49 protein-coding genes (1 of these 49 only partly in view) are annotated in these 56,931 nt (G+C 67.1%); 28 read left to right on the top strand and 21 right to left on the bottom strand.

The window, feature by feature from the left end:
- Positions 1-112 carry the end of a multifunctional CCA tRNA nucleotidyl transferase/2'3'-cyclic phosphodiesterase/2'nucleotidase/phosphatase gene (locus RV045_RS11045; protein WP_423235845.1) on the top strand. 1,217 nt of this gene lie to the left of the window's left edge, so 112 of the gene's 1,329 nt are visible here — the last part of the coding sequence; its start codon lies off the left edge, out of view; its stop codon occupies positions 110-112.
- A 21-nt stretch (positions 113-133) separates the two neighbouring features.
- Here RV045_RS11045 and coq7 read toward each other — a convergent pair whose 3' ends face one another.
- The gene (gene coq7 / locus RV045_RS11040) at positions 134-844 is read right to left on the bottom strand and encodes a 2-polyprenyl-3-methyl-6-methoxy-1,4-benzoquinone monooxygenase (protein ID WP_423235867.1); all 711 of its coding nucleotides are present in this window, start codon (positions 842-844) and stop codon (positions 134-136) included.
- A gap of 231 nt (positions 845-1,075) precedes the next feature.
- Here coq7 and RV045_RS11035 point away from each other — a divergent pair, with 231 nt between their 5' ends.
- Both RV045_RS11035 and RV045_RS11030 read left to right on the top strand, forming a co-directional pair.
- Positions 1,076-2,149 carry a porin gene (locus tag RV045_RS11035; protein ID WP_423235844.1) on the top strand — a complete coding sequence of 358 codons (1,074 nt, stop codon included), beginning with the start codon at positions 1,076-1,078 and terminating at the stop codon, positions 2,147-2,149.
- Between the two features lie 157 nt (positions 2,150-2,306).
- Positions 2,307-3,680 carry a porin gene (locus RV045_RS11030; protein WP_423235843.1) on the top strand — a complete coding sequence of 458 codons (1,374 nt, stop codon included), beginning with the start codon at positions 2,307-2,309 and terminating at the stop codon, positions 3,678-3,680.
- A gap of 17 nt (positions 3,681-3,697) precedes the next feature.
- On the opposite strand, the gene RV045_RS11025 is transcribed toward RV045_RS11030, so the two are convergent.
- Positions 3,698-5,176: an aminotransferase-like domain-containing protein gene (locus RV045_RS11025; protein WP_423235842.1), complete on the bottom strand. Its 1,479-nt coding sequence runs from the start codon at positions 5,174-5,176 to the stop codon at positions 3,698-3,700.
- 152 nt (positions 5,177-5,328) lie between these two features.
- On the opposite strand from RV045_RS11025, the gene gabT reads away from it, so the two are divergent.
- The 5 genes from gabT to RV045_RS11000 all read left to right on the top strand — a co-directional run bounded on the left by gabT (position 5,329) and on the right by RV045_RS11000 (position 11,247).
- A complete protein-coding gene (gene gabT, locus RV045_RS11020) occupies positions 5,329-6,636 on the top strand; it encodes a 4-aminobutyrate--2-oxoglutarate transaminase (protein ID WP_423235841.1) in 1,308 nt (435 codons plus the stop codon).
- A gap of 37 nt (positions 6,637-6,673) precedes the next feature.
- Complete coding sequence (locus RV045_RS11015; protein WP_423235840.1) at positions 6,674-7,870, top strand: acyl-CoA dehydrogenase; 1,197 nt, start codon at positions 6,674-6,676, stop codon at positions 7,868-7,870.
- Between the two features lie 7 nt (positions 7,871-7,877).
- Positions 7,878-9,062, top strand: a complete 1,185-nt coding sequence (locus RV045_RS11010; protein WP_423235839.1) for a CaiB/BaiF CoA transferase family protein — start codon at positions 7,878-7,880, stop codon at positions 9,060-9,062.
- Between the two features lie 25 nt (positions 9,063-9,087).
- A complete protein-coding gene (locus RV045_RS11005; protein WP_423235838.1) occupies positions 9,088-9,693 on the top strand; it encodes a GNAT family N-acetyltransferase in 606 nt (201 codons plus the stop codon).
- 69 nt (positions 9,694-9,762) lie between these two features.
- Positions 9,763-11,247 carry an NAD-dependent succinate-semialdehyde dehydrogenase gene (locus RV045_RS11000; protein ID WP_423235837.1) on the top strand — a complete coding sequence of 495 codons (1,485 nt, stop codon included), beginning with the start codon at positions 9,763-9,765 and terminating at the stop codon, positions 11,245-11,247.
- Here RV045_RS11000 and RV045_RS10995 read toward each other — a convergent pair whose 3' ends face one another.
- Entirely contained in the window at positions 11,248-12,270 is a 1,023-nt protein-coding gene (locus RV045_RS10995) for a LacI family DNA-binding transcriptional regulator (RefSeq protein ID WP_423235836.1), read from the bottom strand.
- A gap of 157 nt (positions 12,271-12,427) precedes the next feature.
- Here RV045_RS10995 and RV045_RS10990 point away from each other — a divergent pair, with 157 nt between their 5' ends.
- Genes RV045_RS10990 through RV045_RS10975 form a run of 4 tightly spaced genes read left to right on the top strand, consistent with a single transcriptional unit; the run spans position 12,428 to position 16,352 of the window.
- On the top strand, positions 12,428-12,979 hold the full coding sequence (locus RV045_RS10990; RefSeq protein WP_423235835.1) for a hypothetical protein: 552 nt from the start codon (positions 12,428-12,430) through the stop codon (positions 12,977-12,979).
- Positions 12,976-13,989, top strand: a complete 1,014-nt coding sequence (locus RV045_RS10985) for an asparaginase (RefSeq protein ID WP_423235834.1) — start codon at positions 12,976-12,978, stop codon at positions 13,987-13,989. The genes RV045_RS10990 and RV045_RS10985 overlap by 4 nt, the downstream gene beginning before the upstream one ends.
- Before the next feature lie 42 nt (positions 13,990-14,031).
- Positions 14,032-14,934 (top strand): polysaccharide deacetylase family protein, encoded by a 903-nt coding sequence (locus tag RV045_RS10980; protein WP_423235833.1) that lies wholly within the window; start codon positions 14,032-14,034, stop codon positions 14,932-14,934.
- A 26-nt stretch (positions 14,935-14,960) separates the two neighbouring features.
- Positions 14,961-16,352 (top strand): MFS transporter, encoded by a 1,392-nt coding sequence (locus RV045_RS10975; protein WP_423235832.1) that lies wholly within the window; start codon positions 14,961-14,963, stop codon positions 16,350-16,352.
- 160 nt (positions 16,353-16,512) lie between these two features.
- Here RV045_RS10975 and RV045_RS10970 read toward each other — a convergent pair whose 3' ends face one another.
- Positions 16,513-17,415: a DUF808 domain-containing protein gene (locus tag RV045_RS10970; protein WP_423235831.1), complete on the bottom strand. Its 903-nt coding sequence runs from the start codon at positions 17,413-17,415 to the stop codon at positions 16,513-16,515.
- A gap of 7 nt (positions 17,416-17,422) precedes the next feature.
- Positions 17,423-18,409 carry a PfkB family carbohydrate kinase gene (locus RV045_RS10965; protein ID WP_423235830.1) on the bottom strand — a complete coding sequence of 329 codons (987 nt, stop codon included), beginning with the start codon at positions 18,407-18,409 and terminating at the stop codon, positions 17,423-17,425.
- A gap of 123 nt (positions 18,410-18,532) precedes the next feature.
- On the opposite strand from RV045_RS10965, the gene clpB reads away from it, so the two are divergent.
- From clpB to RV045_RS10915, 10 genes are all read left to right on the top strand, one after another.
- The gene (gene clpB / locus RV045_RS10960) at positions 18,533-21,157 is read left to right on the top strand and encodes an ATP-dependent chaperone ClpB (RefSeq protein ID WP_423235829.1); all 2,625 of its coding nucleotides are present in this window, start codon (positions 18,533-18,535) and stop codon (positions 21,155-21,157) included.
- A 196-nt stretch (positions 21,158-21,353) separates the two neighbouring features.
- Positions 21,354-22,268 (top strand): ubiquinol oxidase subunit II, encoded by a 915-nt coding sequence (gene cyoA, locus RV045_RS10955; RefSeq protein ID WP_423235828.1) that lies wholly within the window; start codon positions 21,354-21,356, stop codon positions 22,266-22,268.
- Positions 22,269-22,317: 49 nt separating this feature from the next.
- Positions 22,318-24,300, top strand: a complete 1,983-nt coding sequence (gene cyoB, locus RV045_RS10950; RefSeq protein WP_423235827.1) for a cytochrome o ubiquinol oxidase subunit I — start codon at positions 22,318-22,320, stop codon at positions 24,298-24,300.
- A gap of 60 nt (positions 24,301-24,360) precedes the next feature.
- Positions 24,361-24,990 (top strand): cytochrome o ubiquinol oxidase subunit III, encoded by a 630-nt coding sequence (gene cyoC / locus RV045_RS10945; RefSeq protein WP_423235826.1) that lies wholly within the window; start codon positions 24,361-24,363, stop codon positions 24,988-24,990.
- A complete protein-coding gene (gene cyoD / locus RV045_RS10940; protein ID WP_423235825.1) occupies positions 24,987-25,331 on the top strand; it encodes a cytochrome o ubiquinol oxidase subunit IV in 345 nt (114 codons plus the stop codon). Before cyoC ends, cyoD begins: the two co-directional genes overlap by 4 nt.
- A gap of 28 nt (positions 25,332-25,359) precedes the next feature.
- Positions 25,360-26,262 carry a heme o synthase gene (gene cyoE / locus RV045_RS10935; RefSeq protein ID WP_423235824.1) on the top strand — a complete coding sequence of 301 codons (903 nt, stop codon included), beginning with the start codon at positions 25,360-25,362 and terminating at the stop codon, positions 26,260-26,262.
- A 2-nt stretch (positions 26,263-26,264) separates the two neighbouring features.
- Complete coding sequence (aroQ, locus tag RV045_RS10930; RefSeq protein WP_423235823.1) at positions 26,265-26,717, top strand: type II 3-dehydroquinate dehydratase; 453 nt, start codon at positions 26,265-26,267, stop codon at positions 26,715-26,717.
- A complete protein-coding gene (locus tag RV045_RS10925; RefSeq protein WP_423235822.1) occupies positions 26,714-26,956 on the top strand; it encodes a sulfurtransferase TusA family protein in 243 nt (80 codons plus the stop codon). Before aroQ ends, RV045_RS10925 begins: the two co-directional genes overlap by 4 nt.
- Positions 26,957-27,069: 113 nt before the next feature.
- Complete coding sequence (locus tag RV045_RS10920; RefSeq protein WP_423235821.1) at positions 27,070-27,345, top strand: hypothetical protein; 276 nt, start codon at positions 27,070-27,072, stop codon at positions 27,343-27,345.
- 6 nt (positions 27,346-27,351) lie between these two features.
- Positions 27,352-27,945 carry a hypothetical protein gene (locus RV045_RS10915; protein WP_423235820.1) on the top strand — a complete coding sequence of 198 codons (594 nt, stop codon included), beginning with the start codon at positions 27,352-27,354 and terminating at the stop codon, positions 27,943-27,945.
- Here RV045_RS10915 and ald read toward each other — a convergent pair.
- Complete coding sequence (gene ald, locus RV045_RS10910; protein WP_423235819.1) at positions 27,878-28,993, bottom strand: alanine dehydrogenase; 1,116 nt, start codon at positions 28,991-28,993, stop codon at positions 27,878-27,880. The genes RV045_RS10915 and ald overlap by 68 nt on opposite strands.
- Positions 28,994-29,151: 158 nt before the next feature.
- Here ald and RV045_RS10905 point away from each other — a divergent pair, with 158 nt between their 5' ends.
- The 4 genes from RV045_RS10905 (at position 29,152) to rapZ (ending at position 33,342) form a co-directional block, all read left to right on the top strand.
- Positions 29,152-29,610 carry an Lrp/AsnC family transcriptional regulator gene (locus RV045_RS10905; RefSeq protein WP_423235818.1) on the top strand — a complete coding sequence of 153 codons (459 nt, stop codon included), beginning with the start codon at positions 29,152-29,154 and terminating at the stop codon, positions 29,608-29,610.
- 63 nt (positions 29,611-29,673) lie between these two features.
- Positions 29,674-30,606 carry an NAD kinase gene (locus RV045_RS10900; protein ID WP_423235817.1) on the top strand — a complete coding sequence of 311 codons (933 nt, stop codon included), beginning with the start codon at positions 29,674-29,676 and terminating at the stop codon, positions 30,604-30,606.
- Between the two features lies 1 nt (position 30,607).
- On the top strand, positions 30,608-32,374 hold the full coding sequence (locus RV045_RS10895) for a DNA repair protein RecN (RefSeq protein ID WP_423235816.1): 1,767 nt from the start codon (positions 30,608-30,610) through the stop codon (positions 32,372-32,374).
- Positions 32,371-33,342 (top strand): RNase adapter RapZ, encoded by a 972-nt coding sequence (rapZ, locus tag RV045_RS10890; protein WP_423235815.1) that lies wholly within the window; start codon positions 32,371-32,373, stop codon positions 33,340-33,342. Before RV045_RS10895 ends, rapZ begins: the two co-directional genes overlap by 4 nt.
- Before the next feature lie 12 nt (positions 33,343-33,354).
- On the opposite strand, the gene RV045_RS10885 is transcribed toward rapZ, so the two are convergent.
- From RV045_RS10885 to purE, 4 genes are all read right to left on the bottom strand, one after another.
- Entirely contained in the window at positions 33,355-34,365 is a 1,011-nt protein-coding gene (locus RV045_RS10885; protein WP_423235814.1) for a hypothetical protein, read from the bottom strand.
- Between the two features lie 91 nt (positions 34,366-34,456).
- Complete coding sequence (locus RV045_RS10880; protein ID WP_423235813.1) at positions 34,457-35,629, bottom strand: L-threonylcarbamoyladenylate synthase; 1,173 nt, start codon at positions 35,627-35,629, stop codon at positions 34,457-34,459.
- A 10-nt stretch (positions 35,630-35,639) separates the two neighbouring features.
- A complete protein-coding gene (locus RV045_RS10875; RefSeq protein ID WP_423235812.1) occupies positions 35,640-36,863 on the bottom strand; it encodes a 5-(carboxyamino)imidazole ribonucleotide synthase in 1,224 nt (407 codons plus the stop codon).
- Positions 36,860-37,360 carry a 5-(carboxyamino)imidazole ribonucleotide mutase gene (gene purE, locus RV045_RS10870; RefSeq protein WP_423235811.1) on the bottom strand — a complete coding sequence of 167 codons (501 nt, stop codon included), beginning with the start codon at positions 37,358-37,360 and terminating at the stop codon, positions 36,860-36,862. The genes RV045_RS10875 and purE overlap by 4 nt, the downstream gene beginning before the upstream one ends.
- A gap of 116 nt (positions 37,361-37,476) precedes the next feature.
- On the opposite strand from purE, the gene RV045_RS10865 reads away from it, so the two are divergent.
- On the top strand, positions 37,477-38,493 hold the full coding sequence (locus tag RV045_RS10865; RefSeq protein WP_423235810.1) for a tetratricopeptide repeat protein: 1,017 nt from the start codon (positions 37,477-37,479) through the stop codon (positions 38,491-38,493).
- A gap of 122 nt (positions 38,494-38,615) precedes the next feature.
- Here RV045_RS10865 and RV045_RS10860 read toward each other — a convergent pair whose 3' ends face one another.
- Together RV045_RS10860 and RV045_RS10855 are read right to left on the bottom strand one after the other, a co-directional pair.
- Positions 38,616-41,942: a sialate O-acetylesterase gene (locus RV045_RS10860; protein ID WP_423235809.1), complete on the bottom strand. Its 3,327-nt coding sequence runs from the start codon at positions 41,940-41,942 to the stop codon at positions 38,616-38,618.
- A 166-nt stretch (positions 41,943-42,108) separates the two neighbouring features.
- The gene (locus tag RV045_RS10855) at positions 42,109-45,720 is read right to left on the bottom strand and encodes an indolepyruvate ferredoxin oxidoreductase family protein (protein WP_423235808.1); all 3,612 of its coding nucleotides are present in this window, start codon (positions 45,718-45,720) and stop codon (positions 42,109-42,111) included.
- A 244-nt stretch (positions 45,721-45,964) separates the two neighbouring features.
- On the opposite strand from RV045_RS10855, the gene RV045_RS10850 reads away from it, so the two are divergent.
- Positions 45,965-46,993 (top strand): hypothetical protein, encoded by a 1,029-nt coding sequence (locus tag RV045_RS10850; protein ID WP_423235807.1) that lies wholly within the window; start codon positions 45,965-45,967, stop codon positions 46,991-46,993.
- On the opposite strand, the gene RV045_RS10845 is transcribed toward RV045_RS10850, so the two are convergent.
- The 9 genes from RV045_RS10845 to pilB all read right to left on the bottom strand — a co-directional run bounded on the left by RV045_RS10845 (position 46,975) and on the right by pilB (position 56,861).
- Positions 46,975-47,775 (bottom strand): ABC transporter ATP-binding protein, encoded by an 801-nt coding sequence (locus RV045_RS10845; protein ID WP_423235806.1) that lies wholly within the window; start codon positions 47,773-47,775, stop codon positions 46,975-46,977. The two genes, RV045_RS10850 and RV045_RS10845, sit on opposite strands and share 19 nt — an antisense overlap.
- The gene (locus RV045_RS10840; protein WP_423235805.1) at positions 47,763-48,623 is read right to left on the bottom strand and encodes an ABC transporter ATP-binding protein; all 861 of its coding nucleotides are present in this window, start codon (positions 48,621-48,623) and stop codon (positions 47,763-47,765) included. Before RV045_RS10840 ends, RV045_RS10845 begins: the two co-directional genes overlap by 13 nt.
- 4 nt (positions 48,624-48,627) lie before the next feature.
- Positions 48,628-49,581, bottom strand: coding sequence for an ABC transporter permease (locus tag RV045_RS10835; protein WP_423235804.1), 954 nt, complete (start codon positions 49,579-49,581; stop codon positions 48,628-48,630).
- Positions 49,578-50,588, bottom strand: coding sequence for an ABC transporter permease (locus tag RV045_RS10830; protein WP_423235803.1), 1,011 nt, complete (start codon positions 50,586-50,588; stop codon positions 49,578-49,580). Before RV045_RS10830 ends, RV045_RS10835 begins: the two co-directional genes overlap by 4 nt.
- Before the next feature lie 13 nt (positions 50,589-50,601).
- Complete coding sequence (locus RV045_RS10825) at positions 50,602-52,236, bottom strand: ABC transporter substrate-binding protein (RefSeq protein WP_423235802.1); 1,635 nt, start codon at positions 52,234-52,236, stop codon at positions 50,602-50,604.
- 27 nt (positions 52,237-52,263) lie between these two features.
- Positions 52,264-52,872: a dephospho-CoA kinase gene (coaE, locus tag RV045_RS10820; RefSeq protein ID WP_423235801.1), complete on the bottom strand. Its 609-nt coding sequence runs from the start codon at positions 52,870-52,872 to the stop codon at positions 52,264-52,266.
- A 2-nt stretch (positions 52,873-52,874) separates the two neighbouring features.
- The gene (locus RV045_RS10815) at positions 52,875-53,795 is read right to left on the bottom strand and encodes a prepilin peptidase (RefSeq protein WP_423235866.1); all 921 of its coding nucleotides are present in this window, start codon (positions 53,793-53,795) and stop codon (positions 52,875-52,877) included.
- A gap of 26 nt (positions 53,796-53,821) precedes the next feature.
- Complete coding sequence (locus RV045_RS10810; protein WP_423235800.1) at positions 53,822-55,033, bottom strand: type II secretion system F family protein; 1,212 nt, start codon at positions 55,031-55,033, stop codon at positions 53,822-53,824.
- A 79-nt stretch (positions 55,034-55,112) separates the two neighbouring features.
- Positions 55,113-56,861 carry a type IV-A pilus assembly ATPase PilB gene (gene pilB / locus RV045_RS10805; RefSeq protein WP_423235799.1) on the bottom strand — a complete coding sequence of 583 codons (1,749 nt, stop codon included), beginning with the start codon at positions 56,859-56,861 and terminating at the stop codon, positions 55,113-55,115.
- Positions 56,862-56,931: the final 70 nt, after the last annotated feature.

Below are 56,931 nucleotides of genomic sequence, written 5' to 3'. Positions count from 1 at the left end.
GGCTCAGGTGATCCGCGCAGCGCAGGAGCGTGGGGCTAAAGGCCCGGCCATCGGCCAGGCGCTGGACGCGGCGCGGCTGGCGCTGCTGCAGCAGGCAGGGCCGGGCGACTGAAACATCGGCCCGGCTGCGGTCTCAGAGGCGGTGGGCCGTCACCGTCATCACCTTGGCCATGCCGCGCATCGCCGTTTTCACCGGGCCGGGCAGGGGGATGCCCCCTGCAGCCAGCGCATCGTCGGCGTGACGGGCCTCGTCGGCCTTCATCCGTTCAACAATGGCCTGCGAAAGCGCATCGCTGGGCGGCAGGCGCTCCATGTGCTCGTCCAGATGCGCCTCGACCTGACGCTCGGTTTCAATCACGAAGCCCAGGCTGCGCGCATCGCCCAGCCGCCCGGCCAGCAGTCCCAGCGCGAACGATCCGGCGTACCACAGCGGGTTGAGGTGGCTGCGGTGCGCGCCCAGCTCGCGCAGGCGGTCCTGCGTCCAGGCCAGATGGTCGATTTCTTCCTCGGCGGCGTGCAGCATCTGCGCCCGAAGCGCGGGCGATCGCGCTGTCAGCGCCTGCGCCTGATAGAGCGCCTGCGCGCACACCTCGCCGACGTGGTTGACGCGCATCAGGCTGCCCGACAGCGCCTTGTCCGTGGGGGAGAGGCGGGCGTCACTCTCCATGGCGGCCAGAGCCAGATCGTCCGGCTGCACGCTCGGAGGCAGCGGGCGCGGTGTACGGCTGTGCACCTCGCCCCAGATGGTCTGCAGCGCCCGCCCGACACTGGCCAGCAGCGGATCCAGCCCGCTCAAAGTACGCGGTTCGGGCCGGCTGGCCCCGCCCGCCGCGTGGTTCGGCATGGATGCGGAATGAGGGTTTGTCATGTTAAAAATCCTTAATAATCAAACAGATGGATTGATTGTTTCAGACTGTTTCTGATGATTTGTTGTGTGCCGGCGACAACTGCCGCAAGTTTCTGGGCAAAAGCATGGCGTTCACGCCACTCTCAGGCAAGATTAGCACCCGTAGCAGGCAGTTTGTTCGCCTGCTCTTGCGACACACCAGTTTTCTCTTCCTTTTGGAGATTTGTTATGAAAAAGACAATCATCGCCTTCGCCGCTCTGGCTTCCTTCGCTGGTCTGGCTTCGGCCCAGTCCTCCGTGACCCTGTCTGGCCGCGTGAACGCTGGCGTGGGCAAGTTTGTGGGTACCACTGACAACCGCGTTCTGTCGAACGAATGGTCTGGCCTGATCTTCTCGGGCGTTGAAGATCTGGGCAACGGCCTGTCGGCTGGTTTCAAGCTGAACCCCCGTTTCAACATCGTTGATGGTGGTACCAGTGGCGGCAGCCTTCCCGTGAACAGGGACGCAGCTGGTAACGTCACTTCCACCGGTGGTATTGGTTTCGGTGAAAAGCTGGTATTCTTGCAGAGCGCCTTTGGCAAAATCAGCTTGGGTACTGTCAGCAAGCCTGCTTTCGATGCTGTGAGCTGGTCTGACGTGAACGGCTGGTACAACGGCGATAACTGGGCTGCCATCCAAGGCGGTGCCGATAGCGCTTGGGAATCCAGCGCTTCGCGCATGGATCGTGCTGCCCGTTATGAATACAACGCCAACGGCCTGTACGCTGGCGTGGCACTGTCTGACAAGAACAAGGCCGGTGAAACCAACGCGCTGGCCACCGAAATGCCCGTCAGCGTGGGCGCCAGCTTCAATGCGCTGGGTTTCAAGGTCGGTATCGGTCATGACCGTGGTCGCGTGAAGTCTACCAACCAGCAAAACTGGACCGTTCTGGGTCTGGGCTACAGCATGCCCGGCCTGGCTGATTTCGGTGCCAGCTACGGTCAAGGTAAAGATTCTATTGGTGCCAAGCGTCAAGCAGCCCAGATTGGCGCTGCTGGTAACGTCGGTGCCGTTCGTGTTGCCCTGACGTACGCAGACATCCGCAACACGCCTGTTGCCACCATCGTTACGCCTGACCCGAAAGCTGTCAAAGTGAGCCAAGTGGTGACGCTGGGCGCCAAGTACAGCCTGAGCAAGCGCACTTCCATCTTCGGTGATGTCGCTTATGACAAGGCCGTCAAGGATGCCAACAAGAACAATGCTGCTGTCAACGCCAACCGCCTGGCTGTTGGCTACAGCCTGGGTATTGCGCACAGCTTCTGATCCAATGGGCGCTCCTGCAGCGCCCTGCTGATCGGCACTTTGTGTCTGCATTCCAAAGCCGCCTTCGGGCGGCTTTTTTATTGCCCAGTGCCAAGTTGCTCCTGGGGCGGCTTTACTTCACAGACGCCACTCCCAAGCCCATGCCAGAATCTTTCACATGAAGATAAATTGGCAGGGAGGCCCCATGAGGTCCAGTCGTCCGGGTGTGAAGAGCGCAAGGCGAGGCTGGTTGTGTGCGGGTGTTGCGGCTGTGGGGCTGACCGCTGTGGCGGGTCCTGCACCCGTGTGGGCGCAGAGCGAGGTGAGCTTGTCCGGTGCAGTCGATGCATCGGTCGGACGCGATATGGGCAAGACCGACCGATCGGTACGCACCGGCACGCAGGGGCGTGGCACGCATCTGACCTTGGCCGGCGCCGAGGCGCTGGGCAATGGGCTCAAAGCGGGTTTTGTGATCCGCCAGGAGATATTCCTGACCGGTGACCCCACTGACAGCATCCGTCTGCGCGACCGCTATGTTTACCTGGAATCCGACCGCATCGGGCGTCTGTCGCTGGGCACGCGGGTGCGGCCCGGTTTCACGATGGCCGCCGCCGCCGACCCGTTCATGACCGACGGTGTAGCGGCCAACAGCGAAATCACCAGCATGGCGGGCGTGACATCGCCCTACGCGGATTCGCGGGCCAGCCGGTCGGTGACTTTTGAGACACAGTACGCGGGCGCTTTTCTGGCCCTGCAGGTGGCTGACAAGGCCCAGGCGGACGACGCTGCCGTGCAGGTCATCCCGGTCAGTGCGGCGCTGGGCTGGCGCAACGACGACGCCGTGATCGGGGTGGGCTACGACAGGCCAGGTTTTCGCATCGGCAATGCCACATCAGAGGCGGTATCGCTCAGTGGTCGCTATAACCTGGGTGCGGTCACGCTGCACGCTGGGGTCGGGCGGGCCAAAGGTGGGGCGACCTCGCCTATAGACATCAACGCCGGTCCGGGGCTGACTTTCGCCAAAGGCGATGTGATCAGTGGACAGCTCACTCGCCTGGGGCTGCCCAACGGCTACACCGTGCGCTCGGCGTTGCTGGGGGTGACCTGGCGTTTGGGGGCGTTCGAGCTGCTGGCGTCTTACGGCATTCTGGATTCGCAGGACCTGGCCAATGCGCGGGATCGTATTCCGCTGGCGGCCCAGGCTTCAGCACTCGGGGCGCAAGCCCAGGCGCTGGGCGCCCAGGCCGCAGCTTTGGGCGCGCAAGCAGTTGCAGCCGGCCAGGCGGGTAACCTGGCGCAGGCGCAGTCGCTGGGGACGCAGGCGCAGACCCTGGGGGCTCAGGCCACCGCGCTGGCGACCCAGGCCAGGCAGCAGGCTGCCGCCATGCTGGCTTATCAGGCCAGTAACACCCAGGTCGCGCAGCGCCTGGCCTTGGGCGTGCGCTACAACCTGAGCGCCCGCACTTCCATTTATGCCAATGCGGCGCGCGATCCGCGCCAGCCTTCCGGGCCGCAGACGGCTTACGAGCTTGGGGTGAGACACCGCTTCTGAGCGTGTTGGGTGGTGTCTCATGTGACCCCGGCTGGTCCGGGGTCTTTTTTTGCCGGTGCGCGGGCCGGATCCCGCCGCGACAGGTGATCCGACAGAAACTGCGGCAGCGCCGCGTCCAGGCTGAAGGACACGTTGAAGCGCAGCCAGGGGCTGGGTGGTGCGCCGTCGGTCTGCGCCTGCGCCTGAAAAAGATCCCCCGGCCCCAGCAGGATGCGTTCGCGCGCGGCGGCCTGGGCCAGGGCCTGGCTGTGCGCGATCAGCGGGTGGCGCGCCCACAGGAAAAGCCCCGCCTGCGGCTGCGCGAACAGCTCGAACCCCAGCGCCGTCAGCCACTGCGCGGTGTGCACATGCGCCTGCGCCAGCCGCTCGCGCAGGCGCAGCAGGTGCTTGCGCCAGCGGCCCTCGAGCAGCACATGCAGCGTCAGGCGCTCGCTGAGCTCGGACGAGGTCAGTCCCGAGGCCATTTTCAGCGCCGCCAGGTGGCGGATCTGCAGCGGGTGCGCCAGCACATAGCCCACGCGCAGATTGGGCGTGATCGTCTTGGAAAAGCTGTGAATGTGGATGACGCGCGCCAGCTGGTCCAGGCTGGCCAGCGAGGGGCGGTGAGCGCTGTCCAGATCGGCGTAGATGTCGTTCTCGACCAGCGTCAGATCGTGCTGGTGCGCGATCTGCAGCAGGCGGTGCAGCTGGCCCAGCGACGCGGTCGAGCCCGTCGGGTTCTGCAGCCTGGGCTGGGTGAAGAAGACTTTGGGGCGATGCTGCTGGCACAGTGCTTCGAGCCGATCCAGGTCGTAGCCCTGCGCGGTGCGCGGGACGCCCAGCAGACGCGCGCCCTGCAGGCGCAGCATGAAGAGCAGGTTGGCGTAGCCGGGATCATCGACCAGCACCGCGTCGCCGATGCGCACCAGCGAGCGCACGCACAGGTCCAGCCCCTGGCTGGCGCCGTGGGTCAGCAGAACCTGATCGGGCTTCAGGGCCAGTTCCCGCCCGGCGTGCATGTCGACCAGCCACTGGCACAGCGGCGGGTGGCCGCGCGGATGCCCGTAGCCGTTGAGCTTGGGCAGATCGGTGCTGAGGTGGCGCAGGCTGCGGCGCAGGGTCTGCTCCAGACCCCAGTCGGCGGGCAGCCAGCCGCAGCCGGGCAGCTGGTTCATGGCGCGCGGCTCGAACACGCCGCTGAAGTACCACATGCCATCGAAATCGGCCGGGGTATCGCGCCCGCGCGGCGCGGCGGCGGGGGCGTCGCCCGGACGGGGGCGCACGTAAAAGCCCTGATGCGGCCGCGAGTGGATCCAGCCGCTGGCGACCAGCCTGTCGTAGGCCTCGACCACCGTGTGGATGCTGACTTTCTGGCTGGCCGCATACTGGCGGATCGACGGCAGCTTGGCGCCGCCGGGCAGGGCGCCGCGTTCGATCTGGTCCTGGATGCGCTGGGCGATGCGCGCAGTCAGTGGGGCCGTGTGCGGGGGAGTGATGGGGGCGGCAGGGAGGTCCATGCCGTGATTCTGTCATGGCGGCGGGCTGTACTGGTGCAAATGCCAGTACAGTGGCCTGACAATTCGCAGCGGCTGTGTCTGGTCGCAGGCCCTGCGGGGGATTATTGTCTGCGCCAGACCGTCAGCACCCGACTTTCACCAGGAGACTTCCCATGAACGCCATTCCCTCGAACGCCCTGACCCGCAACCAGCAGCTGATGCAGCGGCGCAATGCCGCGATCCCGCGCGGCGTGGGCCATGTGCACGAGCTCTTCATCCAGGACGGCGACAACGCCACCGTCACCGACGTGGACGGCAAGCGCTACATCGATTTCGCGGGCGGCATCGCTGTGCTCAACACCGGCCACCGCCATCCGAAAATCATGGCCGCCGTGCAAAAACAGCTCGAGCAGTTCACCCACACCTGCTTCCAGGTGATGGCCTACGAGAGCTATGTCGAGCTGGCCGAGCGCATCAACGCGCGCGCGCCGGGCGATTTCGCCAAGAAAACGCTCTTTCTGACCACGGGCGCCGAGGCCATCGAGAACGCCGTGAAAATCGCCCGTGCCCACACGAAGCGCCCGGGCATCATCGCCTTTGCGGGGGGCTACCACGGCCGCACCTCGCTGACCATGGCGCTGACGGGCAAGGTCGCGCCCTACAAGGCGGGCTTCGGGCCCTTCCCGGGCAGCATTTTCCACGCGCGTTTCCCGTCCGAACTGCGCGGCGTGACGGTGGCCGACGCGCTGGAATCCATCGAGCAGATTTTCAAGTGCGACATCGAGCCCACACAGGTCGCCGCCATCATCATCGAGCCGGTGCAGGGCGAGGGCGGTTTCAACGTCGCTCCCCCGGAGCTGCTGCAGGCGCTGCGCCGCCTGTGCGACACGCACGGCATCATACTGATCGCCGACGAGGTTCAGACCGGCGCGGGCCGCACCGGCACATGGTTCGCGGTGGAGCAGGCGGGCGTGGCGCCTGATCTGATCACCATGGCCAAATCCATGGCGGGGGGATTCCCGATTTCGGCGGTGGTCGGCCGCGCTGACATCATGGACGCACCCGGCCCCGGCGGCCTGGGCGGCACCTACGCCGGATCGCCGCTGGGCTGCGCTGCGGCGCTGGCGGTGATGGACGTGTTCGAAGAAGAAAAGCTGCTGGAGCGCTGCCAGAAAGTCGGCGCGCACATGCGCCAGCGCCTGCAGGACATGGCGCAGCAGCACCGCCAGATTCAGGACGTGCGGGGTCTGGGCGCCATGCTGGCGATCGAGCTCTTCACCGACGGCGACCGCAGCAAGCCCGACGCGGTGCTGACCAAAGCCGTCGTCACCGGCGCCGCCGAGCGCGGCCTGGTGCTGCTGTCCTGCGGCACCTATGGCAACGTGATCCGCATCCTGGTGCCGCTGACCGCGCCGGACGCCCTGATTGACGAGGGCCTGGACATTCTCCAGGCCACACTGGCCGCCGCTACCGCCCGCTGATTTTCCGCCTTCAGTTTCACCCAGAAAGAGACCTTTCATGAGCAAGACCGCATTTCAGTGGCAGGACCCTTTCCTGCTGGAATCCCAGCTCAGCGACGAGGAGCGCATGGTGCAGGATGCTGCCCGCGCCTACTGCCAGGACAAGCTGCAGCCGCGTGTTCAGGCGGCCTTCCGCAACGAGCAGACCGACACAGCCATTTTCCGCGAGATGGGCGAACTGGGCCTGCTGGGCCCGACCACCAGCGCCGACTACGGTGGCGCCGGGTTGAACTACGTCTGCTACGGCCTGATCGCCCGCGAGGTCGAGGCCGTCGATTCGGGCTACCGCTCGATGATGAGCGTGCAGTCGTCGCTGGTCATGGTGCCCATCGAGAAATTTGGCTCGGACGCCCAGAAGCGCAAGTACCTGCCCAGACTGGCGACTGGCGAATGGATCGGCTGCTTCGGCCTGACCGAGCCCGACCACGGCTCCGACCCGGGCAGCATGGTCACCCGCGCCACACCCGTGGACGGCGGTTACCAGCTGTCTGGCGCCAAGATGTGGATCACCAACAGCCCCATCGCCGACGTGTTTGTGGTCTGGGCCAAGCTGAAAGACGCGGCCACGGGCGAAGACGACATCCGTGGCTTCATCCTGGAAAAAGGCTGGAAGGGCCTGAGCGCGCCCGCCATCCACGGCAAGGTGGGGTTGCGCGCATCCATCACCGGCGAGATCGTCATGGACCAGGTCTTTGTGCCGGCCGAGAACCTGCTGCCGGGCGTCAAAGGCCTGAAAGGCCCCTTCACCTGCCTGAACAGCGCGCGTTACGGCATCGCCTGGGGCGCGCTGGGCGCGGCCACCGCGTGCTGGCACACGGCGCGCCAGTACGTGCTGGACCGCAAGCAGTTTGGCCGCCCGCTGGCCGCCAACCAGCTCATCCAGAAGAAGCTGGCCGACATGCAGACCGAGATTGCGCTGGGCCTGCAGGGCTGTCTGCAGCTGGGCCGCATGAAGGACGCGGGCACGGCGGCGGTCGAGCTGACCTCGCTGCTCAAGCGCAACAGCTGCGGCAAGGCGCTGGACGTGGCGCGCATGGCGCGCGACATGCTGGGCGGCAACGGCATCAGCGACGAGTTCGGCGTGGCGCGTCACCTGGTCAACCTCGAGGTGGTCAACACCTACGAAGGCACGCACGACATCCATGCCCTGATCCTGGGCCGGGCCCAGACGGGCATCGCGGCCTTCGGCAACTGAGGCGCGCATGGCTGCGAGCGAAACCGGCGCCACTCCGGCTGGCGCCTGCGATCTGCTGGCCGGGGTGCGGGTGCTGGATCTGTCCCGCGTTCTGGCTGGGCCGTGGGCCACGCAGACCCTGGCGGACTATGGCGCTGAAGTGATCAAGATCGAGCGCCCCGGACAGGGCGACGACACGCGCGGCTGGGGGCCACCGTGGTCCACGCCCGCGCAGGAGGATCAGCCCCGGGATTCGGCCTACTACCTCTGCGCCAACCGGGGCAAGCGCTCGGTGGCGGTGGACATCGCCAGCCCCGAGGGCGCCGAGCGCATGCGCGAATGGGCGCGCAGCGCCGACGTGCTGGTCGAAAACTACAAGGTGGGCCAATTGGCGCGCTACGGTCTGGATTACGACAGCCTGAAAGCCATCAACCCCGGCCTGGTCTATTGCGCCATCACGGGTTACGGCCAGACCGGGCCGGATGCGCAGCGGCCGGGATACGATTTCGCCATCCAGGCGGCAGGCGGTCTGATGAGCATCACCGGCGAGCCGGGTCGCGAGCCCCAGAAGGTGGGCGTCGCGGTGGTCGATCTGATGACAGGCACCTACGCCACTGGAGCCATTCTGGCTGCGCTGCTGCGCCGCCAGCGCACGGGGCAGGGCGCTTACATCGACTGCGCGCTGCTGGATGTGCAGATTGCCATGCTGGCCAACCAGGCCAGCAACCACCTGATCGGCGGGACCGTGCCCACGCGCCTGGGCAACGCCCACCCCAATATCGTTCCCTACCAGGCGCTGGCCACGCAGGACGGCCACATGGTGGTGGCGGTGGGCAATGACAGCCAGTTTCGCGCCTTCGCTGCGCAGCTTGGGCTGGCGCATCTGGCCGACGACCCGCACTACGCCCGCAACGCCGACCGCGTCGCGCACCGCGAGGCGCTGATCCCGCTGCTGCAGGCGCCGCTGCTGGCGCGAACCACGGCCGACTGGGTGATGCGGCTGGACGCGGCGGGCGTGCCCTGTTCGCCCATCCACGATGTGCAGCAGGCGCTGGCTCAGCCGCAGGTGCAGGCCCGGGGGCTGGTGGTCGAGCGCGTCAAGCACGGCACGACGCTGCGTCTGGTGGGGCACCCGGTGGTCATCGACGGTCAGCGCCCGGCCGCCGCTTTGCCCCCACCCGATCTGGGGGAGGCGCAGGGCGTGCTAAATTGAAACGCATCACAGCGAAGCCTGCGGCATGACCTTCACCACCGACATCTCCCTCATCGGCCAGCACGTCCAGCTGGTGCCCCTGCGTCCCGAGCACGAGACCGACCTGATAGCCGCCGTGCGCGACGGCGATCTCTGGACGCTGTGGTACACCCTCATCCCGCCGCCCGAGGGCATAGCCGCCGAGATCCAGCGGCGCCTGGCGTTGCAGCGCGCGGGCAGCATGATGCCTTTTGCGGTGCTGACGCCGGACGGCCAGGCGGTGGGCATGACGACCTATATGAACATCGACGCCGCCAACCGCCGTGTCGAGATCGGTTCCACCTGGTACCGCCGCGCGGTGCAGCGCAGCGCGCTCAACACCGAGGCCAAGCGCCTGCTGCTGGCGCACGCTTTCGAGACGCTGGACTGCATCGCGGTCGAATTTCGCACCCACTGGTTCAACCAGGCCAGCCGCCGGGGCATCGAGCGCCTGGGCGCCAAGCTGGACGGCGTGCTGCGCAGCCACCAGATCAACCGCCACCCGGACGCCGACGGCGCGCTGCGCGACACCTGCGTCTACAGCATCACCGCCAGCGAATGGCCGTCGGTCAAGGCGCACCTGGATTTCCAGCTGGCCCGGCCGCGAGGCTGAACGCCAGCGCGCCGCAGCCACTTCGGTTGCAGGCGCTTTCTTCTCTTTTCTGACAGCAAGGCCCACGATATGACCGCCAATACGACTCCATCTCCGCTCAAGCTTGTGAAAAACGCTGCGCTGCTGCAGACCCGCGCCCTCGTCGGCGGGCAGTGGGTGAACGGCGCCAGCACCTTCGCGGTGAGCGATCCGGCCACTGGCCAGCATCTGGCTGACGTGGCCAACCTCGGTGCCGATGGCGCGCGCCACGCCATCCAGGCCGCGCAGGCCGCGCAAGGCGCGTGGCAGGCCAAAACCGCCAAGGAACGCAGCCAGATCCTGCGCCGCTGGTTTGATCTTCTGATGGCCAACCAGGACGATCTGGCCCGCATCATGACGGCTGAGCAGGGCAAGCCGCTGGCCGAAGCCAAGGGCGAAATCGCTTACGCCGCCAGCTTTGTCGAGTGGTACGCCGAGCAGGCCAAGCGCGTCAACGGCGAGACGCTCCCGCAGTTCGACAACAACCGCCGTCTGCTGGTGCTGCAGCAGCCCGTGGGTGTGTGCGCGGCGATCACGCCCTGGAACTTCCCCACGGCGATGATCACGCGCAAGGTGGCTCCCGCGCTGGCGGCGGGCTGCGCGGTGGTGGTCAAGCCCTCCGAGCTGACGCCGCTCTCCGCGCTGGCTGCTGCCGAACTGGCGCTGCAGGCGGGCGTCCCGGCGGGGGTGCTGAACATCGTCACCGCCGATGCCGACAACAGCATCGCGGTCGGCAAGGAGCTGTGCGCCAGCGACATCGTGCGCCACCTGAGCTTCACCGGATCGACCGAAGTCGGCCGCATCCTGATGGCGCAGTGCGCGCCCACCGTCAAGAAGCTGGCGCTGGAGCTGGGCGGCAACGCGCCCTTCATCGTCTTTGACGACGCCGACATCGCCTCGGCGGTGGACGGCGCGGTGGCCAGCAAATACCGCAACGCCGGACAGACCTGCGTGTGCACCAACCGCTTTTACGTCCAGGAGGGCGTTTACGACGAGTTCGTGCGCCAGTTCACCGCCAAGGTATCGGCTTTGAAAGTCGGCAACGGCTTTGACGAGGGCGTGGTTCAGGGTCCGCTGATCGAAGAGGCGGCCGTCGCCAAGGTGCAGCGTCATCTGGACGACGCGCTGGCCAAGGGCGGCCAGCTGCTGACCGGCGGCAAGCGCCTTCAGGGCCAGTTCTTCGAGCCCACGGTGGTCGGCAACGCCACTCAGGACATGCTGGCTGCACGCGAAGAAACCTTCGGGCCCTTCGCGCCGGTGTTCCGCTTCAAGACCGAGCTTGAGGCCATCGAGCACGCCAACGCCACCGAGTTCGGTCTGGCCGCCTACTTTTACAGCCGCGACATCGGCCGCATCTACCGGGTTGGCGAAGCGCTGGATTACGGCATGGTCGGCGTCAACGTCGGCGTACTGGCCACGGAGCACGTGCCGTTTGGCGGCGTCAAGCAGTCGGGTCTGGGCCGCGAAGGGGCGCGCCAGGGCATCGAGGAATACCTCGAAGCCAAGTACCTGTGCATTGGCGATATTGCGCGCTGATCAGCTTCGGGGCGGGCAGCTGGTGGCCCGCACCACCAGCTGAGTTGGCAGGAAGAGGCGCTCGCCATTGCTGCGCCCCTTGATCAGATCGATCAGCATGCGCATGGCGCGCTGACCCATCTGCTGGCGCGGGCTGTCTATCGTCGTCATCGGTACGCCCAGATGGGCCGTTATGGCAATGTTGTTGAAGCCGCCCAGCGCCAGATCCTCTCCTGGCGCCCGGCCCAGTTCGTGGGCGGCGCCGTAAACCCCCAGAGCGTCGAAATCGTTGGTGGCGAACAGGGCGGTGATCGCCGGATCGCGGCGCAGCAGCTCGCGCGACACCTGATAGCCTGATTCGTTGGTGAAATCGGTGGCGACGATGCGCTCAGGCAGCAGCGTAACCCCGCGTTCGGCCATGCCCGCAACAAAGCCGCGCGTGCGCTCGATGCCCGTTGAAGCCCAGGGGCGGCCCGCCAGCACCGCAACGTCGCGGTGGCCCAGATCGGCGAAGTGGTGGGCCATGGCGCGCCCGCCGCCGTAATCGTCGGCGACCACGCAGGGAAAATCGCCCGCGTGGCGCGACACCAGCACAAAGGGCACGCGCCGCTCGTGCAGGGCGTGCGCGTAGCCGCCGTGGTGGGGCACATCACCCAGGATCAGGCCGTCCACGCGTCGATCCAGCAGCAGCAGGCTGCGCCGCTCCTGCAGTTCGGGCCTGTCGTGCGTGTTGGCCACGATGGATTCGTAGCCGTGCGCTGTGCCTTCGATCTCGATGGCCTCGTAAATCTGCGCCAGCACATGGTCAGTCACCCCCGGCATCAGCACCCCGGCCAGACGCGTGCGCTGCGATTTCAGGCTGCGCGCCAACTGGTTGGGCCGGTAGCCCATGGCTTCGGCGACCTTGCGGATGCGCTGCACGCTGTCGGCCGATGCCGCCTGGACCGCCTCTGCCTCGCTGCTGTTGAGCACGCGCGAAACAGTCGAGACGTGCAGGCCCACAGCGCGTGCAATTTCGGCAAGGGTGGTGTGTTTCGTGGTCATCTGGAAAATCCGATACCTGATCATAGCCTTTGCGCCGGGACCCGTCACAGTGCGCGATGAATCCGCGTTTTCCCTGGTAGGGAAAGTGCTGGCTGGCTAACCCAAACGTTTGGGTTAATGATTGCGGCTCACGACAACCCCACTGGGAAAAACGGATATGTGCACGCTGTGCGGCTATACCAGCAGCAATTTCTGGGCGGATTTCGCCATTGATGCCAACGGCACGCTCAGCCCTTCGGCGGTGCGCCCGCGCCAGGCCGCCCTGCTGGGGCGCTGGGCCGCGCTGGCGGGTCAGGCCGCGAGGCCGCTGACCCTCGATCTGGCCGACGCGCTGCCGCCCACGCCGTCATCGGGCCTGTTCTCGGGGGCCTGGATCAAGGCGGGAGTGCGCGGGTTCACCGTCAGCAGTCCCACCGGCGCGATGCGCTTTTGCAGCAGCCTGCGCACCGTGCTCGAGCAGATGCGCCTGCAGCGTCCGGCATTGGCGGGGCGGCTGCGCTGCGTTTGGCCGCAGGATCACCTCGCGGTGGACTGGGCCGCTTTTGGCGCCGCCTGGACCTGGAATGCCTTCATGAACGATGACCATGTTGCCCTGCCCCCGGTGATGACGCTACTGGACGGGCGCCGCCTGCAGATCGATCCTCAGGGCGATGACACCCTCTACGTGACGCTGCTGGACCGCGTGCTGGATCATGAGGTGGCGGCATGAAGCAGTCGCACTTTGTCCCCCGTGCCCACCTGGCCGCACTGGGCGGCACCATTGCCTCCGGCGCAAAAAACAGCGCAGCGGCGGGTGTCGTTCCCAGCGTCGGGGCGGGCGCTATCCTGGAAGCCGTGCGGCCCTTTCTGGGCGACCTGCAGGTCAGCACTGCGCAGCTCGCCCAGACGGCATCGACGAACCTGGATATTCCGATGCTTTTGCAGGTGCGCGACCACGCGGTGCGCCAGATCGAGTCGGGCGAGGCGGGCGTGGTCATCACCCAGGGCACGGACTGCATCGAAGAGAGCAGCTTTGTGTTTGATCTGGTCAACCCGACCGCCCGGCCTATCGTGGTGACCGGTGCCATGCGCAACCCCACTCTGGCGGGGGCCGATGGGCCCGCCAATGTGCTTAGCGCGCTGCAGGTGGCGGTCAGCCCCGGGCTGGCGGGGCAGGGCGCTGTGGTGGTTTTCAACGAGGAAATCCACGACCCGTGGCTGGTGCGCAAAACCCACACATCCAACCCCGCGACCTTCAGTTCAGGCCCGTCCGCCGGGCCCATAGGCTGGATCAGCGAGGGGCGCGTGCGTCTGGTTCACCCGCCCCGGCCGGCCCCGCGCATTGATATTGCCTGTGATACGCCGATTCCACCCGTGGCTTATCTCTCGCTGACGCTGGGAGACGATCTTCGTCTGCTGCGGCATATTCATGCGGCAGGGTATCGCGGTCTGGTTCTAGATGCGTTTGGCGGGGGCCATATTGCCGCCTCTATGCGTGAAGCTGTGGCTGAACTGGCGGCCACGATGCCTGTCATTTACGCCTCGCGCACCGGCGCGGGAGAAATTCTGTCGCAAACCTACGGCTTTCCGGGGTCAGAGACCGATCTGCAGACGCTGGGCTGTGTCAGCGCCGGGGTTCTGAGCAGCCGCAAAGCCCGGCTGGTGCTGTCCCTGCTGCTGGCGGTATCGCCCGAAAACCCCCTGCAGCGCTGGGGCGAGTTCGCCAATCGTTATAGCTGATTCATTCTTTTTTGTAGTGTGTTGATTTAAGGAGATAAAACCATGGCCAAGGAAATTCTGTGCAGTTTTGGGGTTGATATTGATGCCGTTGCAGGCTGGATCGGCTCCTACGGGGGTGAGGATTCACCGTCTGATATCCAGCGCGGTATGTTTGCGGGTGATGTGGGTACGCCCCGCCTTCTGAAAATGTTCCAGCGAAAAAATATTCCGGCGAGCTGGTTCATTCCAGGCCACAGCGCGGAAACTTTTCCTGATTCGGTGCGCATAATTGCCGATGCGGGCCACGAAATTGGTGCCCACGGCTACAGCCATGAAAATCCCGTCGCCATGACCGAGCAGCAGGAGCGCGATGTCATGGAAAAGCAGCTGGAGGTGCTGACCCGCCTGACCGGCCGTGTGCCGCGCGGCTATGTGGCGCCGTGGTGGGAGCTGAGCGCACGCACGCCGTCGCTGCTCAAGGAATTCGGTTTCACCTACGACCACAGCCAGGGGTTTAACGACTTTGTGCCCTTTTATGCCCGCGTGGGTGACAGCTGGACCAAAATCGATTTCACCCAGGAGGCAAAAACCTGGATGAAACCGCTGGTTCGCGGTCAGGAAATCGATATCGTCGAGATCGGGGCCAACTGGTATGTGGATGATCTGCCGCCCATGATGTTCATGAAGGCAGCGCCCAATTCGCATGGTTTTGTCAACCTCCGCGATATCGAGGAAATGTGGCGTGACCAGTTTGACTGGGTGTACCGCGAGCTGGAGTACGGCGTATTCCCCATTACCATCCACCCCGACGTATCGGGCCGTCCGCAAGTGCTTCTCATGCTGGAGCGCCTGATTGATTACATCAGCTCCCACAAAGGCATCCGCTGGGTGACGATGGAAGAGATGGCCGACGATTTCCGCCGCCGCTTCCCCTTTGCAGGCAGCAGCCGTCCTGCCGCCTATTGATTATTTTGCAGTATCAGGAGTACCCCATGAACCCCAATGACCACCGCGCTGCCCTGGCCGATATTCAGGTGACGGCGCAGGATGTGAAGTTTTCCACCATCGTCTGCTTTCTGGCCTGGACGTTTGCTGTTTATGATTTTGTGCTCTTTGCCAATCTCTTGCCGGTGATTGCGCAGGACCTGGGCTGGACGGCGGCGCAGACCACCGGCATCAACACGTGGGTGACGATAGGGACGGCGCTGGTGGCCTTTTTTGTCGGGCCTCTGGTGGTGGATCGTATGGGCCGTAAATCCGGTATCGTGATTGCTGTGACGGGCGCGGCGCTGGCCTCTGGCCTGACCTTCGTGGCGGGCTGGATGGTGGGTGCTCTGGGGGTTCTGGGGCTGGTCTTGCTGATCCTGATCCGATCTCTGGCGGGTCTGGGTTATGCTGAACAGTCGATCAACGCGACGTATCTGAACGAAATGTTCAGCCACGTCGATCGCAAAAATGGTGGCGGCGCTTCGCGGGGCTTTATTTACTCGCTGGTGCAGTCGGGCTGGCCGGTGGGCAGTGTGATTGCGGCAGCCTCTATTGCGATACTGCAGCCGCTGGGGGGCTGGGAGTTGTGTTTCATTGTGGGCGTATTCCCCGCCTTTATCATGATGGCGCTGGGCAAGAAGCTGAAAGAAAGCCCCCAGTTTCGTGCCCGGCAGCTGGTCACGCAGTGGCGCAGCCAGGGACATACGGCGGAAGCCGAGCAGCTCGCTCGCGAATATCACATTGGCGAGGAAACCGGGGTCTCGCCGCTGAAAGCCGCTTTCAGCGGAGAATCACTGCGCCCGACCCTGACACTCAGTGCGGCCATGCTGATGAACTGGCTGGGGATTCTGGCTTTTGCCTTTCAGGGCACGCTGGTCCTGACCAGTGGCAAGCAGGTGAATTTCAACGATGCGCTGACCATTCTGATTATTTCGAATGCAACCGGCTTTCTGGGCTACCTCTTCCACGGCTGGCTGGGGGACCGCATCGGGCGGCGCAATACCATCGCGCTGGGCTGGTTTCTGGCGGCCTTTGCTTTCGCAGGCATGCTCTGGGCGCCCAATGGCTCCTACGGGCTTGTCGTGGCACTGTATTCGGTCGGCCTCTTTTTCCTGATCGGACCTTATTCGGCGCTGCTGTTTTTCAACGCAGAGAGTTTTCCGGTTGAAACCCGCGCGACAGCCGGGTCGTTCATCAATGCGCTGGGGCAGGTGGGCGCGATTCTGGGCGGGGTACTGTTCACCATCCATCTGTCGGGTTTGACGCAGGAATCAGCGGCTGAACTGATCTCGTCGACCTGGATCAACGCGGCGCTTATTTGGGGTACTGTGCCGATTCTGCTGTCGGCGGCGCTGATGCTGCTGGCGCGGGATGTACGCCCCGGCCGCCAGTCCTGACCTGGCGATGGCCTAGGGCGTCCCGCCCACCCTGGCCGGCCCCTGATGGCCATCGTCCAGACGCTGGCGCAGGAGCGCTTCGTGCATCAGAACGGCCTCAATCCAGCCAGACCCGGGTCTCAGTGTGAGCCCGGGTCTGGTGTCCGCAAGGCCATCCTGTTCATGTTTTGCGCAGGCGCTGCACCAGCGTCACACCGGCCAGCACCACGGCCCCGGCGACGACGCCCAGCAGGGCCCCAGCCACCGTGTTGATCAGGCCGCCCAGCAGGCTGCCCCAGGACAGGCTCCAGGCCTCGACGGCGTGACCCAGCATCGGCCAGCCGTGCAGCAGGATGCCGCCACCCACCATAAACATGGCCGCAGTACCGACCACCGACAGCGCCTTCATCAGCCACGGGGCGAAGACCAGCAGACCAGAACCGATGCGCTGCTGCAGGGCGGACGACTGGCGCTGCAGGTAAAAACCCAGATCATCCAGCTTGACGATGCCCGCGACCAGGCCGTAAACGCCCACCGTCATCAGCACGGAAATGCCCACCAGCACGACCACCTGCTGCGTCAGCGTTGCGGCCGCCACGGTGCCCAGGCTGATGACGACGATTTCGGCCGAGAGGATGAAATCGGTGCGCACCGCGCCCTTGATCTTGTCTTTTTCGAGGGCCACCAGGTCCACGTCCGGATCCTGCAGCGCGGCGTGCAGTTCGGCCTCGTTGTGCGCGGCGTCCTTGGGGTGCAGGAATTTGTGCGCGATTTTCTCGAAGCCTTCAAAGCACAGGAAAGCGCCGCCCAGCATGAGCAGCGGCGTGATCAGCCAGGGCGCCAAAGCGCTGATGACCAGCGCCGCGGGCACCAGAATCGCCTTGTTGACCAGCGAGCCTTTGGCGACCGCCCACACCACGGGCAGTTCGCGGTCGGCGCGCACGCCGCTGACCTGCTGGGCGTTCAGGGCCAGGTCGTCGCCCAGCACGCCCGCAGTCTTGCGAGCGGCGATTTTGGTCATGGCAGCGACATCGTCCAGGACGGTGGTGATGTCGTCGAGCAGCGCGAGCAGTGAGGTGGCCATGGCGCGCTCAGTCCTGAACCTGAACCTGCGCGCTGGCGGCGCGGGTTTCGGCAGCGGTGGGCGGCTGGCAGCCGGTGCGCGTCACGTTGATCCCGGCGGCGGCCACAGCGCGGCGCAGTGCGGCGTCCAGCACCTGGCGCTGGGTGGCGGCGCGCGCCAGATGTTCGGGGCTGTCCAGCGCGCCGTCCTGCCACAGGCTGGCCAGCAGACCGGCCATGAAGCAGTCGCCCGCGCCCACGGTGTCAGCCACCGGGCCCAGGCTCAGGCCCTGCGCACGCAGGGTGTCGGTGCGCGTCAGCAGCCAGGCGCCCTGGGCGCCCAGCGTCAGGGCGATCAGCTGGGTGCCGGGCAGCTCGGCCAGCAGCGCCTGCGCGGCGGCCAGTGCCTGGCCGGGGCTGGCGCCGTGCGGCGCACGGCCCAGGTGGAAGAGATCCTCGTCGCTGACCTTGACCAGATGCGCCAGGCCCAGGGCCTCGTTGACGGCGCGGGTGTAGGCGGCGTGGTCGGCGACCACGGCCGGGCGCAGGTTGGCGTCCACCGCGACCAGGCCCCCAGCCTCGCGCACGCTGCGCTGCAGCGCGGTGTAGCGGGCGATGTCGTCCGGCACCAGCGCCAGGCCCCCCAGATGCAGGCCGCGCGCTTCGCGCAACAGTGGCGCCAGGGCGTCCACCGTCCAGGCGCGGTCGGCCACGCCAGTGCGGTAAAAGCCGTAGCTGGGCTGGCCGTCAGCGCCCAGGCTGACCACGGCCAGCGAGGTCGGCTCCAGCACCGGCTCGGGCAGCAGCAGGCTGACATCGTCCTGCGCCAGCTGCTGGGCAAAGCGCTGGCCGAAGCGGTCACGCGACAGCGGGTTGGCGTAGCGCGTGGGCACGCCCTGGCGCGCCAGCGCGATGGCGCAGTTGAACACTGATCCGCCCAGGCAGGGCTGCATCAGCCCCTGGGGGTTTTCGACCAGATCGACCAGGGCCTCGCCCGCACACACAAAAAACGACATCACGGCTCCCGCACAGCAGTCAAAAGAGGAGGGGTTGGGGGTATTTCGGCTGACATTGTGGCTTGAATTCTGCCCGCCTTGCCCTATGTAAGAGCCCAAGTTCCATTTTTTGCGAGAGACCTTATGCGTGTTGAAAAACTGACCACCGCCTTCCAGCAGTCGCTGGCCGAGGCGCAAAGCCTGGCCGTCACGGCCGGCAACCCCTACATCGAACCCGTCCACCTGCTGCAGGCCATGCTGGACGCCGACAGCAGCCGCGCCCTGCTGCAGCGTGCGGGCGTCAACATTCCCGCTTTGAAAACAGCGGCGCAGACGCTGATGTCCGGCCTGCCCGAAGTGCAGAGCGACACCCCGGTGCAGCCCGGCCGCGACCTGATCGCGCTGCTGCAGGCCGCCGAGAAGGAAGCCGCCAGACGCGGCGACAGCTACATCGCCAGCGAGCTGTTTCTGCTGGCCCTGTCCGACGCCAAATCGGACCTGGCCGCCAGCGCGCGCGGTCACGGCCTGACGCGCAAGGCGATGGAAGACGCCATCGCGGCCGTGCGCGGCGGCCAGGCCGTGGACAGCGCCGAGGGCGAAGGTCAGCGCGAGGCGCTCAAAAAGTACACGCTGGACCTGACCGAACGCGCCCGCATGGGCAAGCTCGACCCGGTGATCGGTCGTGACGAAGAGATCCGCCGCGCCATCCAGGTGCTGCAGCGGCGCAGCAAGAACAACCCGGTACTGATCGGCGAACCCGGCGTGGGCAAGACGGCGATTGTCGAAGGCCTGGCGCAGCGCATCGTGGCGGGCGAGGTGCCCGAATCGCTCAAGGACAAGCGCGTGCTGTCGCTGGACATGGCGGGCCTGCTGGCGGGCGCCAAGTTCCGGGGCGAGTTTGAAGAGCGCCTGAAATCGGTGCTGAAAGAGGTCTCGGCCGACGATGGCCGCATCATCCTGTTCATCGACGAGCTGCACACCATGGTCGGCGCGGGCAAGGCCGAGGGCGCCATCGACGCGGGCAATATGCTCAAACCGGCGCTGGCGCGCGGCGAGCTGCACTGCATCGGCGCGACCACGCTGGACGAGTACCGCAAATACGTCGAAAAAGACGCCGCGCTGGAGCGCCGCTTCCAGAAGGTCATGGTGGACGAGCCCAGCGTGGAGGCCACCATCGCCATCCTGCGCGGCCTGCAGGAGAAGTACGAGGTGCACCACGGCGTGGAAATTACCGACCCGGCCATCGTCGCGGCGGCCGAACTGTCGCACCGCTACATCACCGACCGTTTCCTGCCCGACAAGGCGATTGACCTGATCGACGAGGCGGCGGCCAAGATCAAGATCGAGATCGATTCCAAGCCCGAGGTCATGGACCGGCTGGACCGGCGCATGATCCAGCTGAAAATCGAGCGCGAGGCGATGAAGAAGGAGCACGACGAGGCCTCCATTGGCCGCCTCAAGCGCATCGACGACGAACTGGAAGAGCTGCAGCGCGAGCTGTCCGATCTGGAGGAAATCTGGAAGGCCGAAAAAGCCACCGCCCAGGGCAGCGCCCAGGTCAAGGAGGAGATCGACCGCCTGCGCTTCCAGATCGAGGAGCTGACGCGCAAAGGCGATCTCAACAAGGTCGCCGAGCTGCAGTACGGCCGCCTGCCCGAGCTGGAAGCGCGTCTGAAGGAAGTCCAGGCGCGCGAGGCCGGGCGCCAGCAGTCGGGCGACAGCGGACCGCGCCTGCTGCGCACGCAGGTCGGCGCCGAGGAGATCGCCGAAGTGGTCAGCCGCGCCACGGGCATCCCCGTGTCCAAGCTGGTCCAGGGCGAGCGCGACAAGCTGCTGCAGATGGAGGCGCGCCTGCACGAGCGCGTGGTCGGCCAGGACGAGGCGATCACGGCAGTGGCCGACGCCATCCGGCGTTCGCGCGCCGGGCTGTCGGACCCGAACCGGCCTTATGGCAGCTTCCTCTTCCTGGGTCCGACGGGCGTGGGCAAGACCGAGCTGTGCAAGGCGCTGGCGGGCTTTCTGTTCGACAGCGTGGATCACCTGATCCGCGTCGACATGAGCGAGTTCATGGAAAAGCACAGCGTCAGCCGCATGATCGGCGCGCCGCCGGGCTATGTCGGTTACGACGAAGGCGGCATGCTGACCGAGGCGGTGCGGCGCAAGCCCTACAGCGTGGTGCTGCTCGACGAGGTGGAGAAGGCGCACCCGGACGTCTTCAACATCCTGCTGCAGGTGCTCGACGATGGCCGTCTGACCGACGGGCAGGGCCGTACCGTCGATTTCCGCAACACCGTCATCGTCATGACCAGCAACCTGGGCAGCCAGCACATCATGCGTCTGACCGAGGCGGCGCAGCAGAACAGCGAGTTCATCAAATCGCCCAGCAAAGAGGTGGTCCGGGAGGCGGTCTGGGAGGAGCTGAAAGCGCATTTCCGCCCCGAGTTCCTCAACCGCATCGATGAAACCGTGATTTTCCACCCGCTCGATCAGACGCAGATCGAAGGCATTGCCGGGATCCAGATCGGTCAGCTCGCCAAACGCCTGGCCCACCTGGGCCTGACGCTGGAGATGCAGCCGCAGGCGCTGGCGCACCTGGCCAAGGTCGGCTTTGATCCGGTGTTTGGTGCGCGGCCGCTCAAGCGCGCCATCCAGCAGCAGGTGGAAAACCCGCTCTCGCGTCTGCTGCTGCAGGGGCAGTACACGCCCCCGGCGACGGTGGTCGTGGCCCTGCGTGGGGAGCAGCTTGTTTTCGAGACCCGCGCCGCCTGACCGGCCCTGGAGTCTGACGGACCTCTGACTCCAGGGTTATTACCAGATTTACAGTCGGAAATAGACCTGGTTTTCTCGACAGAACGTTCTCGCTCCGCCTAGAATGCAGGCCTTTGCAGAAGGCTGCAGCGGGCGCTTTGCCCGGCCGCTGCAGGCGAAGTCGGCGTACCCCTTAGCAGGACAACCAGGTCTAACCATGAAACGACTCAATCTGAGACGCTGGAGCGCATTGGCTCTGGCGGGCGCGCTCACCGGATGCTCTTCGGGCATCTTCAACCCCCAGGGCGCCGTGGGTGTGGAAACGAAAAACCTGATCATCTTCGCCTTTGCGCTGATGCTGATCGTGGTGATTCCGGTCATTTTCATGACCTTTTACTTCGCCTGGAAGTACCGCGCTGGCAACAAGGACGCCGAATACGCGCCCGACTGGCACCACTCCAACAAGATCGAGTTCTGGATGTGGGCCGTGCCCATCATCCTGATCCTGATCCTGGGGACAGTGACTTACAAGACCACCCACGACCTGGATCCGTTCAAGCCGCTGGAATCCAACGTCAAGCCGCTGCGCATCCAGGCCATTTCGCTGAACTGGAAGTGGCTGTTCGTCTACCCAGATCAGGGCATTGCGACCATCAACCAGATCGCTTTCCCCAAAGACACGCCGCTGAACTTCGAGATCACTTCGCAGTCGGTGATGAACGCCTTCTTCATCCCCGAGCTGGGCAGCCAGATCTACGCCATGCCGGGCATGGCCACCAAACTGCACCTGATCGCCAACAACGAAGGCACCTTCCCGGGCCTGTCGGCCAACTACAGTGGCGCGGGTTTCTCGGGCATGAAGTTCAACGCCATCTCGACGACCCAGCAGGGCTTCGAGGACTGGGTGAAGAAAGTCAAGGCCAATGCCACCCAGCTGGACATGGCGTCCTACAAAGAACTGGCCCAGCCCAGCGAAAACACACCGGTGACCTATTACGGTACCGTGCAGCCGGATTTGTTCAAGGCCATCATTGACCAGTTCATGGGGCACGGCGGTCACATGACCATGGCGGGCGACGCTGAGAAGGGCGACGCCCACGCGGGACACGGCGAAGCCGCACCGGCCCAATGACTGCTGAATCGCGATACTGCCAACGGATTGTTTTTCGGAAAGAACGACTATGAACGCACTGGGTAAGCTCAGCATGGATGTGGTTCCCATGCACGAGCCCATCATCATGGTGGCCACCATCGGGATGCTGGGGGGCGCCTTCGCGCTGCTGGCACTGGTCACTTACATGAAATGGTGGGGGCCGCTGTGGCGCGACTGGCTGACGTCAGTCGATCACAAGCGCATCGGCGCGATGTACATCATCGTCGCGCTGGTCATGATGGTGCGCGGCTTTGCTGATGCGCTGATGATGCGCACGCAGCTGGCCATTGCCAACGGCGTTCCCGGGCCACTGCCGCCTGAACACTACGACCAGATCTTCACGGCACACGGCGTGATCATGATTTTCTTCGTGGCCATGCCGCTGGTGGTGGGTCTGATGAACGTCGTGGTGCCGCTACAGATCGGCGCCCGCGACGTGGCCTTCCCCTTCCTGAACTCGCTCAGCTTCTGGCTGTTCGGGATCAGCGCGGTGCTGATCAACCTGTCGCTGTTCATCGGTGATTTCGCCGCCACTGGCTGGCTGGCGTATCCGCCGCTGTCGGGCATTGAGTTCAGCCCGAGCGTGGGGGTGGATTACTACATCTGGGCGCTGCAGCTGTCGGGCCTGGGCACACTGCTGACCGGCGTCAACTTCCTGGTCACCATTTTCCGGATGCGCGCCCCGGGCATGACCCTGATGCGCATGCCCATCTTCACCTGGACCGCCCTGATCTCCAACATGCTGATCGTGGTGGTGTTCCCGGTGCTGACCGTTGTGCTGGCGCTGCTGGGTCTGGACCGTTATGTCGGCACCCACTTCTTCACCAACGGTGACGGCGGCAACATGATGATGTACGTCAACCTGATCTGGATCTGGGGTCACCCCGAGGTCTACATCCTGGTGCTGCCGGCGTTCGGTATTTTCTCGGAAGTGATCTCGACCTTCTCGCGCAAGCGCCTGTTCGGTTACAAGAGCATGGTCTACGCCACGGCGGTGATCGGCGTGCTGAGCTTCGTGGTCTGGCTGCATCACTTCTTCACCATGGGTTCGGGCGCTAGCGTCAATACCTTCTTTGGTATTGCGACCATGATCATCTCCATCCCGACCGGGGTGAAGGTCTTCAACTGGCTGTTCACGATTTACAAAGGCCGCCTCGAGTTCACCACCCCGGTGCTGTGGACGCTGGGCTTCCTGGTGACCTTCACCATCGGTGGCATGACCGGCGTGATGCTGTCGGTGCCGGGCGCAGACTTTGTGCTGCACAACAGCCTGTTCCTGATCGCGCACTTCCACAACACCATCATTGGTGGCGCGGTGTTTGGCTACTTTGCCGGCTTCAGCTTCTGGTTCCCCAAAATGTTCGGCTACAAGCTGGACGAAACCTGGGGCAAGCGCGCCTTCTGGGGCTGGATCATCGGCTTCTACCTGGCTTTCATGCCGCTCTACATCCTGGGCTTCATGGGCATGACGCGCCGCACCAACCACTATGACAACCCCGCCTGGCAGCCATACCTGATCGTGGCCCTGATCGGCGCGCTGTGTATCGCGGTCGGCGTGGCCTGCCAGGTGATCCAGCTGATCGTCAGCTACCGCAACCGCAAGCAGCTGGCCGACCTGACGGGCGACCCGTGGAACGGCCGTACGCTGGAGTGGTCCACCGCTTCGCCGCCGCCGGTCTACAACTTCTCTTACCTGCCGGAGATCCGCGATGTGGATGCCCTGTGGGATCTGAAGCAGAAGGACGGCTGGACGCCGCGCACGCGTCCCGCGAAGTACGAGGCCATCCACATGCCCAGCAACACCCCGATGGGTCTGATCCTAGGGGCGATGAGTCTGGTTCTGGGCTTCTCCTTTGTGTGGCACATCTGGTGGCTGGTGATCGTGGCGATGGTGGGCCTGCTGGGCACCGTGCTGTGGTACACCTTCCACGATGACGACGGCTACATGATTTCGCCCGAAACCATCAAGAAAACCGAGGACGCGCTGCTGGCGCGCATGGGTAAGGCTTGATTTCCCGGGAAATGGCCTTTCCCTGTCCGCCCCGCCTTTCACAACGCACCGAGTGTTGACATGAGCACATCTCTCGCATCCGCCGGCGGTCACGCCGGCCACGATGATCATCACGATCATCACCACCACATCAACGCCAACAAGATCTACGGCTTCTGGCTGTACCTGATGACGGACTTGATCCTCTTCGGGACGCTGTTCGCCACCTATGCTGTGCTGCACGTGGGCACAGCCGGTGGCCCGACGCCGCGCGACATCTTCGAGCTGGATTTCGTGCTGGTGGAAACCTTCCTGCTGCTGATCAGCAGTGTGACCTTCGGTTTCGCCATGATCGCCGCCCACAAGGGCAACGTGTCTGGTGTGAAGAACTGGCTGTGGGTGACCTTCGCCTTCGGCGCAGGCTTCATCGCCATGGAGCTGTACGAGTTCAATCACCTGATTCATGCGGGTCACGGCCCGCAGGTCAGCGCTTTCCTGTCGGCCTTCTTCACGCTGGTGGGTACGCACGGTTTGCACGTCACGGTCGGCCTGATCTGGATCCTGCTGATGATCGTGCACCTGTCGCGTCACGGCCTGAGCCAGCCGGCCACGCTGATGCGCCTGTCCTGCCTCAGCCTGTTCTGGCACTTTCTGGACATCGTCTGGATCTGCGTTTACACCATGGTCTACCTCACCGGAGTCGCGCAATGAGTTCCCATTCTTCGCATGACGAGCACAGCACCGCGACGGTGAAGTCGTATTCCACCGGCTTCATCCTGTCCATCATCCTGACGGTGATTCCGTTTGCGCTGATCATGACGGGCGCGATGACGCGCTCCACCGCCGTTTTCACCATTGCCATCCTGGCGGTGGTGCAGATCCTGGTGCAGATCTATTACTTCCTGCACATCGATTTCACCAAACGCGAGCGCTGGAACCTGGGCGCACTGGCCTTCACCGCCTTCATTGTCGGTATTGTGATCGTGGGTTCGCTGTGGATCATGTATCACATGAACGCGAACATGATGTACGTGGTTCCGGTCGAGAAGTAAACGCCGTTCGTCCGGCGGCGGTCAGCCCATGTCTTTCACCTCGCTGCGCCTGCAGGCGATGAACAGCCCCTGGGTCCGCATCACCAAGCCCGGCATTCTGTTCGGTAACTTGGTGTCGGTGCTGGGGGGGCTTTGGCTTGGGGCGCGGGGCATGCCCGCGCTGCATCTGGTGGTGCTGGCTTCTCTGGGCACGATGATGGTGGTGGCCTCGGGCTGCGTGGTCAACAACATCATCGACCGCGACATCGACGGCCGCATGGCCCGCACCTGCACCCGCGTGCTGGTGCAGGGTGAAATCAGCATCCGGGCAGCGGCATGGTACGCGGTGGCGTTGGGAGTTCCGGGCCTGGCCTTTCTGGCCCTGTGCAGCCCGCTGGCGGCTGCCGCCGGGCTGGCGGGCTATGTGGTTTACGTGGGCCTGTACACGCTGCTCTTCAAGCGCAGCTCGGTCTACGGCACGGTGGTGGGCAGCTTTTCGGGCGCCATGCCACCGGTGATCGGTTATGTGGCCGCCTGGCCGCATCTGGACATGGCGGCTCTGCTGCTGTTTGTGGCTTTCAGCCTCTGGCAGTTGCCGCACTCTTACGCCATCGCCATTTTTCGTCAGGGCGATTACGCCAATGTCGGCATTCCGGTGCTGCCGCTGGTGCGCGGCCTGGCGACCACGCGCCGCCACATGATCTGGACCACGCTGGCCTGCGTACTGGCCAGCCTGCTGCTGGTGCCGCTGGGTTACAGCGGCCTGCTGTTTGGTGTGGGCGTTGCAGCGGTGGGGGCCTACTGGCTGTCCACGGTGCTGCGTTTGCCTGCAGGCCCGTTGGAGCTGGGCGATCCCGCCAGCCTGGCGTGGGCGCGCAAGGTGTTTGCGGGCTCGCTGATTTATGTCATGGCCTTGTGCCTGCTGATGGCGCTGGACCAGCTCCTGCGTTGACCATGAAAAAAATTCTGCTGCTGAACGGCCCCAATCTCAACCTGCTGGGCACCCGTGAGCCCGACGTCTACGGCGCGACCACGCTGGCCGATGTCGAGCGCCAGTGCACCGAGCACGCCGCCCGCCTGGGCTATGCGCTGGAATGCCTGCAGAGCAACTGGGAAGGCGCGCTGATCGACAAGATTCACGAATACGGCCGCCTCTACAAATCGGGCGAAGCGCTGGGCTGCGTGTTCAACCCCGGCGCCTTCACGCACACCTCGATCGCGCTGCACGACGCCATCAAGGGCGTGGACGGCCTGCCGGTCATCGAGTGCCACATCTCCAACGTGCACGCCCGCGAGGCGTTCCGCCACCACTCGTGGGTTTCGCCCGCAGCGGCCGGCATCATCATTGGCCTGGGCACGAACGGCTACCTGCTGGCCATCGACGCGCTGGTGCGCCGCGCGGCATGAGCCTGCCAGATTTTGACCAGGACCTGGACACCACGGGCCTGAACTGCCCCATGCCCATCCTCAAGGCCAAGAAGGCCCTGGCCGCGATGCAGCCCGCTCAGGTGCTGCGCATCACCACCACCGACCCCAGCGCCGAACTCGATTTCCAGGCCTTCGCCCGCCAGACCGGCAACGCCCTGCTCGCCCAGGAAGCGGGCGAAGGGCGGGTGATGCGGCATTTTCTGAGGCGCAAGGGGTGAGTGCGGGCTGATCGCTGCTTCAGCGAGGTTTGTCTGTGTCCCCTCAGTGGGGGTGCCGTGCCGTAAATGGCTCTCTCTGCCTATACTGGTCTTATCCTTCAGAAGGACATGACATGAACCCGACACCTATCAGCTATCTGCCCAGCGGCGAACGTGAGGCCCTGCTGCGTGAGGGCGGTATGAATCTGGTTTATCTGGCCGAATCCCAGGAAGCGGGCCGTGCTGGCGACGAAGACAGCGCTTGGGCCTGGCTTTGCTTCGCTGAGCTGACGGCGCAGTCGCTTCTGGGGCTGAAGCGCCGCGCAGGGGCTCAGTTCATCCGGGAGAAAGGGCTGAACACCGCCAGCGCGGACACGGCTTTCGGCGAGGGCTGGCTGGACCGGGCCTGATCCGTGTTGGATGCGGCCATCGCCAGACTAGACCGACTGCTGCTGGCAGAAGAAAACTTTGGAGCAGCGCTGCGAAAATCAGCGATTGCCAGAAGGCTGAGCGCCGCTCGGACAGACATCCAGTCACATCTCCACAATGTAAGCCGTCACAACGATCTTCTTTTGATGGTGGCGGTGGAACGCAGCATCGTTGAAGGCGACCTCACCCGCTACGCCAACAGCCGGTCCATGATCAGCAGCCTGAAAGCAGCGCTGGGCGAGATATCCGCTCTCGAGCGTCATATGCGTTTGGTCGATGACGCGAGCGCCTATGAGGCAGTGGATCAGGCCCATCGTCTGCCGGGAAACCGCCGCAACGGTCTGCCTTTAGACGAGGCCAGACAGGCCTTGGCCAGTCACTGCGCGCGGCTGGCCAACATGGACAAATCGCGGCTGGATGACAACGAGAAGAAGGTACTGGACGCCCGCAGAGCCGCCGTTTCCAGAGCAGAAAAGTTATACATCGCACGTCAGTCCAAAGCGCTGTCTGGTCTTACCCCAGCACCGCCTCCACCCGCGTCAGCGGCAAGCCCAGCTCCTGCGCCACTTCGGGGCAGGTGATGGCTCCGGCGTGAACATTCAGGCCGCGCGCCAGGTGGGCGTTGTCGCGGCAGGCGGTCTGCCAGCCCTTGTCGGCCAGCGCGAGAGCGTAGGGCAGGGTGGCGTTGTTCAGTGCGTGGGTGGACGTGCGTGGCACGGCGCCGGGCATGTTGGCGACGCAGTAGTGCAGGATGCCGTCCACCACAAAGGTCGGATCCTGGTGTGTGGTGGCGCGCGAGGTCTCGAAACAGCCGCCCTGGTCGATGGCGACATCCACCAGCACGCAGCCGGGCTTCAGGCGGGACAGGTCCGCGCGACGGATCAGCTTGGGCGCTGCGGCGCCCGGCACCAGCACCGCTCCGACGATGAGATCGGCGTCCGCGAAAGCGGTCATCGAGGCCTGCTGCGTGGCGTAAATGGCCTGGGCGCGGCCTTTGAACTGGTCGTCCAGCCAGCGCAGGCGCGGCAGCGAACGATCCAGAATCGTCACCCGGGCGCCCAGGCCCGTCGCCATCAGCGCCGCCTGGTAGCCCACCACGCCACCGCCGACGATGACGACATGCCCCGGCGGCACACCCGGCACGCCGCCCAGCAGAACACCCAGCCCGCCATTGGCTTTTTGCAGGCTGACCGCGCCGACCTGGATGGCCATGCGCCCGGCAACTTCGCTCATGGGCGCCAGCAGCGGCAGGCCGCCGCGATCGTCGGTGATGGTCTCATAAGCGATGGCGGTGCAGCCGCTGGCCATCAGCGCCTGGGCCTGCTGCGGGTCCGGCGCGAGGTGCAGGTAGGTGAAGAGCAGCTGGTCCTTGCGCAGCAGGGCGCACTCCTGGGGCTGCGGCTCCTTGACCTTGATGATCATGTCGCTGCCTGCAAAAACCGCCTGCGCGCCATCGGCCAGCGTGGCCCCTGCGGCGGTGTAATCGGCGTCGCTGGCGCCAATGCCCGCGCCCGCGCCGCGCTGCACCAGCACGCTGTGGCCGTGGTGGACCAGCTCGCTGACGCCCGCCGGGGCCATGCCGACGCGGTACTCGTGGTTCTTGATTTCGGTGGGGATGCCGATGCGCATGGGGAGCTCCGCTGGGTGAGTAGGCCGAAGTGGCGGGGGACAGTGCGGCAGATTCTGCGCCGCAGCCCACGCACGGCGGATGCACGGGACTCTAGTGAAAACCCGCATCGGTGCATGCTCTATGCGTCAGATGACTTTGCCGCGCACACAATATGCGTATGAGTCTTGAATCTCCCGTTCTGGACGCCACCGACCACCTGCTGTTGCAGATGCTCGAGCGCGACGCCCACCTCACCCACGCCCGCCTGGCCGAGCCGCTGCACCTGTCGCCGTCGGCGGTATCGCGGCGTGTCCAGCGCCTGGAAGCGGCGGGCGCCATCCTTGGCTATGGCGCGCGCATCAACCCGCAGGTCAGCGGCAAGACCACGCTGGCCTTCATCGAGATCCGCCTGGCCAGCCAGCGCGAGGCGGTGCTGGAGGAGTTCGAGCGCGCCGTGCAGGCCTGTCCGGCCGTCTGCGAATGCCACCTGATGACCGGCGAGGCCGACTATCTGCTGCGCGTTGCCGTGGCCGACACGGCCGATTACGAGCGCGTCTACCGCAAGCACATCGCTGCGCTGCCGCATGTGGTCAGCATCAAGTCGGCGTTCGCGATGCGTTCGCTGAAAATGCCGTGACGGCGCATCCAGCCGATCCGACCCGCTGTGGTGTAATGCGGGCATCATGAGAGGGCGACAGCCATGAAGATCACCGACCGCGCCGCGACCGACAGCGCCGCCAGTGAGGCGCCGCCGCCCGGCCGCCTGCGTTTTGCGCACGTCGCGCTGGTGGGCAAATACCAGGCCCAGGGGATGCGCGACCTGCTCGCCGACCTGGCCGACTGGCTGCAGCTGCAGGGGGTGGAGGTCTCGCTCGAGGCCGAAACCGCGCGCAACACCGAACTGTTCACCTACACCGCGCTCACGGTCAGCGAGCTGGCGCGTCAGTGCGACCTGGCCGTGGTCGTGGGCGGCGACGGCACCATGCTGGGCTTCGCCCGCCAGGTGGCCCAGCACGATCTGCCGCTGGTCGGCATCAACCACGGGCGACTGGGCTTCATCACCGACGTGCCGCTGGGCCAGTTCCGCCAGGCGCTGACCGATCTGCTGCACGGCAACTGGGTCGAGGACACGCGCCACCTGATCGACGGCGAAGTCATCCGGGGCGGGCGCCGCATTTTTGCCGGGCAGGCGCTCAACGACGTGGTGCTCAGCCGGGGCGCGACGAATGGCATGGTCGAATTTCATGTCGAGATCGGCCAGGAGTTCGTCGCCCGCCTGCTCGCCGATGGCCTGATCGTGGCCTCGCCCACCGGCTCGACCGCCTATGCGCTGGCGGTGGGCGGCCCCATCGTCCACCCCGGCCTGGCGGGCTGGGTGCTGACGCCGATTGCCTCGCACAGCCTGACCACGCGCCCCATCGTCCTGCCCGACAGCGAAGAGGTGCGCATCACCGTGGTCTCAGGGCGCGAATCGGCGGCCAATTTCGACATGCAGCGTCTGGCCAGCCTGCTGCCGGGCGACGTGGTCTGCGTGCGCCGCTCCAGCGACAAGGTGCGCTTCCTGCACCCGCGCGACTGGAGCTACTACGCCACGCTGCGCGAAAAACTGCACTGGTACGGCGGAGGAGCCTGACATGCTGCGGCGCCTGACCCTGCGCGATTTCGTCATCGTTGACCAGCTGGAGCTGGACATCGGCCCCGGCCTGACCGTTCTGACCGGCGAAACCGGCGCGGGCAAATCCATCCTGATCGACGCCCTGCAGCTTGTGCTGGGCCAGCGCGGCGACAGCGCCGTGGTGCGCGAGGGCTGCGAGCGTGCCGACATCGGCGCCGAATTCGACGCCCCCGCCCACCTGGGCGCCTGGCTGGACGAGGCCGGGTTTGACGACAACGACGGCCTGCTGCTGCTGCGCCGCACGGTCGATGCCAAAGGCAAGAGCCGCGCCTGGATCAACGGCTCGCCCGCGACGCTGACCCAGCTGGGCGACCTGGCCCAGCACCTGGTGGACATTCATGGCCAGCACGCCTGGCAGAGCCTGACCCGCCCCGAGGCCGTGCGCGCCTGGCTGGACGGCCACGCCGGGGTCGATACCGCCGCGCTGCAGCAGGCCTGGCGCGCCTGGCGTCAGGCGCAGCAGACGCTGGCCACCGCCCAGGCCGGGCTGGACCAGCAGCAGCAGGAGCGCGAACGCCTGCAGTGGCAGCTCCAGGAGGCCGACCGCCTGGCCCCCGGCGCTCACGAGTGGGCCGATCTCAACGCCGAACACGCGCGCCTGGCGCACGCCAGCCAGCTGCAGGACGCCGCCCGCGAGGCGGTGATGCTGCTGGACGACGGCCAGCCGGCCGCGCTCGATCTGCTGCATCGCGCCGCTGCGGCGCTGGAGGCTGCGCAGGCGCACGACGCCCGCCTGGGCGAGTGGGCCGCCGAGCTGTCGGGGGCCGCTGTTCAGGCCCGCGAGGTGTTGCGCGCCCTGCAGCACTACGGCAGCGAGGCCGATCTGGACCCGCAGCGCCTGCAGCAGCTCGACGAGCGTCTGACGCAGTGGATGTCGCTGGCGCGGCGCTACCGCTGTCCGCCCGAAGAGCTTCCCGCGCTGCAGCAGCGCTGGCGCGATGCGCTGGCCGATCTCGACCGTCTGGGCGATGTCGCCGCCCTGCAGCAGGCCGTCGATCAGGCGTGGAAGCAGCTGCAGAAACTGGCCAAAGCCGCCAGCACCCGGCGTCAGGCCGTGGCGCCGCGTCTGGCCGAACGCGTCAGCACGCTCATGCAGGCGCTGGGCATGGCGGGCGGCCGTCTGGAGGTGGCGCTGCTGCCACAGCCCGAGATGCAGGCCTACGGCCTCGAAGGGATCGAACTGCGCGTGGCTGGGCACGCGGGCACCACGCCCCGGCCGCTGGCCAAAGTGGCCTCGGGCGGCGAGCTGTCGCGCCTGGCACTGGCCGTGGCCGTGACCGGCATCACCGGCCTGGACGCTGATCTGGATCAGGGCCTGGCAGCAGTGGCTGGATCGGCCCGCGCCACGCCCGGTGATCAGGCGCCCACTGTCCTGATTTTTGACGAGATCGACGCGGGCATCGGCGGCGCCGTTGCCGACACCGTGGGCCGCATGATGCACGCCCTGGGCGCGCGCGTGCAGGTGCTGGCCGTGACCCACCTGGCGCAGGTCGCGGCCTACGCCCACCAGCACGCCCGCGTCTCCAAAGACACCGTGGGCGGCCCTTCTGGCACCGCCACCGTCAGCCGCCTGACGCTGCTGGACGCGCCCGGCCGCGTCCACGAAATCGCCCGTCTGCTGGGCGGCCAGATCAGCCCTGAAAGCCTGGCCCACGCGCGCACTTTGCTGGCGCAGGCGGGTGCGCCCGTAGAAACACCGTCAACCTCTTCACCCCGAAACCGATGAATCCTGAAGACTCTGCCCTGATTGACGCCCTGCTGGATCCGGGATCTGGCGAGGCGCTCTCGCCACCGCATCTGGTGCTGCTGGCCGGCACGGCCGGTTCGGGCAAGTCGGTGGCGCTGCGCGCCCTGGAGGACGCGGGCTTTTACTGCTGCGACAACCTGCCGCCCGAGCTGGTCGGCGATTTCCTGCGCCTGATGGCGCGCCAGGGCAAGCGCCGCGTGGCGGTGGCGATTGATGTGTATTCCGGCCCCAACGCCATCCACCTCGAGCCGGTGCTGGAACGCCTGCGCGAACGCGAGGTGCTGGTCCAGCGCATTTTCCTGGACGCCAGCGAGGACGTGCTGCTGCGCCGCTATTCCGAGAGCCGCCGCCCGCACCCGCTGACGGGGGGCGATGCCCACGCCAGCGCCGAATCCGGCCGCCGCGCCCTGGTCGATGCCATGGCGCTGGAGCGCGAGATGCTGCAGGGCCTGCGCGAGGCGTCTGTGGTGGTCGATACCAGCCACCTGCGGCCTTCGCAGCTGCGCAGCTGGATCCTGCAGACGGTGCAGGCCGCCAGCAACCGGCTGACGCTGGTGTTTGAATCCTTCGGTTTCAAGCATGGCCTGCCGATGGACGCCGACCTGGTCTTTGATGCCCGTGTGCTGCCCAATCCCTTTTACGAAGCGGCGCTGCGCCCGCTGACCGGGCTGGACGCGCCGGTGGCCGATTTCCTGCGCGCTCAGCCGCCCGTGGCGCAGATGCTTCAGAACATCTGCGGTTTCATCGAGAACTGGCTGCCGGTGTATCAGCAGGATCTGCGCAGCTACCTCACCGTGGCCATCGGCTGCACGGGCGGTCAGCACCGCTCGGTGTACCTGGTCGAGGCGCTGGGGCAGTATTTTGCGGCGCAGGCGCCTGTGCTGCTGCGCCACCGCGAGCTGCGCCGGGAAACCGATGCCGCTGCGGCCCCGTCGGCTGCGGCGTAAGGCCTGTAGCGCTTACAGTGGGTTGTTGACCAGACGGCTCAGGGCCAGATTGCCCAGATCGACCTGGAAGCGCTGGGCGGGCACCGTGCTGCTGGCCCACATCCAGGTCAGGGCGGTGGCGCCGCTCTGCAGGGTTGTGTCGGTGCAGGCCGTTCCCACGCTGGCGTCGGTGCAGGCGGCGTCCTTGATGTTGCTCAGGTTGTAGCTGGACGCCGGGTTGCTGCTGTTGGCGTACTGGTCGATCAGGCCATTGGGCACCAGGGCGAGACCTCGGCCATTGACCGGGGCGGCGCCGTAAAAGCCGGTGCGCCAGGCGTTGCCCAGATCGCGGATCAGCGCCTGACGATCCACGCCCGTGGTACTGGTGGCGACGGCCGGCGTGGCGGCTTCGGCCAGCGCCCAGGGCGAGTATTCGATGTCGACCGGATACGCCATCAGCAGCTTGCCGCCCGCGCTGATGTAGCTGGATACGGCCTGGCCCATCTGGGCGCCCAGCGCTTTCATGCTGTCAACCAGCGCGGCCTGGTTGCTGCCGTCGAAGGTTTTGTAGGCGGCGATGATGTCGTTCTGCCCGACCAGCACCGTGACCAGCTGTTTGTCCGGTGTGGCGCCGGCCGCCTGCGCGGCGGTGGTCAGCGCGCCCAGCTGGGCGATGACCTGCGCTGTGGTCGTGCCCGCAGCAGCCTGCATGTCGACGGTGGCGGGCGCGGTGGTGTCCCCCGTGGTCGGACGGCAGGCGTCAAACACCAGGGTGTTGCTGCCGCTCAGGTCGTTGTAGTACCTGGCCACGGCCTGCACCCACAGCAGGTTGCCGCCATCGCACGACACCGCACCGGAGGTGGTGTCCACGTAGTTGACCGTGTATTTGCGGCCCTGTCCGTCGTCGTTTTTGACCAGGGCGCTGTTTTCGTCGCCCAGCACCACCATGCGGGTGGGGCGGAAGGGGTTCACCGTGGACACCGAGCCGCCGCAGGCGCTCAGCAGGGCGGCCAGGGCCAGGGCGGTGAATAGGGGTTTGCGCATGAAAGTCCTCGTCGCGTGATTCGTAAAGCTTGCGGGATGCTGTGGGGCGCAGCATAGCCCAGGAAGGTGAAGGAATGAGGGTCTGGGCGGTTCAGTGGCCCGGGTTTCGGGGGGCGGCGGCGCGCTGCAGGCGGTCGCGCACGCCGTCCCAGTCGTCGCCGGGGGGCAGTTCCTGGACCAGAATGCAGCCGCCACCCGACTCGGCCAAAGCGGCGTCCAGGTGGCGCAGCGCCGCAAACAGCTCGTGCGCCAGCGCTGGGGCATCCTCAGGCTGGACCAGCATCAGCGCAGGCCCAATGCCCTGCTGCGACAGCCGCTGCAGCACATCGGCCTGCGCGTAGATGGCGAAATCCGACGTTCCGAGGGCCAAACTTTCAGGCTCAGCTTGAGGGCTTGGGGTGCCCAGGCGGGCCAAAAGTTCCCGCTTCGGAAGAATCTGCAGCGGCGCCTGCGGTGCGTAGTGCGAGGCCAGGTCGCCGGACACGCGCGGCGCTGCCGCATCGCGCTGCGCGACGCGCTGACCCAGAGCGTGCTCCAGCGCCGAGCGCGTCACGCCGCCGGGACGCAGCAGCACGGGCTGATCCCGGCTGAGATCCACAATCGTCGATTCGATGCCGATGGCGCAGTCGCAGCCCACGCCCGCCAGCAGGTGCAGGGGCGGGGAATCTGTCCAGATGGGGCCAAATTCGTCAGCGACGTGGCCCGCGTGCGTGGGGCTGACGTGGCCAAAGCGGTTGGCACTGGGCGCAGCGACGCCCGCCACACCGCAGGCGTGCGCGGCCTGCAGCAGCGCCAGCGCCAGCGGGTGAGCGGGGCAGCGCAGGGCGATGGTGTCGTGGCCCCCGGCGGCGGCGGCGGCGATGCCCGAACGGCGCGGCAGCACCAGCGTCAGCGGCCCGGGCCAGAAGGTCTGCATCAGAACCTGCATCCGCGCTTGCGTGGCGGTCGGAATATCGCCGATAAAAGCGCGGGCGCCGTCCGGGCTGGCCACATGCACGATCAGCGGGTGTCCGGGCGGTCGGCCTTTGGCCGCGTAGATGCGCGCCACGGCGGCATCGTCGTCGGCGCGGGCGCCCAGGCCGTAGACGGTTTCGGTGGGGAAGGCGACCAGCTCGCCACGCGCCAGCGCCTGCGCCAGGGCAGGCAGGCTGCCGGTGTCGGCGGCATCGTGCACGCGCAGATGCGGCTGCGCTGCCCGCAACGCCGCCACCGTGGCCGACGGCCACCAGGCGGGAGCATCGGGAGCATCGGACGCGTCTGACACGGAACGGACCTCAGGCGGCATCGTGCAGGCTCTCCATGCCCGCCAGGCCCAGATGGCGGGCGATCTGGCTGGCGCGCGCCTGGGCGTCGGCCGCCCGGGGCGCGGTCACGGTGATGTGGCCCATTTTGCGGCCGGGTTGGGCGTCTTTCTTGCCGTAAAGGTGCAGGTGCACGCCGCCCCAGCCCATGATGGCGGACCAGTCGGGCTCGCGCAGGCGGCCGTCGGCGCCCCACCAGGCGTCGCCCAGCAGGTTGAGCATCACCGCCGGGGCCAGCAGTTGGGGCTCGGGCAGCGACCAGCCGGCCAGCACGCGCGCCTGCGCGTCGAACTGCGACATATCGCAGGCATCGATGCTGTAGTGGCCGGAGTTGTGCGGGCGCGGCGCCATTTCGTTGACGACCAGACGCTGTCCGCCCGGGGCTGCGGCGTCGGCCACGCAGAAAAATTCGATGCACAGCACGCCGCAGTAATCCAGCGCCTGCGCGATGCGCCGGGCTGCGTCGCGCGCCGCATCCGCCAGCGCGGGCGCGACCAGCGCGAAGCCCACGCGCGTGTGCGCCAGAATGCCGCCGTGGTGGTGATTGACCTGTACCGGCCAGCACACGCTGGCGCCGTGCGCATCGCGCGCCACCAGCACGCTGATCTCCTGCTGCAGTGCCAGGCGCTGCTCCAGGATGGCGTCCGCGTGGCCCAGCTGCGCCCAGGCGGCGGCCAAGTCTGCCGCGCTGTTGACGCTGATCTGGCCTTTGCCGTCGTAGCCCAGTCGCGCGGTTTTCAAAAGGGCCGGGAAGGTGACGGCGCCTGCCGCCTGATCCAGCTGGGTCTGCCGCTGTGCGGTGTCCGCGCTGGCCTTCAGCGCGGCCCAGGGCGCGGTGGGCAGGCCGCAATCGGCGAAGAAGGTTTTTTCGCGCAGGCGGTCCTGGCTGATGGCGACAGCGTCGGCGCCGGGCGCCACGCGGGTGGGGTCGCTGGTGTTGCCCGCCAGCCAGCGCAGGGCGTCTGCGGGGACGTTTTCGAACTCGGTGGTGACGGCGCAGCAGCGGCGCGCCAGGTCGGCCCAGGCGCGGGTGTCGTCGTACGCGGCGGTGATCTGCTGGTGGGCGATGGCGCCTGCGGGGCCGCCCGGAACCGGGTCCAGCACCACGGTGTCCAGCCCAAGGCGCTGCGCCGACTGCACGAAGTAGCGGCCAAGCTGACCGCCGCCCATCACGCCGACGGTGCGCTCGCGGCTCACAGCGACAGCTCCGCGCTCATGGCGGTGGCGGCGGCGGTCTGGCGTGCGCGGTAATCTTCCAGCGCGGTGTGCAGCGTCGGGTCGTGCCGGGCCAGCATCGCGACGGCGAACAGGGCGGCGTTGGCCGCGCCCGCCGTGCCGATGGCGAAGGTGGCGACGGGGATGCCCTTGGGCATCTGCACGATGGAATGCAGTGAGTCCACGCCCTGAAGGTGACGGCTGGCGACGGGCACCCCCAGCACGGGCACCGTCGTCTTGCAGGCCAGCATGCCTGGCAGATGGGCCGCGCCGCCCGCACCGGCGATGATGGCTTGCAGGCCGCGCGCGGCCGCGCTTTCGGCATAGTTGAACATGGCGTCGGGCATGCGGTGGGCCGAGACCACGCGGGCCTCAAAAGGTATGGCAAACTCCGCCAGAATCAGGGCGGCCGCCTTCATGGTGTCCCAGTCGCTGCTGGAGCCCATCACCAGCCCCACGGCGGGGTGTTGTGCGTTCATGCGCAATAAGTCCTTGCCTGTGCTCCGCGACGGCGAAGCCCGGTGCCATTCTAAAGCCTGCGCCCCCGGCCTTTGCGGCAGCGGCGCAAGCCCTTCAGCCTCTTGCCTTCTTCGCCATGCTAGACATTACCAAACACAATCTTGAAGCGGATCTGATCCAGGCCTCCATGGTGCAGCCCGTGCTGCTGGACATCTGGGCGCCGTGGTGCGGCCCGTGCAAAAGCCTGGGGCCTGTGCTGGAAAAGCTGGAGGCCGAATACGGCGGCGCTTTCGTGCTGGGCAAACTCAATAGCGACGACGAGCCCGAGATCGCCGGACAGCTCAGCCAGATGTTTGGCGTGCGCAGCATCCCGTTCTGCGTGATGTTCTCGCAGGGCCAGCCGGTCGATGGCTTTGTCGGCGCGGTGCCCGAGGCGCAGCTGCGCACCTTCCTGGACAAGCACGTGACGGCCCGCCCGCCGCTGGACGCTGAGCCCGAAGCGCCCGCGCCCGAACTCAGCCCCGAGGACGCGCAAAACGCCGAGCTGGAGCGCCTTCTGGCCGCCGTACACAGCCAGCCCGAGAGCGATTCGGATCGCGCCCTGGCCATCCAGGCGCTGCTCAAGGCCGGACGCGGCGCGCAGGCGCGGCTGCTGTTCGAGCCCGTGCAGGCGCGTGCCGACGCCAAAGTGCTGCTGGACCAGCGTCTGGTCGCCGTCCAGCACTGGCTGGCCGCGCTGCAGGCGGAGCCCAGCCTGCCCCCCGTGGCTGATCTTGAGGCGCGCCTCGCCAGCAACCGCCGCGATTTTGACGCCCGTTACGCCTTGGCCCAGCACCACCTGCTGGCGCAGGCGTGGACGCAGGCCATGGACGAGCTGCTGGAAATCATCCTGCGCGACAAGACCTGGCAGGACGATCTGGCGCGCCGCACGTACGTCGCGATTCTGGAGTTCATGACGCCGCCTGCGCCCAAGCGCCAGCCGGGTGCATCGGGCCAGCCGGGTCCGTCGGGCCAGACCGGCAAGGCCGGTATGCCTGCCGCAGCCGCCGCCGCGCCTGAAAAAGCGCTGCAGCTTTCGGGCCACGCCGTGTTCGAGAAGGCCGACCCGGTGCTGGAGCAGTACCGCCGCAAGCTCAGCATGGCGCTGTTCTGAACCGGACGGACTGATTCATCCTGGTTTTGTAGCCGGCGCAGTGCGCTGGTGCCCGGATCCAGCGGCAGATCGGGCCAGGCGCGGCTCGTCCAGATGCGGCCGGCGATGCGCTGCAGCGCCGTTCAGGTCACCAGACCCAGGCGCGGCACCACCCCGCGCTGGCCGTCGCGGATCACCCGGTTGAAGATGACATCGGCGAACCAGCGGTAGGTGCTGGCGCTGTAGTGCACGCCGTCGCCGCTGAACTCGGCCGTGCCGGCGGGCCGGTCTTTGCTGTTGATGACAAAGTAGCGCTGCGGGTCGCGGCGGACGATCTCGTCAAACTGGAAGGCCATGAGCTTGCTGTTGTAGGACGCCGCCGTGGCCCGGGGGTAGTGCAGGAAGAAGCGCAGGTCGGGCGCCCCGGTGGCGCGCGAGAAACCGTCGACGATTTTCTGCAGGTTGGCCGGGTACTGGTTGATCACGCCGCCGGGGATGCTGTTGGCCGCAATCTGCGCATCCTGCTCCCACTGGTTCCAGTCCACGCCGATCAGGCGCGGGCGCTTGCCAGCGCGGATCAGGTTTCTGATCGCTTTCTGGAACAGGTTGACGCTCAGGTGATACAGCGAGGTGGTGTCGTTGTCGGGCAGCTCCGGGGCCCAGCCGTTGCTGGCGGCCGTTTGTCCGGCCCAGACCAGGTTGCTCAGGGCGATGCCCATGCTGGAGACGGCGATGTGGATGCAGTACAGATCGGGCAGACCCGGGTTGCGGGATTTTTCGGCCTGCCACATTTTTCCCACCAGGTGCGGCACGGTGGCGCTGTTGCGGCTCATGATGCGGTCGCCCTGCCAGATGTCGCGGCCCGAGCCGATGCGGGACTGGCCGCTGTCGCTCTCCAGAGGGGCCCAGACCACGTCGTTGTTTGTGTAGCTGGTGTTGGCAGAGCGCGACAGCATGAAGACGTTGGCCAGCGGCGCATTGGCGGGGGTGCGGTCTGCGGCCGACAGGGCGGCCATGGCCACCGAGTTGGATTGACCGCAGCAGATCAGCACGGCCACGTCGTCGGGGCCCCAGGGCGCGTCGATGGGCACGGCGGCCGGGCTGCCGGGCAGGGCACTCAGCCAGGCCGGGTAGCGCAGGGCACTGTGCGTGCTGTCCTGGCGCCAGGTTTCGGCCACAAGGCCGGTGGCCAGACGCGGCGCCACCAGGGTGATCTGCGACCAGCCCGAGAAATAGCGCTTGCTGTCGGTCACGCGACTGCCGGGCGCCCAGTGCGACGAGCCGATGTAGCCCGCATCGGGGCGGTCGGGGTCCTGGTCGTAGCGGCCCGACGGCGTGACGGCGCCGGAAACGCCATCGGCGCCCTGGTGCATGAAGCGCACGAAGGCCACGCCGTTCTGGCGTGAGCGCGCGTAGCTGTTGCCGTAGACCGCGTCGTAGGCGGCCGGGCTGGCGAGTTCTCCTTCGCCGTAGGCCGATAGCGTGTCGCCGCACACCCACGGCACTGTGGCTGCGCTGCCGGTGACGCATTGCGCGTCAAAGCCCGCCATGTCGGCGCGGAAGGTGGCCAGCTGCGCTTCGAAGGCTTCCCTGTGTCCGGTCTGGCCGAGATCGCTCTCCCCCTGCATCCAGATCACGCCCAGCAGCTGGTTGCCCGGGTTCATCTGCAGCGCGGTCTGGGTGCGCGAGAGCAGATCCATGTACAGGCCCGAGCGCCCGCCCGCGTTCATGCCGCCGCTGACGCCCCAGCGCGTCGAGCGGGTATCGCTGCCCCCTGTCCACGCGGCATCCGCACCCGAAAAGCCGGATTCGCTGCGGGCGCAGGGCACCAGCAGCAGGCCGGTGTTGTCGGGCAGATAGGGCAGCAGCTGCCGGGCAATCTGCAGCCCGGGGCCGGGCAGGCCGTAATTGGCCAGCGTGTCCACCGTAGGCAGGTCGCTGGTGCGCACCAGCTGGAAATCGTCCAGACCCAGATCGTTGCCCACCGCAGGGGTGACCAGATCCTGCAGGGCCAGGCTGAGCTGGCGTGTGCCCGCTGGCACGGTGATGCTCTGCGTGACCTGCGTCCAGGGCATGCCGGGTGTTGTTTTGTAGGCCGCGCCGAAAGGCTGGCCATTGACCACGAGCTGCACGATGGGCGTATTGAGCTGCCCCGCGCAGATCCAGTAGCTGAAACGGTAGGTGGCGCCCGCTTCCACCGCCACGGTCTGCGACCAGATGCGTTTGCGCGCGTCGGCCGCGCCGTCCGCCATCAGGAACTTCTGGCCATCGCGCGCCGATGTAGCGCCCATGCCCCAGCCCGCGGGCGGAGCGGCGACCACGCCGTAGGTTCCCGTGCCCTCGGCCTGGTTGCGCAGGGCGTAATCGCTGGTGTACGGGGTGGCATAAACCGGCTTCTGGGCGAAATCGCCATTGCGGATCAGGTTGGGCGACAGCCAGGCGCCGGTCTGCACCAGGGTCAGGTCGTCCAGACCAAAATCGTTGCCCTGCGCGCGGGTGTTGAGGTTGTTTAGGGCCAGTGTCGCGCTGCGGCTGGTGGCGGTGAACTCGAACTGCACCGGCGCCCAGCCCCGGCTGGCGCCCAGCGCCTGGCTGCTGACAGCGCTGCCGTTGACGCTGAGCTGCAGCGTGGGCGGGTTGAAGTTCGTCATCACCCAGAACGACAGCGCATAGGTTTTGCCCGGCTCCAGCGCCACCGTCTGTTTCCAGAAGGCCTTGCGGCTGTCGCTGCTGGAATCCACCATCAGGAAAGCGTCGCTGCGCCCGTTGCGTCCGACGGTGGCCCCCAGGCCCCAGTCGGTGGGCGGCGTTGCGGTCAGCGCGATCTGTCCCGGGGCGGTGACGGCGGACGCGCGGGTGTAATCGGTCTCGAAACCGGCCTGTGCCGCGGCAGCCGCCACGGCGCTGAGTTCAAAACTGCCGTTGTCCAGCAGATTGCGCTGGGCGCTTTTGAGCGCTTCCTGCAGGGCCAGCGGGTGGGTGTAGCTGTCGGCGTCGTCCAGATGATGCAGGCAGTGGTCGGCCGGAATCAGGGCGTTGTAGGCGCAGGCCGGGCCGCCACGGGATACGGTGCGGCGGCGGGCGAGCTGGCGGATGCGCGGGTGGGGCGCATCGATGCCCTCCGGCTGCGGCAGGTGGCTGCCCCAGCCCTGCATGTTCGCCTCGCCCGCCAGCACCAGCACGTAGTAGCGCTGGGGCCCCGCAGCAGCGGGAGTCGCGGCCTGAAGCTGTGCCCGGTCGCTGCCGACGGCCGCCAGGTCATCGCCGCCCCCGCAGGCGCTCAGGCTGGCACCCAGCAGACCCAGGCCGGTGACCTGGCCCAGGCCCAGACCGGCGGCTCCGGCGGACAGGCCCAGAAAATGGCGCCGCTTCATGGGCGGCTGAACGCCCGCTTGAGCCGATTCAGCCGATTCAGCCATTCCAGCAGGCGTGACAGCGGCAGGAGACGGTTTTCCGGAATTGGGGCGCATGACAGGTCCGTGGCTGGGGAAAAACAAACCAGTCAGCTCAGGCGGAATGGTCAATATGCCCATTCTATTTGTGACAAATTGACAGGATGCTGACGGGCCGCCCGCGTTCAGGGGATCAGCGCCCGCACCTGCGCCCCATCAGCGCCCCATCAGGCCCCGCTGTTGTTCACGTGCCCGCCAGCGTCTGGCGCCACTGCAGTTCGACGGCGCTCATGGCTTTGTCCTTGACCTCGCCGTAACCGCGCACCTGCTGCGCCAGCGCGATGCTGTCGGCGGCGGCGGTCAGCGTGGCCTCGTCGGGACTGGCCTGCAGGCGGCGCAGCCAGTGGGCGATCAGGGCGAAGAGCTGCTCGCGCAGCGCGCGTTCGCGGCGGCGCTCGGTGGTCCAGCCAAACGGGTCCTTCCAGGTGCCGCGCACCGACTTGAACGCGATCAGGCGGTCGAACACCTTCTGCGCCGTGGCCTGGCCGATGCGGCGCTTGATGGGGCGGCCCTTGGCGTCTTTGCGCGACAGCCCCGGCGGCGCCAGGTGGTGGAAGACCTGGAAATCGCCCTCGAACTGCTGCGCGATCTGCGCCTGGAAGGCCGGATCGCGGTGCAGGCGGGCGACCTCGTACTCGTCCTTGATCGCCATCAGGCGGAACAGCGCCAGCGCCACGCTGCGTTCCAGGCGGCGGGCGGCCCCCGGCACCTGCGTTTCGGCGGCGGCGACCTGCTCCACGGTGTCGCTGTAGCGGCGGGCGTAGGCCTCGTCCTGATAGTCGACCAGGAACTGGCGGCGCAGCGCGATGGCCTCGTCCAGCGCGCCCTCGGTCAGACGGCTTGCCAGCGGCCCCTGCAGCACCACGGCCTGCGGCGCGGGCGCGGGTTTGAGCAGTTCGGCCACGGCCCGGGGCTGCAGCGCGGCCCAGCGGCCCCAGGCGAAGGCGGTGCGGTTGGCCTCGATGGCCACGCCGTTGAGCGCAATGGCCTGGTCCAGCGCGTCCAGCCCCACGGGCAGCCAGCCCATCTGCCAGGCGTAGCCCATGACGATGGGGTTGGTGTAGATGCTGTCGCCCATCAGCTTCTGGGCCATGCCGTGGGCATCGAAGGTGCAGACGGCCTGCTGGCCTGCGACGGCGCGGATCTGCTCGATGCACGGATCGCCCGGCGCCTGCCAGTCGCGGTTGTGGATCAGCTCGGCGGTGGGCGCGGTGTGCGTGTTCTGCACGATCCGGGTGCGGCCGGGCAGCACGCGCGCCAGGGTTTCCGGGTGTGCGGTGACGATGGGGTCGCAGCCCAGCACCAGATCAGCGGCAGCCGTGCCCACGCGGGTGGACAGGATGCTGTCCTGGTCCTGCGCCAGCAGGATGTGGCTCCAGGTGGCGCCGCCCTTCTGCGCCAGACCGGCGGCGTCCTGGGTGACGATGCCCTTGCCTTCGATGTGCGCGGCCACGCCCAGCAATTGGCCGATGGTGATGACGCCGGTGCCGCCGACACCCGCCACCAGCACGCCCCAGACGCGGCCACGCTGCAGCGCCTGGACCGAGGCGTCGGGCGGCGCGGGCAGGGCGCCAAAGCGCTCCTGCAGGGTCTGCGGGGTGGGCATGGACTGGGTCTGCGCCTTTTTCAGCCGCCCGCCTTCGACGGTGATGAAGCTGGGGCACAGGCCATCGACGCAGCGCAGATCCTGGTTGCAGCTGTTCTGGTTGATGGTGCGCTTGGTGCCCAGCGGCGTGGCCAGCGGTTCGATGCTCAGGCAGTTGGACTGCGTGCCGCAATCGCCGCAGCCTTCGCAGACCAGCGGGTTGATCATCGTGCGCACCGTGCTGGCGGCGGTGGTGCCGCGTTTGCGGCGGCGGCGTTTTTCGGTGGCGCAGGTCTGGTCGTAGATCAGGGCGGTGGTGCCTTTGACGCGGCGCAGGCGCTCCTGCACCGCATCGAACTGGGTGCGCGCTAGCACTTTGATCCCGCCGGGCAGGGCGGTGGCGCGGTATTTGTCGGGCTGGTCGGTGACGATGACCAGCTCGGTGACGCCTTCCGACAGCAGGCTGTTCACGATCTGCAGCACGCTGTGGCCTTCGGGCCGCTCGCCGACCTGTTGGCCGCCAGTCATGGCGACAGCGTCGTTGTAGAGAATCTTGTAGGTGATGTTGACGCCCGCCGCGATGCTCTGGCGGATGGCCAGCAGGCCGCTGTGAAAGTAGGTGCCATCGCCCAGGTTGGAGAAAATATGCGCTTCGCGCGTGAACGGCTGCTGACCCACCCAGGTGACGCCTTCGCCGCCCATCTGGGTGAAACCCATGGTGCTGCGGTCCATCCAGGTCGCCATGTAGTGGCAGCCGATGCCGCCCGCCGCGCGCGAGCCTTCAGGCACTTTGGTGGACGTGTTGTGCGGGCAGCCCGGGCAGAACCAGGGCGCGCGCTCGGCGGCGGGGTCGCTGCGGCTGAGTTGAGCCTCTTCCTTGGCCTTGAGGATGGCGATCTGCGCGTCGATGCGCGCCGCTTCGTCGCCGTCCACGCCCAGCTTTTTCAGGCGAGCGGCGATGGCCTGCGCGATCAGCGCGGGGTTCAGGTCGGCCGTGGCGCGCAGCAGGGTGTTGGCGCTGGGGTTGGACATGGACCACTCGCCGCCGCTGTCGCCATCGCCCTGGCCTTCGGCGAACTTGCCCACCACGGTGGGGCGGATGTCGGGGTGCCAGTTGTAAAGCTCTTCTTTCAGCTGGTATTCGATGACCTGGCGCTTCTCTTCGATGACCAGGATTTCCTTCAGGCCGGTGGCGAATTCGCGGGTGATCTGCGCCTCCAGCGGCCAGACCACGGCGACTTTGTGCAGGCGGATGCCCAGGCGGCGGCAGGCCGCGTCGTCCAGGCCCAGATCCATCAGCGCCTGGCGCGTGTCGTTGTAGGCCTTGCCGCTGGCGATCAGGCCCAGGCGGTCGTTCGGGCCTTCGATGACGTTGTGGTTGAGCCGGTTGGCGCGCACGTAAGCCAGCGCCGCGTACCACTTGTAATTGAAGAGACGCGCCTCCTGATCCAGCGGCGAATCGGGCCAGCGGATGTGCAGGCCGCCGGGCGGCATCTCGAAATCATCGGGCAGGATGATGTTGACGCGGTCGGCATCGACTTCGACGGCGGCGCTGGATTCAACCACTTCCTGGATGGTTTTCAGGCTGGTCCAGACGCCTGAGAAGCGGCTCATGGCGAAGGCGTGCAGGCCCAGGTCCAGAATTTCCTGCACATTGGCCGGGAAGAACACCGGCAGGCCACAGGCCTTGAAGATGTGATCGCTCTGGTGCACGGCGGTCGAGCTTTTGGCGACATGGTCGTCGCCCGCCACCGCCACCACCCCGCCCAGCGGCGTGGTGCCCGCCATATTGGCGTGCTTGAACACGTCGGCGCTGCGGTCCACGCCCGGGCCTTTGCCGTACCACAGGCCAAAAACGCCGTCGTACTTGTGCTGGCCGGGGTTGAGATAGCCCAGCTGTTGGGTGCCCCACACGGCGGTGGCAGCCAGGTCTTCGTTGACGCCGGGCTGGAAGACGATATGGTTCTCGTCCAGGTATTTCTGCGCCTTGACCAGCGCCTGGTCATAGCCCCCCAGGGGGGAACCCCGGTAGCCGCTGACGAAACCGGCGGTGTTGTGACCGGCCATCAGGTCGCGCTGGCGTTGCAGCATGGGCAGACGCACCAGGGCCTGGATGCCGCTCATGAAGGCGCGGCCGTGCTGCAGGGTGTATTTGTCGTCCAGGGACAGCGCGGCCGGGGCCGGATCGCGCAGGGGGTGGGGGGCGTTCATTGTGTGATCTCCGCGTGGGCCGGGTCCAGGAGGTGTGCTGGGCCCTGCCGCAAGGCTGACTAGGGGTGCGCCGATTGTCAGGGGCATCCGCGTGGGCGACCAGGCGGGAAAACCCTGGACGATGAACTGGCCGGAGTCGGGCAATTTGCACGCCTGGCGGCCCCGGCAGCGGCGACCGGCGCGGTCTTCGGCCCTCCTGTCACGCTAGTATGGGTTAACCCTAATCCGCCCCCTGAATCCCCCCATGAGCGAATCCCGCCTGGATGTTCCCCTGGACGATTACGCCGGTTTCTGTCGCTGGCTGACCGGCCGCGCGCCGCAGTCTGGCTGGACGGTGCCGCGCTCGCCGCTGGCCCGGGGCCGGGCGCTCACCGTCAGCGTCAGCCAGCTGGATCCGCAGCAGATCGCCCTGCTGGCCACCGAGACGCACCTGTCGCTGCCTGCGCTCGATGCCCTGCAGGACGGCGACGTGCTGGGCCTGATCTGCGGTGCGCTGCGCGATCTCACGGTGCGCTGCACCAGCCCGCGCGCTGCGCTGCTGGCGCCGCTGGCCGGGCATCTGGACACCCTGACCCTGCTGGGCACGCGCGAGCTGGATGGGGATAGCGCGCAGGCCCTGCTGGCCGGACGCGCCCGCGTCAGCTTCGCGCAGACCGAGCGCCTGACGCTGCCCATGGCCCGCGTCATGTGCGCCACCCACGGCGGGCAGCCGCTGCTGCTGGAGGGCGTGCAGCAGTTTGGCCCGGAAGCCGAAGCCCTGCTGGCCGCGCACGGCGCGCCTGTGCGCTTCAGCGGCGTGCCGCTGCTGACGCACAGCATGGCCCGCGTGCTGGTCGCCACCCACCCCGACGAGCCGGTGCAGGTCGCCGACGTGCCACGCCTGGGCGCGGGCGCGCAGGCGCTGCTGGAGCAGTCGGCCACGCCGGTGCTGTTTCACGACACGGCGGTGCTGGACGCGCCGATGGCGGCGGTGCTGGCGGCCACGGCGCGCGGGCTGGAAGTCGATCTGTGGGGTCTGCAGTCGCTGGCCTCTGGCGCGGTGCGCCAGCTGCTGGATGCGCGACTGCGCGTGCGCTTTCACGGCGTGAGCGAACTGGGCCGGGGCATGGCCCAGGTGCTGGCTTCGGCCTGGCCGGGCAAGGTGCTGGCATTGCGCGCCGTAGACCGCGTCGCGCCCGCCGCACGCCGCGTACTGGATCAGGCCGGGGTGAGGCTGCTGGGGGATGAGGTTCCGGATCGGCCTGAGCCCCTGCCTCAGCGGTCGCGCTGGTAGCCCGACGCTGCGCGCAGCAGCGCCAGCGTGTCCTCGTGCTGCGCCTGGCCGTGGGCCAGATCGGCGGTGTCCAGCGTTTCAACGGCCTGACCGCGCCGCATCACCACCACGCGGCGGCACAGGTGGCTGACCACGGCCAGATCGTGGCTGACCATGAGCAGCGTCAGGCCGTGCTGGCGGCGCAGGGCGTCGAGCAGGTTGAGGATCTCGGCCTGCACCGACACGTCCAGCGCCGAGGTCGGCTCGTCCAGCAGCAGGATGGGCGGGCGAAGCATCAGCGCGCGGGCAATCGCCACGCGCTGGCGCTGTCCGCCCGAGAGCTGGTGCGCGTAGCGGAAGCGGAAGGACGCATCCAGCCCGACCTCCTGCAGCGCCTGCACCACCGCCGCGCCGCTGCGCGGCAGGCCGTGGATGGCCAGCGGCTCGGACAGCATCTGGTCCAGCGTGTGGCGCGGGTGCAGCGCGGCGTAGGGGTCCTGGAAAACTATCTGCACCAGACGCGCCGCTGCGCGCACGGTGGCGGCGCTGCGCCGACCCTGCGCCAGCGGCCAGGGCTGCGGCCCCTGCGCCGTCAGCGCTTCGATGCGCCCGGCCTGCAGCGGCACCAGCCCGCACAGCGCGCGCAGCACCGTCGATTTGCCCGAGCCCGATTCCCCGACCAGCCCCAGGCTGCCGCCCGGCTCGACGCGCAGCGAGACATTCTCCACCGCCTGGAAATCGCCAAAGCGCACGCTCAGGGCTTCGGCCTGGAGGCCGGTGGGGGAGGGTTTCAGCGCAGCCATGCAGGATCCCGGCTCAGGGTGGGCAGCGGGCGGCGGGTTTGGCCCAGGCGGGGCAGGCAGTCCAGCAGGCCGCGCGTGTAGGGGTGGCGCGCCTCGTGCAGCGCGCTGGCGGGCAGCGATTCAACGATGCGTCCGGCGTACATCACCAGCACGCGATCGCAGAAGCTGGAGACCAGGCGCAAGTCGTGCGAAATAAAGAGCAGCCCCATGCCCAGACGGCCGACCAGATCGTCCAGCAGCGCCAGCACTTCGAGCTGCACGGACACGTCCAGCGCCGAGGTCGGCTCGTCGGCGATCAGCAGCTGCGGGCGGGCGATCAGCATCATGGCGATCATCACGCGCTGGCCCATGCCGCCCGAAACCTCGTGCGGGAAGAGGCGCGCCACGCGCTCGGGGCGGTCGATCTGCACGGCGGCCAGCGCTTCCAGCACCTGCTCGCGGGCCTGACGCGCGGGCTGCGGGCGATGCGTCTGCAGCGTCTCCAGAATCTGGTCGCCCAGACGCATGACCGGGTTGAGCGAGAAGCGCGGGTCCTGCAGGATCATGGCCATGTCGCGCCCGCAGCGGCGGCGGCGCTCGGCGGGCGGCAGGGCGAGCAGATCCTGATCCTGCAGCGCCAGATGTCTGGCGCGCACGCGGGCCTGCGGCGGCGTCAGGCCCAGGATGGCGCGCCCGGTCTGCGATTTGCCCGAGCCCGATTCACCGACCAGGGCGACGCGCTCGCGGCCCAGCGTCAGACTGACGCCGCGCACCACCTCGTTCCAGCCGCCCTGGCGCTGGGGGTAGGCGACGTGCAGATCCTGCACGTCCAGGAGGGGCCGTGCGTTCGGGGTCGCGGTGGGCTTCATGGCGTCATCCCCGCTGCTGGGCGCGCGGGTCCAGCGCATCGCGCAGGCCGTCGCCCAGCAGGTTGAAGCCCAGGCTGACGATGAAAATCGCCGCGCCAGGCGCTGCAGCCACCCACCAGGCGCCCAGCAGGAACTGGCGCCCGGCGGCGATCATGGCGCCCCATTCGGGCAGTGGCGGCTGCGCGCCCAGGCCCAGAAAGCCCAGGCCCGCCGCTGCCAGAATCATCCCGGCCATGTCCAGCGTCACCCGGATCAGCACCGACGGCAGGCACAGCGGCAGCACGTGGCCCAGCACCAGGCGCGTGTGGCTGGCGCCCAGCAGGCGGCTGGCGGCGATGAAATCGCTGCGCCGCAGCGCCAGCGATTCGGCGCGGGCCAGGCGCGCATAGGGGGGCCAGGCGGTGATGGCGATGGCGATCACGGCGTTGTCCAGCCCCGGGCCCAGCGCGGCCACAAAGGCCAGCGCCAGGATCAGGCGCGGAAAGGCCAGGAAGATGTCGGTCAGGCGCATCAGCACCGCGTCCAGCCAGCCGCCCGCGTAGCCCGAAACGGCCCCGATCAGCACGCCCAGCGGCGCCGACAGCACGGCCGCCACAGCCACCACGTACAGCGTGGTGCGCGATCCGGCGATCAGCCGCGAGAGGATGTCCCGCCCCTGGTCGTCGGTGCCCAGCCAGTAGGTGGAGGAGGGCGGCTGCAGGCGCAGGGACAGATCGCCGGCCAGCGGCGGATGCGGCGCCAGCCAGGGCGCCAGCAGTGCCACGGCCAGCAGCCCCAGCACGATGACCAGGCCCAGCAGCGCCAGGCGGTTGGCCACCAGCAGGCGCCAGCGCCACCACATCTGGCCGCAGGCCGCCTGCCAGCGCGAGGCCGGGGCGGCGCTGTCCAGCCAGGCGATCAGCCCGTGGTCGGCGGTGGCTGCAGGCGCGGGCGGGGTGGAGGGGGCTGTGGCGGTCATGCGGTCTGCCGGGTGCGGGGGTCCAGACTGCGGTAAAGCAGGTCCGAGACCAGGTTCAAAGCGATGAACAGCGCGCCCACCAGCAGCGTGCCGCCCAGCACGGCGTTCATGTCGGCGCTTTGCAGCGAGTTGGTGATGTACTGCCCCAGGCCCGGCCAGGCGAAGACGGTTTCGGTCAGCACCGAGCCCTCCAGCAGCCCGGCGTAAGACAGCGCGATCACCGTCACCAGCGGCACGGCGGCGTTGCGCAGCGCGTGCCGCCAGATGATGCGCGATTCCGACAGGCCCTTGGCCCGCGCGGTCACGATGTACTCCTGCGCCAGCTCGTGCAGCATGAAGGAGCGCGTCATGCGGCTGAGGTAAGCCAGCGAGTAATAGCCCAGCAGCCCGGCCGGCAGGATCAGGTGCGAGACCGCATTGCCAAAAGCGCCCCAGTCGCCCGCCAGCAGGGTATCGACCAGCATCAGCCCGGTCACGGGCGTGATGACGTACTCGTAACTGATGTCCAGCCGCCCCGGCCCGGCCACCCAGCCCAGGTGGGCGTAAAACAGCACCAGACCCATCAGGCCCAGCCAGAAAATCGGCACCGAATAGCCGACCAGGCCCAGCACGCGCACGGTGTGGTCCACCCAGCTGCCCTGGCGCACGGCGGCCCACAGGCCCAGCGGCACGCCAGCCAGCACGCCGATCAGGATGGCGACGGTGGCCAGCTCGAGCGTGGCCGGGAAGGCGCGGCCCAGATCCTGCAGCACCGGGTTGCCGGTGAGCAGCGAACGCCCCAGATCGCCGTGCGCGATCTGCGAGAGATAGTTCAGAAACTGCTGGCCCAGCGGCAGATCCAGCCCCATCTGCGTGCGCACCTGCACGATGGTTTCCGCCGAGGCGTGCTCGCCGACCACGGCCAGCACCGGATCAAACGGCACGATCCGCCCGATGAAGAAAGTCACCGCCAGCAGCCCCGCCAGGGTGGCCACCAGCGAGACCAGCAGGCGCAGCAGCGCCTTCATGCGGCCAGGGCGCTCATTTGGCGACGGGATCGAGCTCGTTGGTTTCCATGCTCGGGCCCAGCGAGAAGCCCTGCAGGCCCTTGCGGAAAGCGGCCACTTCCACCGTCTGGTACAGCATCACGAAGGGGCTGCTGCGCGTGAACTCGGCCTGCAGCTTGCCGTACAGCGCCTTGCGTCTGGCGCTGTCGCGCTCCAGCGCAGCGGCCTTGGTCTGGCGCGTCAGCTCGGGGATGTCCCAGGCGCTGCGCCAGGCCAGGGTTTTGTTGGCGGCGCCGTCGCTGTTGTCCGGGTTGCTGGTGAAGGTGTCGGCGTTGCTGTTCGGATCCCAGTAATCGACGCCCCAGTTGCTGATGATCATGTCGTGGGCGCGGGCGCGCATGCGCGTCAGCACCTGTTTGCCGTCGCCCGGCACCAGGCGGATGTCCACCCCGGCGCGCTTGGCCGTCTGCTGGAAAGCCTCGGCGATGCCCTGGTTGGGCTGGATGGTGCGCACGTCCAGGGTGATCGGGAAACCGTCCGGATGCCCGGCTTTGGCCAGCAGCGCCTTGGCCTTGTCCACGTCCAGGCGGAAGGGTTTGGCCTCGCTGGCGCCCAGGATGCCCTTGGGCAGAAACTGCTGGTGAATGGTGCCGATGCCGCGGATCAGCGTCTTGCCGATGCCGTCGTAATCGACCAGCCACTTCATGGCCTCGCGCACTTCGGGCTGGGCCAGAATGGGGTTTTTCTGGTTCAGGGCGATGTAGTACACCGTGCCCTTGGTCGCCGATGTGGTCTGGATCTGCGGGTTGCTGGCGATGGCCTCCAGATCCTGCGGGGTCAGGTTGCGCACCACATCGACATCGCCTTTTTCCAGCAGCAGGCGCTGGGTGCTGGACTCTTTGATGTGCCGGAAAATCACCCGCGCCAGTTTGGGCCGGCCGCCGTGCCAGCCGTCGTTGCGCTCCAGCACCAGAATCTCGTTGGCGCGCCAGTCGCGGATGCGGAAAGGGCCTGATCCGGCGTAATGCGTTTTCAGCCAGGTGTTGCCCATGTCCTCGCCTTGGGCCTGCGACTGCAGCAGCTTGCTGTCCACCACCGCGCCGACCGTCGAGGTCAGGCAGTTCAGCACCAGGCTGGGCGCGTAAGTCTGGTCGGTCACCAGCGTCAGCACCATGGGCGACGTGGCCGTGATACGGTCTTTCACCGTGTCTTTGGTCCAGCCGAACTGGTTGAGAATAAAGGCGGGCGATTTGTTGAGCAGCACCGCGCGCTGCAGCGACCAGGCCACATCGGCCGCCGTCAGCGGGTTGCCCGAGGCAAATTTGATCCCCGGGCGGATGTTGAAGGTGTAGGTTTTGCCGTCGGCGCCCACCGTCCACGACAGCGCCGCGTCGGGCTTGACGCGCGAGGTGTCCTTGCGGTCCAGCCGCACCAGGCGCGAATAGGCGTTGCCCAGGAATTCGGCGGTGGAGATCTCGAACGATTCCGCCGGATCCAGCGTGATCACGTCGTCAAAGGCGAAGGCCACGACCAGCGTGTCTTTGGGCGTGTCGGCGTGGGCCTGTGTGGCGAAGCTCAGTCCCGCCAGCGCGGTGTAACTGCCCAGCAGGCCGCGTGCGGTGGTGGTCAGGGCCTGGCGGCGGCTGATGGGGCGGGCGCAATCGGACATGGCTTTTCCTTGGCGAATCACTCGATGTCACGATTGTAGTGGCAGCGCCTCCCACAGCTTTTGCACCCGCGCACGCAGCGCGTCGGGGTCGTCCCGGCTGTTGTCGATGACGGCGTCGGCGACGGCACGGCGCTGCTCGCGCGTGGCCTGTTGCGCGATGATGGCGCGAATGGTCGCCTCATCCAGCCCTGAGCGCGCCTGCACGCGGCGCACCTGCACATCCTGCGGGCAATCGACGACCCAGACGCGGTCCACGCGCTCGCGCCAGGTGCCGCTTTCGACCAGCAGCGGCACGTCAAAGACCACCCCGCGGGCACTGTCCTGCACAGCGGCGTAGGCCGCGTCGGTACGCGCGCGGATCATGGGGTGCAGGATGCTTTCCAGCTGCTGGCGCTTGTGCGGGTCAGCAAAAACCTGCTGGCGCATCCAGGCGCGGTCCAGCGCGCCGTTTTTGATGGCCTGCGCCCCAAAGGCCGCTTCGATGGCGGGCAATGCGGCGCCGCCCGGCGCGGTGAGTTCGCGCGATAGCGCGTCGGTGTCGATCAGGGTGGCGCCGAGTTCGACCAGCAGGACCGCGACGGTGGATTTGCCGCTGCCTATGCCGCCGGTCAGCCCGATTTTCAACGGCGCGGTCATGGTCAGGCCCAGCCCATCACATCCATGACGCGGGGCATGCCCGCCCACAAAACGGCCAAGGCCCCGCCGACCAGAAAGGGGCCAAAGGGCACATAAGGCCCGTGACGCAGCCCACCGCGCAGCTTGAGCGCAATCCCCACCGCCGCGCCCAGCACCGACGCCATCAGCACCACCGGCAGCAGCGCCTGCCAGCCCAGCCAGGCGCCCAGGGCGGCCAGCAGCTTGAAATCGCCGTAGCCCATGCCTTCCTTGCCAGTCAGCAGCTTGAAAATCCAGAAGATGCTCCACAGCGCACCGTAACCGGCGGCAGCGCCGACCAGCGCCGTGGGCAGTGGCACCGTCCAGCCGGCCAGCGCGGCCAGCAGACCCGCCCACAGCAGCGGCAGCGTCAGGCTGTCGGGCAGCAGCGTGGTGTCCCAGTCGATCAGCGCAGCGCAGATCAGCACCGCCACCACCGCGCACCACAATAGCGCCAGTGGCCCTTCGCCGACAGCCAGCGTGGTCGCGGCAAAGGCCAGCGCCATGCCGGCTTCGACCAGCGGATAGCGCAGCGCGATGCGCTCGCCGCAGTGCGCGCAGCGCCCGCGCAGGCGCAGCCAGCCGATCAGCGGCAGGTTCTCGTGCCAGGCCAGGGCGTGGCCGCAGTGTGGGCAGCGCGATCGCGGCCGCGCCAGGCCCGGCACGGCGCGCGCGGCCAGCGCCTGGTCCAGCGCGTCGTGGGCTGGGGCAATGGCGGCGGCCGGATCGTGGCCAAAGAAGTGGCGCCAGGCGTCGGCGTCGGCGAGCTGGTCGCGCGTGGCCTGCCACCAGTGCTGGTCCATGCGCTGCGGCAGACGGTGGACAACCACGTTGACAAAGCTGCCCACGCACAGCCCGATCAGGGCCAGGAACCACGGGTTGAGCAGGCCAGAAAGACCGGCCAGCTGGGCCAGGGCGTCCAATACAGAGGTCACACCACGGCCCCGAGCTTGAAGATGGGCAGATACATGGCCACCACGATACCGCCAATCATGCCGCCCAGGATGACGATGATGATGGGTTCCATCAGCGCGGTCAGGCCTTTGACCATGTCATCGACCTCTTCCTCGTAGAAATCGGCCGATTTGCTCAGCATGGAATCGAGCGATCCGGCCTCTTCGCCAATCGACGCCATCTGCAGCACCATGTTGGGAAAGACGTTGCTGGCCATCATCGATGAGGCCAGCGGCATGCCGGTGGCGACCTCTTCGCGGATGCCTTTGGTGGCCTTGATGAAGACCGCGTTGCCCGAGGCCCCGCCCACCGATTCCAGCGCCTCGACCAGCGGCACACCGGCGGCGAACATGGTGGACAGCGTGCGCGTCCAGCGCGCCACCACCGATTTGTAGACCAGGTCGCCAAACACCGGCAGCTTGAGCAGCGCCCGGTCGGCCGCGTACTGCAGGCTCTCCGATTTTTTCCAGGCGTTGTACAGCAGGAAACCCCCGCCGATCAGCCCGCCGAAAATCGCCCACCACCAGGCGACGAAGAACTCCGACATGGCGATGACGAAGAGCGTCGGCGCAGGCAGATCGGCACCAAACGAGGTGAACACGTCCTTGAAGGCCGGCACCACCTTGATCAGGATGACGGCCAGCACGATGAAGGCCACCAGCAGCACAACCACCGGGTACATCAGCGCCGATTTGATTTTGGATTTGAGCGCCTGCGATTTCTCCTGGTAGATGGCCAGGCGGTCCAGCACGGTGTCCAGGATGCCGGCGGTTTCACCCGCCTCCAGCAGATTGCAATAAAGCGCGTCGAAGTATTTGGGGTGCTTGCGAAAGGCCTGCGACAGGCTGGTGCCGGTCTCGATGTCCATGCGGATGTCGTTGATCAGACTGCCCAGGCGCGGGTTGGCGCTGCCGCGTCCCACGATGTCAAAAGCCTGCAGCAGCGGCACGCCCGAGCGCACCATGGTCGCCATCTGGCGCGTGAACACCGTCAGCTCTTTGGATTTGATGCTGCCCATGCGGCTCATGCGCCGCTTTTTGACCTTGACGACGTTCAGGCCCTGACGGCGCAGGCTGGCGCTGACAACGGCGTCGGTCGCCGCGCGCATCTCGCCCCGGGCGGTCTTGCCGTTGCGGTCTTTGGCTTCCCATTCAAAAATGGGGACGGAAGCGGTTTTTGCGGTCGCCATGGTCAGGCTCCTGGCTGCTGCGGCTGAAAAACGGACGGCGCCAGAACGCGCGTCGGGAAAGGGGCGAAGCTCATCGGGCTCATGCGGTATTGGTGACGCTAAGGACTTCTTCCAGCGAGGTCACGCCCCGCGCGGCCTTGACCAGCCCCGACTGGCGCAGGTCGCGCACGCCGTCGCGGCGCGCCTGCTGGGCGATGTCGCTGGACGAGCCGTGATTCAGGATGATTCGCTCGATCTCGGGGCTGATGGGCATGACCTGGTAGAGCCCCACGCGGCCTTTGTAGCCCTGGTTGCATTCCGGGCAGCCGACAGGGCGGTAGAGCTTGAGCCCCTGTGCCACATGCTGCGGCGTGTAACCGGCGTCCAGCAGCGCGGCGTCGGGCAGGGTGACGGGCTCCTTGCAGCGCTCGCACAGGCGGCGCGCCAGGCGCTGCGCCGTGATCACCAGAATGCTGGACGCGATGTTGAACGGCGCCACGCCCATATTGAGCAGCCGCGACAGTGTGCTGGGCGCGTCGTTGGTGTGCAGCGTGGACAGCACGAGGTGGCCGGTCTGCGCCGCCTTGATGGCGATGTCGGCGGTTTCCAGATCGCGGATCTCGCCCACCATGATGATGTCCGGATCCTGGCGCAGGAAGGAGCGCAGGGCGGTGGCAAACGTCAGCCCGACGCGCTCGTTCACGTTCACCTGGTTGACGCCAGGCAGGTTGATTTCGGCCGGGTCTTCGGCGGTGGCGATGTTCACGCCGGGTTTGTTGAGCAGGTTCAGGCAGGTGTAGAGCGACACCGTCTTGCCGCTGCCCGTGGGCCCGGTAACCAGCACCATGCCGTAGGGGCGGCGGATGGCGTCCAGCAGGCGGGCTTTTTCGGCCGGTTCGTAGCCCAGCGAATCGATGCCCAGCGTGGCCGCGCTGGCGTCCAGCACGCGGATGACGATTTTCTCGCCGAACAGCGTGGGCAGCGTACTGATGCGGAAATCGACCGTTTTGCTGCCAAAACGCAGCTTCATGCGCCCGTCCTGCGGCATCCGCCGCTCGGCGATGTCCATGCGGGCCAGAATCTTGATGCGCGCCGCCAGACGTTCGCGGATGCCCACGGGCGGGTTGCTGACCTCGCGCAGCTCGCCGTCGATGCGAAAGCGCACGCGGTACTGGTGCTCGTAGGGCTCGAAGTGCAGGTCGGACGCGCGCAGGTTGATGGCGTCCACCAGCATTTTCTGCAGGAAGCGCACCACGGGCGCGTCATCGGCATCGACCCGGGCGTCTACTGTGGCGGCACCGGACTGGCTGCTGGTCTCGCCGCCCAGTTCTTCCAGCTGGACTTCGGCGATGCTGCCGCTGTCGGACGATATTTCTTCCTGCTGACGGCGCAGCGCGGTCAGCAGCTTGTCGTGTTCGACCACCACCCATTCGGGCAGCAGCTGGGTGGTGAACTTCAGGCGCTGAACCACCTCGCGGTCGGTCGGGTCCGATCCGGCCACAAAGAGCGTGTTGCCGCGCCGCCCCAGCGCCAGCAGGCGGTAGCGCTCGGCCAGGCGGCTGTCGATCAGATGGCGCGGCAGGCGGTCGGCCGACAGTGCATCCAGATCCAGCAGCGGCAGCGACAGCGTCTGCGACAGCCCATGCGCCGCCGCCGCCGCCGTGATCCAGCCGTGCTGCAGCAGCACCGAGAGCAGATCCGTGCCGCCAGCCTGCGCTTCGGCCTGCGCCTGCAGGGCGCGGGTTTCATCCAGCAGCCCGGCATGGACCAGCACCCGCGCCGCGCCGGTCAGGCTGGCCGGCGCGGTGGCGGAAGAGGGGGCAGAAGACAAGGAATCAGGGGGCAACATGACCGATCCAGACGAAACGAGAGGCAGTATATCGGCGCACCTTCAGGCCGAAAGGGTGAATTAAAGGCGG

The organism is Amphibiibacter pelophylacis (assembly GCF_037688875.1).
Taxonomy (GTDB): domain Bacteria; phylum Pseudomonadota; class Gammaproteobacteria; order Burkholderiales; family Burkholderiaceae_C; genus Amphibiibacter; species Amphibiibacter pelophylacis.
Note: the sequence above shows the minus strand (reverse complement) of the source record. Positions and strands in the feature narration are given on the sequence as shown.

Bases quoted from the DNA above. Each gene is read 5' to 3' on its own strand.
- coq7 (WP_423235867.1), bottom strand. From the start codon at position 844: ATGCCGAACCACGCGGCGGGCGGGGCCAGCCGGCCCGAACCGCGTACT.
- RV045_RS11035 (WP_423235844.1), top strand. From the start codon at position 1,076: ATGAAAAAGACAATCATCGCCTTCGCCGCTCTGGCTTCCTTCGCTGGT.
- RV045_RS11030 (WP_423235843.1), top strand. From the start codon at position 2,307: ATGAAGATAAATTGGCAGGGAGGCCCCATGAGGTCCAGTCGTCCGGGT.
- RV045_RS11025 (WP_423235842.1), bottom strand. From the start codon at position 5,176: ATGGACCTCCCTGCCGCCCCCATCACTCCCCCGCACACGGCCCCACTG.
- gabT (WP_423235841.1), top strand. From the start codon at position 5,329: ATGAACGCCATTCCCTCGAACGCCCTGACCCGCAACCAGCAGCTGATG.
- RV045_RS11015 (WP_423235840.1), top strand. From the start codon at position 6,674: ATGAGCAAGACCGCATTTCAGTGGCAGGACCCTTTCCTGCTGGAATCC.
- RV045_RS11010 (WP_423235839.1), top strand. From the start codon at position 7,878: ATGGCTGCGAGCGAAACCGGCGCCACTCCGGCTGGCGCCTGCGATCTG.
- RV045_RS11005 (WP_423235838.1), top strand. From the start codon at position 9,088: ATGACCTTCACCACCGACATCTCCCTCATCGGCCAGCACGTCCAGCTG.
- RV045_RS11000 (WP_423235837.1), top strand. From the start codon at position 9,763: ATGACCGCCAATACGACTCCATCTCCGCTCAAGCTTGTGAAAAACGCT.
- RV045_RS10995 (WP_423235836.1), bottom strand. From the start codon at position 12,270: ATGACCACGAAACACACCACCCTTGCCGAAATTGCACGCGCTGTGGGC.
- RV045_RS10990 (WP_423235835.1), top strand. From the start codon at position 12,428: ATGTGCACGCTGTGCGGCTATACCAGCAGCAATTTCTGGGCGGATTTC.
- RV045_RS10985 (WP_423235834.1), top strand. From the start codon at position 12,976: ATGAAGCAGTCGCACTTTGTCCCCCGTGCCCACCTGGCCGCACTGGGC.
- RV045_RS10980 (WP_423235833.1), top strand. From the start codon at position 14,032: ATGGCCAAGGAAATTCTGTGCAGTTTTGGGGTTGATATTGATGCCGTT.
- RV045_RS10975 (WP_423235832.1), top strand. From the start codon at position 14,961: ATGAACCCCAATGACCACCGCGCTGCCCTGGCCGATATTCAGGTGACG.
- RV045_RS10970 (WP_423235831.1), bottom strand. From the start codon at position 17,415: ATGGCCACCTCACTGCTCGCGCTGCTCGACGACATCACCACCGTCCTG.
- RV045_RS10965 (WP_423235830.1), bottom strand. From the start codon at position 18,409: ATGTCGTTTTTTGTGTGTGCGGGCGAGGCCCTGGTCGATCTGGTCGAA.
- clpB (WP_423235829.1), top strand. From the start codon at position 18,533: ATGCGTGTTGAAAAACTGACCACCGCCTTCCAGCAGTCGCTGGCCGAG.
- cyoA (WP_423235828.1), top strand. From the start codon at position 21,354: ATGAAACGACTCAATCTGAGACGCTGGAGCGCATTGGCTCTGGCGGGC.
- cyoB (WP_423235827.1), top strand. From the start codon at position 22,318: ATGAACGCACTGGGTAAGCTCAGCATGGATGTGGTTCCCATGCACGAG.
- cyoC (WP_423235826.1), top strand. From the start codon at position 24,361: ATGAGCACATCTCTCGCATCCGCCGGCGGTCACGCCGGCCACGATGAT.
- cyoD (WP_423235825.1), top strand. From the start codon at position 24,987: ATGAGTTCCCATTCTTCGCATGACGAGCACAGCACCGCGACGGTGAAG.
- cyoE (WP_423235824.1), top strand. From the start codon at position 25,360: ATGTCTTTCACCTCGCTGCGCCTGCAGGCGATGAACAGCCCCTGGGTC.
- aroQ (WP_423235823.1), top strand. From the start codon at position 26,265: ATGAAAAAAATTCTGCTGCTGAACGGCCCCAATCTCAACCTGCTGGGC.
- RV045_RS10925 (WP_423235822.1), top strand. From the start codon at position 26,714: ATGAGCCTGCCAGATTTTGACCAGGACCTGGACACCACGGGCCTGAAC.
- RV045_RS10920 (WP_423235821.1), top strand. From the start codon at position 27,070: ATGAACCCGACACCTATCAGCTATCTGCCCAGCGGCGAACGTGAGGCC.
- ald (WP_423235819.1), bottom strand. From the start codon at position 28,993: ATGCGCATCGGCATCCCCACCGAAATCAAGAACCACGAGTACCGCGTC.
- RV045_RS10905 (WP_423235818.1), top strand. From the start codon at position 29,152: ATGAGTCTTGAATCTCCCGTTCTGGACGCCACCGACCACCTGCTGTTG.
- RV045_RS10900 (WP_423235817.1), top strand. From the start codon at position 29,674: ATGAAGATCACCGACCGCGCCGCGACCGACAGCGCCGCCAGTGAGGCG.
- RV045_RS10895 (WP_423235816.1), top strand. From the start codon at position 30,608: ATGCTGCGGCGCCTGACCCTGCGCGATTTCGTCATCGTTGACCAGCTG.
- rapZ (WP_423235815.1), top strand. From the start codon at position 32,371: ATGAATCCTGAAGACTCTGCCCTGATTGACGCCCTGCTGGATCCGGGA.
- RV045_RS10885 (WP_423235814.1), bottom strand. From the start codon at position 34,365: ATGCGCAAACCCCTATTCACCGCCCTGGCCCTGGCCGCCCTGCTGAGC.
- purE (WP_423235811.1), bottom strand. From the start codon at position 37,360: ATGAACGCACAACACCCCGCCGTGGGGCTGGTGATGGGCTCCAGCAGC.
- RV045_RS10865 (WP_423235810.1), top strand. From the start codon at position 37,477: ATGCTAGACATTACCAAACACAATCTTGAAGCGGATCTGATCCAGGCC.
- RV045_RS10860 (WP_423235809.1), bottom strand. From the start codon at position 41,942: ATGCGCCCCAATTCCGGAAAACCGTCTCCTGCCGCTGTCACGCCTGCT.
- RV045_RS10855 (WP_423235808.1), bottom strand. From the start codon at position 45,720: ATGAACGCCCCCCACCCCCTGCGCGATCCGGCCCCGGCCGCGCTGTCC.
- RV045_RS10850 (WP_423235807.1), top strand. From the start codon at position 45,965: ATGAGCGAATCCCGCCTGGATGTTCCCCTGGACGATTACGCCGGTTTC.
- RV045_RS10845 (WP_423235806.1), bottom strand. From the start codon at position 47,775: ATGGCTGCGCTGAAACCCTCCCCCACCGGCCTCCAGGCCGAAGCCCTG.
- RV045_RS10840 (WP_423235805.1), bottom strand. From the start codon at position 48,623: ATGAAGCCCACCGCGACCCCGAACGCACGGCCCCTCCTGGACGTGCAG.
- RV045_RS10835 (WP_423235804.1), bottom strand. From the start codon at position 49,581: ATGACCGCCACAGCCCCCTCCACCCCGCCCGCGCCTGCAGCCACCGCC.
- RV045_RS10830 (WP_423235803.1), bottom strand. From the start codon at position 50,588: ATGAAGGCGCTGCTGCGCCTGCTGGTCTCGCTGGTGGCCACCCTGGCG.
- RV045_RS10825 (WP_423235802.1), bottom strand. From the start codon at position 52,236: ATGTCCGATTGCGCCCGCCCCATCAGCCGCCGCCAGGCCCTGACCACC.
- coaE (WP_423235801.1), bottom strand. From the start codon at position 52,872: ATGACCGCGCCGTTGAAAATCGGGCTGACCGGCGGCATAGGCAGCGGC.
- RV045_RS10810 (WP_423235800.1), bottom strand. From the start codon at position 55,033: ATGGCGACCGCAAAAACCGCTTCCGTCCCCATTTTTGAATGGGAAGCC.
- pilB (WP_423235799.1), bottom strand. From the start codon at position 56,861: ATGTTGCCCCCTGATTCCTTGTCTTCTGCCCCCTCTTCCGCCACCGCG.